48 protein-coding genes and 2 pseudogenes (1 of these 50 only partly in view) are annotated in these 57,671 nt (G+C 56.3%); 28 read left to right on the top strand and 22 right to left on the bottom strand.

Going from position 1 to position 57,671, the window contains the following annotated elements:
• Window positions 1–114 precede the first annotated feature (114 nt).
• The 6 genes from ACRZ95_RS16930 to ACRZ95_RS16905 all read right to left on the bottom strand — a co-directional run bounded on the left by ACRZ95_RS16930 (window position 115) and on the right by ACRZ95_RS16905 (window position 7,444).
• Window positions 115–912, bottom strand: coding sequence for a hypothetical protein (locus ACRZ95_RS16930; RefSeq protein ID WP_170680022.1), 798 nt, complete (start codon window positions 910–912; stop codon window positions 115–117).
• A gap of 216 nt (window positions 913–1,128) precedes the next feature.
• Complete coding sequence (locus ACRZ95_RS16925; protein WP_170680024.1) at window positions 1,129–2,529, bottom strand: TRAP transporter large permease; 1,401 nt, start codon at window positions 2,527–2,529, stop codon at window positions 1,129–1,131.
• Window positions 2,530–2,540: 11 nt separating this feature from the next.
• A complete protein-coding gene (locus ACRZ95_RS16920; RefSeq protein ID WP_170680026.1) occupies window positions 2,541–3,173 on the bottom strand; it encodes a TRAP transporter small permease in 633 nt (210 codons plus the stop codon).
• Between the two features lie 67 nt (window positions 3,174–3,240).
• A complete protein-coding gene (gene dctP, locus ACRZ95_RS16915) occupies window positions 3,241–4,251 on the bottom strand; it encodes a TRAP transporter substrate-binding protein DctP (RefSeq protein ID WP_170680028.1) in 1,011 nt (336 codons plus the stop codon).
• A gap of 125 nt (window positions 4,252–4,376) precedes the next feature.
• The gene (locus ACRZ95_RS16910) at window positions 4,377–5,717 is read right to left on the bottom strand and encodes a sigma-54-dependent transcriptional regulator (protein ID WP_170680030.1); all 1,341 of its coding nucleotides are present in this window, start codon (window positions 5,715–5,717) and stop codon (window positions 4,377–4,379) included.
• A complete protein-coding gene (locus ACRZ95_RS16905) occupies window positions 5,714–7,444 on the bottom strand; it encodes an ATP-binding protein (RefSeq protein WP_170680032.1) in 1,731 nt (576 codons plus the stop codon). The genes ACRZ95_RS16910 and ACRZ95_RS16905 overlap by 4 nt, the downstream gene beginning before the upstream one ends.
• 130 nt (window positions 7,445–7,574) lie before the next feature.
• Between ACRZ95_RS16905 and ACRZ95_RS16900 the strand changes: the two are divergent.
• Window positions 7,575–8,331, top strand: a pseudogene (locus ACRZ95_RS16900) (IS5 family transposase).
• Window positions 8,332–8,503: 172 nt separating this feature from the next.
• Here ACRZ95_RS16900 and tolA read toward each other — a convergent pair.
• From tolA to ACRZ95_RS16870, 6 genes are all read right to left on the bottom strand, one after another.
• Window positions 8,504–9,211, bottom strand: a complete 708-nt coding sequence (gene tolA, locus ACRZ95_RS16895; RefSeq protein WP_170680034.1) for a TonB family protein — start codon at window positions 9,209–9,211, stop codon at window positions 8,504–8,506.
• Between the two features lie 113 nt (window positions 9,212–9,324).
• Window positions 9,325–9,720 (bottom strand): ExbD/TolR family protein, encoded by a 396-nt coding sequence (locus tag ACRZ95_RS16890; protein ID WP_170680036.1) that lies wholly within the window; start codon window positions 9,718–9,720, stop codon window positions 9,325–9,327.
• On the bottom strand, window positions 9,717–10,088 hold the full coding sequence (locus ACRZ95_RS16885; protein WP_170680038.1) for a biopolymer transporter ExbD: 372 nt from the start codon (window positions 10,086–10,088) through the stop codon (window positions 9,717–9,719). The genes ACRZ95_RS16890 and ACRZ95_RS16885 overlap by 4 nt, the downstream gene beginning before the upstream one ends.
• Window positions 10,078–10,743: a MotA/TolQ/ExbB proton channel family protein gene (locus tag ACRZ95_RS16880; protein WP_170680040.1), complete on the bottom strand. Its 666-nt coding sequence runs from the start codon at window positions 10,741–10,743 to the stop codon at window positions 10,078–10,080. The genes ACRZ95_RS16885 and ACRZ95_RS16880 overlap by 11 nt, the downstream gene beginning before the upstream one ends.
• A gap of 4 nt (window positions 10,744–10,747) precedes the next feature.
• Entirely contained in the window at window positions 10,748–11,146 is a 399-nt protein-coding gene (locus ACRZ95_RS16875; protein ID WP_480555272.1) for a hypothetical protein, read from the bottom strand.
• A 61-nt stretch (window positions 11,147–11,207) separates the two neighbouring features.
• Window positions 11,208–13,247: a TonB-dependent receptor domain-containing protein gene (locus ACRZ95_RS16870; RefSeq protein WP_170680042.1), complete on the bottom strand. Its 2,040-nt coding sequence runs from the start codon at window positions 13,245–13,247 to the stop codon at window positions 11,208–11,210.
• 239 nt (window positions 13,248–13,486) lie between these two features.
• On the opposite strand from ACRZ95_RS16870, the gene ACRZ95_RS16865 reads away from it, so the two are divergent.
• The 5 genes from ACRZ95_RS16865 (at window position 13,487) to ACRZ95_RS16845 (ending at window position 20,803) form a co-directional block, all read left to right on the top strand.
• Window positions 13,487–14,539, top strand: a complete 1,053-nt coding sequence (locus ACRZ95_RS16865) for a ChuX/HutX family heme-like substrate-binding protein (protein WP_170680044.1) — start codon at window positions 13,487–13,489, stop codon at window positions 14,537–14,539.
• A complete protein-coding gene (locus tag ACRZ95_RS16860; RefSeq protein ID WP_170680046.1) occupies window positions 14,539–15,390 on the top strand; it encodes an ABC transporter substrate-binding protein in 852 nt (283 codons plus the stop codon). Before ACRZ95_RS16865 ends, ACRZ95_RS16860 begins: the two co-directional genes overlap by 1 nt.
• Complete coding sequence (locus ACRZ95_RS16855; protein ID WP_170680048.1) at window positions 15,387–16,460, top strand: iron ABC transporter permease; 1,074 nt, start codon at window positions 15,387–15,389, stop codon at window positions 16,458–16,460. Before ACRZ95_RS16860 ends, ACRZ95_RS16855 begins: the two co-directional genes overlap by 4 nt.
• Window positions 16,461–16,462: 2 nt before the next feature.
• Complete coding sequence (locus tag ACRZ95_RS16850) at window positions 16,463–17,236, top strand: heme ABC transporter ATP-binding protein (protein WP_170680050.1); 774 nt, start codon at window positions 16,463–16,465, stop codon at window positions 17,234–17,236.
• 1,383 nt (window positions 17,237–18,619) lie between these two features.
• Entirely contained in the window at window positions 18,620–20,803 is a 2,184-nt protein-coding gene (locus tag ACRZ95_RS16845; protein WP_170680052.1) for an esterase-like activity of phytase family protein, read from the top strand.
• A gap of 172 nt (window positions 20,804–20,975) precedes the next feature.
• Here ACRZ95_RS16845 and ACRZ95_RS16840 read toward each other — a convergent pair whose 3' ends face one another.
• On the bottom strand, window positions 20,976–21,107 hold the full coding sequence (locus ACRZ95_RS16840; RefSeq protein WP_480555268.1) for a hypothetical protein: 132 nt from the start codon (window positions 21,105–21,107) through the stop codon (window positions 20,976–20,978).
• A 442-nt stretch (window positions 21,108–21,549) separates the two neighbouring features.
• On the opposite strand from ACRZ95_RS16840, the gene ACRZ95_RS16835 reads away from it, so the two are divergent.
• From ACRZ95_RS16835 to ACRZ95_RS16775, 13 genes and pseudogenes are all read left to right on the top strand, one after another.
• Entirely contained in the window at window positions 21,550–22,587 is a 1,038-nt protein-coding gene (locus ACRZ95_RS16835; RefSeq protein ID WP_170680054.1) for a GlxA family transcriptional regulator, read from the top strand.
• Window positions 22,588–22,683: 96 nt separating this feature from the next.
• Window positions 22,684–23,823: a ring-hydroxylating oxygenase subunit alpha gene (locus ACRZ95_RS16830; RefSeq protein ID WP_170473975.1), complete on the top strand. Its 1,140-nt coding sequence runs from the start codon at window positions 22,684–22,686 to the stop codon at window positions 23,821–23,823.
• A gap of 96 nt (window positions 23,824–23,919) precedes the next feature.
• Complete coding sequence (gene betC / locus ACRZ95_RS16825) at window positions 23,920–25,452, top strand: choline-sulfatase (RefSeq protein ID WP_480555266.1); 1,533 nt, start codon at window positions 23,920–23,922, stop codon at window positions 25,450–25,452.
• A 1-nt stretch (window position 25,453) separates the two neighbouring features.
• Window positions 25,454–26,248: an SDR family oxidoreductase gene (locus tag ACRZ95_RS16820; protein WP_170680056.1), complete on the top strand. Its 795-nt coding sequence runs from the start codon at window positions 25,454–25,456 to the stop codon at window positions 26,246–26,248.
• A 154-nt stretch (window positions 26,249–26,402) separates the two neighbouring features.
• Window positions 26,403–27,332, top strand: a complete 930-nt coding sequence (gene kce, locus ACRZ95_RS16815; RefSeq protein ID WP_170680058.1) for a 3,5-dioxohexanoate:acetyl-CoA acetone transferase — start codon at window positions 26,403–26,405, stop codon at window positions 27,330–27,332.
• A gap of 12 nt (window positions 27,333–27,344) precedes the next feature.
• Window positions 27,345–28,766 carry an aminobutyraldehyde dehydrogenase gene (locus tag ACRZ95_RS16810; protein ID WP_170680060.1) on the top strand — a complete coding sequence of 474 codons (1,422 nt, stop codon included), beginning with the start codon at window positions 27,345–27,347 and terminating at the stop codon, window positions 28,764–28,766.
• A complete protein-coding gene (locus tag ACRZ95_RS16805; RefSeq protein WP_170680061.1) occupies window positions 28,759–29,505 on the top strand; it encodes an SDR family oxidoreductase in 747 nt (248 codons plus the stop codon). The genes ACRZ95_RS16810 and ACRZ95_RS16805 overlap by 8 nt, the downstream gene beginning before the upstream one ends.
• Entirely contained in the window at window positions 29,505–30,431 is a 927-nt protein-coding gene (locus tag ACRZ95_RS16800) for a 3-hydroxyacyl-CoA dehydrogenase NAD-binding domain-containing protein (RefSeq protein WP_170680062.1), read from the top strand. The genes ACRZ95_RS16805 and ACRZ95_RS16800 overlap by 1 nt, the downstream gene beginning before the upstream one ends.
• 465 nt (window positions 30,432–30,896) lie before the next feature.
• Window positions 30,897–31,187, top strand: a complete 291-nt coding sequence (locus tag ACRZ95_RS16795; protein WP_480555263.1) for an oxidoreductase C-terminal domain-containing protein — start codon at window positions 30,897–30,899, stop codon at window positions 31,185–31,187.
• A gap of 545 nt (window positions 31,188–31,732) precedes the next feature.
• Complete coding sequence (locus ACRZ95_RS16790; protein WP_480555261.1) at window positions 31,733–32,035, top strand: hypothetical protein; 303 nt, start codon at window positions 31,733–31,735, stop codon at window positions 32,033–32,035.
• The gene (locus ACRZ95_RS16785) at window positions 32,032–32,412 is read left to right on the top strand and encodes a glycine betaine ABC transporter substrate-binding protein (RefSeq protein ID WP_480555259.1); all 381 of its coding nucleotides are present in this window, start codon (window positions 32,032–32,034) and stop codon (window positions 32,410–32,412) included. The genes ACRZ95_RS16790 and ACRZ95_RS16785 overlap by 4 nt, the downstream gene beginning before the upstream one ends.
• 180 nt (window positions 32,413–32,592) lie before the next feature.
• Window positions 32,593–32,724: a hypothetical protein gene (locus ACRZ95_RS16780; protein ID WP_480555257.1), complete on the top strand. Its 132-nt coding sequence runs from the start codon at window positions 32,593–32,595 to the stop codon at window positions 32,722–32,724.
• Between the two features lie 222 nt (window positions 32,725–32,946).
• Window positions 32,947–33,618 (top strand): annotated as a pseudogene (locus ACRZ95_RS16775) (ATP-binding cassette domain-containing protein); the annotation flags it as partial.
• Between the two features lie 367 nt (window positions 33,619–33,985).
• Here the strand turns inward: ACRZ95_RS16775 and ACRZ95_RS16770 are convergent.
• Window positions 33,986–34,921 (bottom strand): GlxA family transcriptional regulator, encoded by a 936-nt coding sequence (locus ACRZ95_RS16770; RefSeq protein ID WP_480555255.1) that lies wholly within the window; start codon window positions 34,919–34,921, stop codon window positions 33,986–33,988.
• Window positions 34,922–35,021: 100 nt separating this feature from the next.
• On the opposite strand from ACRZ95_RS16770, the gene ACRZ95_RS16765 reads away from it, so the two are divergent.
• On the top strand, window positions 35,022–37,502 hold the full coding sequence (locus ACRZ95_RS16765) for a CoA transferase (RefSeq protein WP_170680064.1): 2,481 nt from the start codon (window positions 35,022–35,024) through the stop codon (window positions 37,500–37,502).
• A 4-nt stretch (window positions 37,503–37,506) separates the two neighbouring features.
• Entirely contained in the window at window positions 37,507–39,150 is a 1,644-nt protein-coding gene (locus ACRZ95_RS16760; RefSeq protein WP_170680065.1) for a N,N-dimethylformamidase beta subunit family domain-containing protein, read from the top strand.
• Window positions 39,151–39,825: 675 nt separating this feature from the next.
• Here the strand turns inward: ACRZ95_RS16760 and ACRZ95_RS16755 are convergent.
• From ACRZ95_RS16755 to ACRZ95_RS16725, 7 genes are all read right to left on the bottom strand, one after another.
• The gene (locus ACRZ95_RS16755) at window positions 39,826–40,890 is read right to left on the bottom strand and encodes an ABC transporter ATP-binding protein (protein WP_170680066.1); all 1,065 of its coding nucleotides are present in this window, start codon (window positions 40,888–40,890) and stop codon (window positions 39,826–39,828) included.
• Window positions 40,890–42,137, bottom strand: coding sequence for an MGH1-like glycoside hydrolase domain-containing protein (locus ACRZ95_RS16750; protein ID WP_480555253.1), 1,248 nt, complete (start codon window positions 42,135–42,137; stop codon window positions 40,890–40,892). Before ACRZ95_RS16750 ends, ACRZ95_RS16755 begins: the two co-directional genes overlap by 1 nt.
• A gap of 5 nt (window positions 42,138–42,142) precedes the next feature.
• Window positions 42,143–43,351, bottom strand: coding sequence for a carbohydrate ABC transporter permease (locus ACRZ95_RS16745; protein WP_170680068.1), 1,209 nt, complete (start codon window positions 43,349–43,351; stop codon window positions 42,143–42,145).
• A complete protein-coding gene (locus tag ACRZ95_RS16740; RefSeq protein ID WP_170680069.1) occupies window positions 43,351–44,586 on the bottom strand; it encodes a carbohydrate ABC transporter permease in 1,236 nt (411 codons plus the stop codon). Before ACRZ95_RS16740 ends, ACRZ95_RS16745 begins: the two co-directional genes overlap by 1 nt.
• A gap of 60 nt (window positions 44,587–44,646) precedes the next feature.
• Complete coding sequence (locus tag ACRZ95_RS16735) at window positions 44,647–46,002, bottom strand: extracellular solute-binding protein (RefSeq protein ID WP_170680071.1); 1,356 nt, start codon at window positions 46,000–46,002, stop codon at window positions 44,647–44,649.
• Between the two features lie 21 nt (window positions 46,003–46,023).
• Window positions 46,024–47,154, bottom strand: coding sequence for a substrate-binding domain-containing protein (locus ACRZ95_RS16730; RefSeq protein ID WP_170680073.1), 1,131 nt, complete (start codon window positions 47,152–47,154; stop codon window positions 46,024–46,026).
• A 184-nt stretch (window positions 47,155–47,338) separates the two neighbouring features.
• Window positions 47,339–48,538 (bottom strand): ROK family transcriptional regulator, encoded by a 1,200-nt coding sequence (locus ACRZ95_RS16725; protein ID WP_170667793.1) that lies wholly within the window; start codon window positions 48,536–48,538, stop codon window positions 47,339–47,341.
• Window positions 48,539–48,726: 188 nt separating this feature from the next.
• On the opposite strand from ACRZ95_RS16725, the gene ACRZ95_RS16720 reads away from it, so the two are divergent.
• From ACRZ95_RS16720 to ACRZ95_RS16700, 5 genes are all read left to right on the top strand, one after another.
• Entirely contained in the window at window positions 48,727–49,746 is a 1,020-nt protein-coding gene (locus tag ACRZ95_RS16720; RefSeq protein ID WP_170380654.1) for a sugar ABC transporter substrate-binding protein, read from the top strand.
• A gap of 117 nt (window positions 49,747–49,863) precedes the next feature.
• A complete protein-coding gene (locus tag ACRZ95_RS16715; RefSeq protein WP_170474861.1) occupies window positions 49,864–50,934 on the top strand; it encodes an ABC transporter permease in 1,071 nt (356 codons plus the stop codon).
• Window positions 50,934–51,716 (top strand): ATP-binding cassette domain-containing protein, encoded by a 783-nt coding sequence (locus tag ACRZ95_RS16710; protein ID WP_170429655.1) that lies wholly within the window; start codon window positions 50,934–50,936, stop codon window positions 51,714–51,716. The genes ACRZ95_RS16715 and ACRZ95_RS16710 overlap by 1 nt, the downstream gene beginning before the upstream one ends.
• The gene (locus ACRZ95_RS16705; protein WP_480555283.1) at window positions 51,716–52,384 is read left to right on the top strand and encodes a nucleoside/nucleotide kinase family protein; all 669 of its coding nucleotides are present in this window, start codon (window positions 51,716–51,718) and stop codon (window positions 52,382–52,384) included. The genes ACRZ95_RS16710 and ACRZ95_RS16705 overlap by 1 nt, the downstream gene beginning before the upstream one ends.
• A gap of 946 nt (window positions 52,385–53,330) precedes the next feature.
• A complete protein-coding gene (locus tag ACRZ95_RS16700) occupies window positions 53,331–53,615 on the top strand; it encodes a DDE-type integrase/transposase/recombinase (protein ID WP_480555251.1) in 285 nt (94 codons plus the stop codon).
• Between the two features lie 284 nt (window positions 53,616–53,899).
• On the opposite strand, the gene ACRZ95_RS16695 is transcribed toward ACRZ95_RS16700, so the two are convergent.
• Window positions 53,900–55,162: a replication initiation protein gene (locus ACRZ95_RS16695; protein WP_170680218.1), complete on the bottom strand. Its 1,263-nt coding sequence runs from the start codon at window positions 55,160–55,162 to the stop codon at window positions 53,900–53,902.
• 580 nt (window positions 55,163–55,742) lie between these two features.
• On the opposite strand from ACRZ95_RS16695, the gene ACRZ95_RS16690 reads away from it, so the two are divergent.
• Together ACRZ95_RS16690 and ACRZ95_RS16685 are read left to right on the top strand one after the other, a co-directional pair.
• Window positions 55,743–57,128, top strand: a complete 1,386-nt coding sequence (locus tag ACRZ95_RS16690) for an AAA family ATPase (RefSeq protein WP_170380699.1) — start codon at window positions 55,743–55,745, stop codon at window positions 57,126–57,128.
• Window positions 57,121–57,671, top strand: the 5' portion of a protein-coding gene (locus ACRZ95_RS16685) for a ParB/RepB/Spo0J family partition protein (protein ID WP_170680077.1). 517 nt of this gene lie beyond the right edge of the window; the window shows 551 of its 1,068 coding nt (coding positions 1–551); the start codon lies at window positions 57,121–57,123; its stop codon lies beyond the right edge, outside the window. The genes ACRZ95_RS16690 and ACRZ95_RS16685 overlap by 8 nt, the downstream gene beginning before the upstream one ends.

Here is a 57,671-nt window from a genome sequence, read left to right as displayed (position 1 = left end):
TTTGGGTTCGCAGCAGCCGATCGCTGCGATCTGCTCGAACGGTCGGTTCGGTGTTTTCGAATGTCCGATTCCCTCAGAGCGTTTGGCGGAAGTGCAGGCAAAGTCACCATTCAATCAAAGGTCGGGTTTATGAATTCCGGAAGCGATGCGCGCGCGCTCGTAAATACGTGAAAGAAGTGCTCCTAAAAGGTTGAGCCAGGTCATCGGAATTAATACGACAAGGCCGTGACCCTTTGTGAAACCTGGATTGCGTAGCTTAAAGAACTGCACGTCTGATGGATCAAGCCGTTCATTGAGACGTTTTTCTTGCGGTGTTTCGATAGTGACCCATCCGACGTCGCGCACAAACGGGTCTTCTGGACGAACAGCCGGATCAGAGAAGCTTTCTATGAGCTGGCGAGCGATTTTCTGAATATTGCCGGGCGGCTTAACATCCGGGTGCGGGAAAATTCGCCGAAAATACTTGCAGAACAGGTGATAGCTCGACGTGTGAACGAGTGTGCCGAGATAGTACACTGGGGTGAATGGGTGGCTTAGTTTTTCAGTTAAAGCACGTACGATGCCGAAGCCGTAAGTTGCGCCGCGCCCGCGAAACCCAGGTGCCAACCCAGCCTCTGCCCGCAATACAATGACGCTGCGCCCATGCACTTGGCGTCGATAGCGGTGAACTGCACAATAACCAATAACACTTTGGTCTGCCGCGTTGTAAAGCTGGATGGATGTTGCTTCTGCCGGCGGTTCTATCACGTGCTGATGAAACTCTTCGGCGGAAACACCCGCAAAGATCTTTTGATGTACTGAATACAGTTTGTTCGACAGTGCTCGCCGCTCACAGGCCGAAAGTTCTGCTGGCACAACAATCCTGCCTCGGGCAATCCTAGGTTCTTTTCCGGTATGGCGTTCCGTTTCCATTTTGACCGATTGTAATGCGAAGATGTGGAGATGTCTCTGCTAGGCTCTCTCCGGTCATTTTGTCATCCGCAGAATAGATAGACCATGGCACTAACCGTCCCGGCGAGGACGGTCAAAACTGGACATTGAACAAGTGTCATGAATTCTGCCACGCAGCTGATTGATGCAGGCCTTGGCCGCACCGGCAAACCGCACTCCAAAACCAACCCATGTGGTTCAGACCTGTCCTGGAAGCCATAGAACAATCGCAGGGAAGACGACGAGCATCGCGATGGTCGCAGCATCCGCTAGAAAGAAAGGCGTTACACCCTTAAAGACATCCTGCACGCTTAGGTCATCCCGCACACCAGCCACCACAAAGCAATTCAGCCCGATAGGTGGGGTGATCAGGCAAAACTCGGCCATTTTGACAACCAGAATGCCAAACCAGATGGCACACATGGGCCCAGACATACCGAAGGTACTCTCGGCTGCACTTACGGTCTCACCACCGTTCAGAGCCATGACAGCAGGGTACACGACCGGCAACGTCAGCAGCAGCATACCTATCGCATCCATGAACATACCCAACACTGCGTAAGCCAGAAGAATACAGATCAGGATCAGCATTGGAGACATTTCTAGCGAGGTGATCCAGTCGGAGAATGCACTTGGCAACTCGGCGAAACCAAGAAAACGAACGTAAACCAAAACGCCCCAAATGATCGTGAAAATCATGACGCTCAGCTTGGCGGTTTCCAAAAGCGCGTCTTTGAGTTCGGACCAGCGCATACCCTGATACAGCGCCATCAGGAACACTACGAATGCTCCAATTGCGCCGCCTTCGGTTGGCGTACCCCAGGCATCGCCGCCGAATGGATTGTAGACAAAGAAGATGATAGTAACGACGACAATCACGATGGGCAATGCGGGCGGCAACGAGAGGAAACGTTCTTTCCATGTAAATCCGGTGACCGCGGGACCAAACCCTTTGATTACGACGGCCATGCCAATGATAAGCAGGCCATAAATCACAGCCGAGAACATGCCCGGGATGAATCCCGCCAACAGCAGTTTGCCCACATCCTGCTCGACTATAATCGCGTAGATGACCAGAATGGCCGAAGGCGGAATGAGCGAGGCGAGCGTACCGCCTGCAGCAACGACACCTGCAGCAAAACGCTTGTCGTAGCCGATCTTCAACATCTCGGGGATGGCGATACGCGCGAACACAGCGGAAGTGGCGACCGAGGCCCCGGAAACCGCAGCGAACCCAGCAGTCGCAAAAACTGTCGAGACAGCCAGCCCGCCGGGAACCCATGCCAGCCAACGCTTTGCGGCTTCGAACAAGGCTTTGGTTAGCCCCGCATAATAAGCGAGGTAGCCAATCAGAATGAAAGTCGGGATAAGGCTCAACGCTTGGCTTGAGATCTTAGAGTGCGGCACCTGCCCCGCTGTCTTGACGGCCACAGTCACAGCCTTGCCGAACCGCGCCGGGTCATACCCAAACTTGGCCCAGAAGATCCAGATCAGACCAACCATGCCAGCTGTCGCGGCGGCGAAGGCCACGCGCATCCCCAACACCACAAGAACAAGCATACCGCCCGATACGATCAGACCAATATCTATGGGTTCCATAAGATTTAACCTCAGTTGTCGTGGCCCGAGACGTGCTCGGCTTCCATTGCAGCTTGGGTCGCTGCATCGGCAACTAGCGGGACGGCAATCGGTGCCTGATCGGGGTGCTGGATCGCACGACTGTAGGCCCAAAGCTGTAGAGCAAGCCTTAGGCAAAGCACGCTAAAGGCGACGGGTGCCAACAGCTTGGCCGGCCACAGCGGGATACCGATGTCGATGGAGCTGTCGCGGCTCCAGAGTGGAGCACCAAAGTCAAAGCTGCGTGCGAAATGCGCCCAGCTCCCCCAGATCAGCAAGACGATCAGCGCCAGAATGACTGCGGTCGTGATGAACTCAACGATATAGAGCGTCCGGCCCTTGAGCGCGCCAACAACCATGTCCATTCGGATATGACCGCCATCACGCTGCGCATAAGAAATCCCCATGAAGGCGATCAACGGCATGGCCTGCTCGATCCAGTCCACGTAACCGGGAAGCGGCGCATTGGCGAAATTCCGGCCACCAACGGAAACCACGGCCATGACCATCAGCGAGAAAACTGCAAGACCGCTGATCAGAGCCAAAAAGCTTTCCAGTTTGTAGAGACGTTGATCGAGAATGCTGAGACGGCTGTCGTCGGACAGCACTTGGGATGACCCGGCCATCTTTGTACTCCGCTGTCAGGAAAAAGGCACCCGACGCCAGCTTGGCCGACGCCGGGCTGTGAGTGGATTAGCTACCGTTTGCGATCTTGCCAGTCACAAGGTCATAAAGCTCTTGTGCTGGCAGGCCGCGCTCGGTGTTTTCTGCAATCCAGGCCTCGGCCGCGGGGGCGGCAGCGGCTTCTTTGAACGCTGCGATTTCTTCATCGCTGAAAGTGACCCGTTCAATACCGCGTTGATCCAACTCTGGGCCCCACGCTTCCATCGTTTTGGTCTGGTAGTGGCTCACGTAATGATCCAGTGCCTCTTCCACCGATCCCAACAGCGCTTTGCGGTGTTCGTCAGATAAATCTTCCAGCGCCAGCGTGTTCACCACGACAGGGCAGTTGACGGTGCCGGGGTTGAGGTTCGTCGTCCACCACGTGCCGTTTTCAATGGTGCCAAATGACATATGCGCATGTGGCGCAAAGCTGACCGCTTTGACGATGCCACTATCCATTGCCTGGCGCACTTCGGATGCAGACATCGAGGTCGGAACTGCCCCAACCGTCTCCATCGCTTTACCGATGCCGCCGGTCGCCCTTACGCTTAGACCTTCAAAATCGGTTAGAGATTTCGGCGCTTCACCGACACCCACAAGGTTGTACTGCGGCAGTGGCGACGGCATCAGCAGAGTCGCGTCCCAGCGGGCCAGATCCTCAACAACGGCCGGGTGTTGATAAACGGCCATCGACAGATCAATTTCTTGTTCAAGGGATGTCACGCCCAGAAACGGCAGTTCCATGACAGTGATCGAGGGGTTCTTGTCGCGGTGATAGCCTGCGCAGAATTGGGCCATTTCAAACGCACCGATCGAAATCCCATCGAGGTTTTCTTTGTTCTTCGACAAACCGCCATAGCTGATGTTGAGTGTGAACTCACCGTCCGTCTTTTCGCTCACCAATTCAGCAAGTTTCTCGACGTGTTCGGTAAAGGCACGACGCTTGCCCCACAGGGAAACGTTCCATTCGACAGCCAGCGCTTCGGATGCAACGGTCAGTGACAGGGCGGCAATGGCCGCCCGGTTAAGATGTTTGCGCATATTGGCTCCTCCCAGATCACGCAATGTGTTTGGGCAGAGTATTCAGGATGCGCAGCAGCCTGCCTATGAAGGAAAACGCGCGGGAAATTTCTGTTCCTCTGCGGATATCCGCAGAGTGGTTTCGCTTACAACAGCGCCTCTTTGTCGAGACCGAGCTTGACGATCTTTTCATTGAGCGTCCGGCGGCCAATCCCAAGCGCTTCGGCGGCGGCATCCATGCGGCCTTTATGTGCCTTGATGGCTTTGCCGATGAGCTCGCGCTCAAAAGCAGCAACCGCCTCGCGCAGTGTATCCGGTACTTCGTCAAAGTGTTGATCGCTGTGTATAGCCTGCGCCATCGACCCTCCTCCGCGTCGCGCCGCTAAAATGCGCCGTTCGCAGACATGGCGCAATTCTCGCACATTGCCGGGCCAGTCATGGGCAAGCAGAGCGGCCAAATCGTCCTGATCAAGCTCTGGCGCGTCAATCTCATAAACCTGCGCGTATTCGCTCAAGAAATGCGTCGCCAGCAGAACCAGATCATCCCGTCTTTGCCGTAGCGGAGGTAAAGTAAGGACGACAGTATTTAGTCGAAACAATAGGTCCTGACGCAGGCGGCCTTCCTCGGCGGCCAGTACAACGTCTTCGTTGGTTGCTGACACGACCCTGAAACTTACCGGCACCGGCGACACAGCCCCCACCGGCAGGACCTGCTGATCTTCGATGACCCTTAGTAGCTTGGCCTGCGCCGCTGGTGGGCACGAGCAGATTTCATCCAGAAACAAGGTTCCGCCCGATGCCGCCACAAGCCTGCCGTCAGATTCACCTGCGACCCCGAACATTTCCGCTTCAAACGTATCGGCCGACAATGCGGCGCAGTTCAGCGCCAAGAACGGAGCCTCCGGCGCGCGGCCCAAATCATGTAAAGCATGGGCAACCAGCTCTTTCCCAGTGCCGGTATCCCCCTGCAACAAAACCGCAACCGACGTATCGGCAAGGTCAAGTACGTCTTGTCGCAGGTCTGTAATGGCGTCTGTTTGGCCCAGCAGGATGCGGTCAAGCCCTGACAGTTTGAATAGCCGATCTTTAAGGCGGGCATTGCTTTTCCGCATTCGGTTTTGCTCGGCCGCGTGCCTCAGCACCGTCAGCAATCGCCGAGGTTCATATGGCTTTTCGATAAACCCATACGCCCCGTCCCGTATAGCCTGAACCGCCATCGGGATATCACCATGTGCTGAAATCAAAACCACCGGAGGCGCCACATGCCTGTCCAAACTGGCCAGCAATTCAAGCCCCGTCATGCCGGGCATACGCACGTCGGACAGAATGACATCGGGCGACGCGCTGACCAGATACTCCGTCACCTGGGTCGCGCGCGAAAGGGCGCTAACAGTCCAGCCAGCGGCTTCGAGCAACTCGACAAGAGAATGTCGCATCGATTTGTCATCATCAACGATCAGAACTTTGAAAGGTTGCTGCTGGGTCATTCGTCCGTTTCTTCAGTATTTGAGGCCATCGGGAAGGTGACGCGGAAAATTGTTCCTCCACCATCGCGGTTACGGGCCGTCATTGTGCCATCGTGATCTTTGACAATGCTGGTGGAAATCGCCAGTCCTAAGCCCATGCCTCGCCCGCTCTCTTTTGTGGTTACAAATGGCTCTTGCAACTCAGCCAGCGTTGCCTCGCCCAATCCGTGACCGTTGTCCTGAATTTCCAACACTGCCTCATCATCAGAAGCCGTGATAGAGATTTGGATTTCAGGCGCATCCGCTTCTTCCGTAGCATCTATGGCATTTCGCAAAAGATTGGTGATGACCTGTTCGACCCGCAGGGCACTGCCCCGGATAAAGACCGGAACAGTCGGCGCATCAACTGAGATTTTCACCCTGCCCTGCTCAATGTTTGGCGCAACCAGAGCCAAAGCGGCATTGACCGAAGTAAATAAGTCTACGTCATCAAACGCCTCATTCTCTGACCGTGCAAAGAACCGCAATTGGCGCGTGATCCCTTCCATCCTGTCGACAAGGCTTCCGATTTTTTGCGGCAACTTGGTCTCACCGGTAGATGAGATCTCTGCTGCCACCAGGTGATTGCGCATCGCAGCTATGGGCTGGCCCAATTCATGTGTGACCGACGCGGAGAGTTGCCCCAGAGCCGCCAGTCGGCTTGCGCGCTCCAACTCGCTCTGGGTGCGTTTGAGGCTACGTTCGGCTGTCTTGCGGTCGTCGATTTCGATGGCAAGCCGTTCATTCGCCTCGCGCAGCTTTGCTTCTTCTTCTTCGGACCGCGCCAAGGCCGCGCTTACGCGTCTCGCGCGTTGTATTTGGAAGAAGATAAATGTGAGCCCCGCCAAAAGGACAAAAATTGCAGTTACAAGCCAACTGCGCGCTACGGCCTGATCGTCACTCGCAAAGTAGTGAAGCGACCAGCCATGAGGTAGATCCTTAGCTGCAAGATGCAGGCGCTTCGTCCCCGCAATTCTGGCCTGGTCTCCCGGCAACTCAACCCAATCCAACGCATCTAAGTCTCGCCCCGGAAACTGCCTGGCATCTCGAATTCGCTCTCGCTGTGGTTCCGACAATGGCGTCAACGCGCGATATTGCCAATCCGCGTTCGAAGACAGCAGAACGACGCCGTCTTCATTGGCCAAAAGGACCTGTTCGCCCGAGTTTTTCCAACTATCCTGAAGATCAGAGAAGTCGATCTTGATTGCTACGACACCTGTTGGAGCTCCTCGGTCGTTCAGCACTGCGTTCGCAATGAAGTAACCCGGCAAACCCGTTGTGGCCCCGATGGCGTAGAAGCGGCCCTGTTCACCAGAAATGGCACTTTGGAAATACGGGCGGAAAGCATAGTTCTGGCCAACAAAGCTCCCTATTTCGCGGTAGTTCGATGCGGAAATCGTGATCCCGTCTTCGTCCATCAAGTAGATCGCATCCAGACCTGCCTGTTCGGCAAAATCCTCAAGGCGTCGGTTCAATGTTCCGGTGCCATCGCCTTCGGCTGTTCCAATTACAAAGGAGTCTTGTGACAGCACATATGTAAGGTGGGAAAATCGTTCGAGTTCGCTGTTCACCGAGCTTTGGTAAAGAGAGAGCCGGCCCTGAGCGTTCGAAAGCTCCTCCGAAACGAAGTATTGGTAGGAAACCAAATAGAGGCCAAAGCTGGCGGCAATGGCTACTACAATACCTAAAATATGAGAAGCTGATCGCATTGACTGCCCATGAACTGCGACAGCATAGGATCACAGTAGGTTTTAGCCGTCCATCCCAAGAGTTATGGGGTCAGGACCCATGATTTCCTTCGGACGGTATGATTCACGTTTTGAAAACTGAGATTTGAACATATCAGATCAATTTTGGCTGACAGAAGCGCAGATGGCTTGTCCTGGGCCTTTCTTCCCGAAGTCCCATGGCAAGCCATGAGTTGAAGACCGGCGCGTATTGAGCGGGTTTCTCGTCATCAAAATCGAAGGCATGCGATAGCGTGATGCCCCGGCGGTATCTGGGCCTCATAAGACGCGGTACATCCGTTGGAAGCTGTGGAGCGATAAGGGCATCTTCGCCCGGATGATGGCTGCTCTGGCCACCGCGCATGGCGAAGAGAAGACCGTGATGATCAACGCGACTTACCTGAACGCGCACCGCACGGCGACCAGACTTAGCGTCAAAAAGAGGCGCGTGAACGCCTAGTAGGTCGGCGCCAGCCTACACTTACACGAAGCTGAATGCCATCTGAGATAGTTTGGGCAAACCGATCAACCTCCTTGTCACTACCGGTCTGGTCAGTGACTAAATTGGTGCACCGGAGTCGTTAAGCAGCCTTCCGGACGTCGATTGGCTACTCGGTGACCGGGATTGTGATGCCGGCTGGTTCAGAGAAGCGTTTAAAAACAATTTGATCAGCGCCTGCATCCTAGACCGCAAACAACGCGAGACCCAGGTCAAATACGACAAGCGCAGGTACAAACGCCGCAACCGGATCGAGATCATGTTTGGAAGGCTTAAGGACTGGCGGCGCGTGGCAACCCTATACGACCGCTGCCCGAAAGTCTTCGTCTCTGCCATCACCCTCGCTGCACCCGTCATCCCTTGGCCATGATTCCTGGCCCTAAGGTGGCAAATCTCCCTCATCGGAAGCATCAGTGCGGCTATTGCATAGCTTAGCTAACGCGTACTATCTGGCATTTTGAGATCACCCTTCGCACTCGCGCTGTCGCAATCTGGTGCTGATCATATGGTTCTTAAAACTTTCCTCCCTCGTGCATTCACCGCTACTTGCTCAAAATTTCTATAGTGTACTCGCGACGGGCCCCGACAGGCGGAATTGGGAAAGGTGCGGCCGTGCGCACCTGTGACAAGGCGATCTGGTCCAAACGCTTTGAACCTGAACTGCGGGCAATGTTGGCCGATACCAAAGCTCCGCTGTCAGCGATGCGAAACGTCACCAGAACCGCACCGCGGATGTTCGCGCTTTTGCGTCGCGCGCGGAGGATCTTGCGTTTGACTTTCCCCGCGTAGTTGGTTGCATCGGCATTGCCTTGAGCCGAGGCCGTGCGGGCTGTTTTTGCTGCGCCAGCTTCTCCCTTGGCGGTTTCGCCTGTTGTACTGCCTTTTTTTTGAGTGCGTTCACCATTGCCTGCCTTCACAGCGAGCTGGGCGACTTTCTTTTTCTCAAGTTCTGGGCTTTGCACAGGTGTTGTTGCAGGTCTGCGTTTGGGCTCAATCTCAGGCCGTTTGGCTTGGGTCAATTCGGGCTGGCTTGTTTTAAGAGGATCCGTCGCTTTCAATGCTTCTTTCGCCGAAGGCGCGACCTGTTTTACGATAGGTTTTGCAGTCTTCACTGTCTGCACCTCGGGGTTTGCTTGTTTTATTGGTTGATCAGGCTCTACAGTCGTTTTCCGGGCCGTGGTCGGCGCGGATGCAATGGTTCCAGCAGTGAAATCCTTAAAGGACGTCCCAAGCGCCGCAGTTTCGACCAAGCCACCACCTTCGATTTGCGTCACCGTTTGTGGGCCAAAGTCATGCAAAGCAAGACCGTGGGTCGCAGCAGCCAACACGATCGAAGATGCGGCTATTGCGCGAGAACTGGGGATCATTGCAGCGCTCTTTGTGTGATCACAAAGACCTTTTTTGCGCCTAGGGCACGAAGCGCATCGCTAACCGCTTTCAGCCGCACCGCTGGAAGCGCGCGGTCGGGAACCAAGCGTACTACTTCCAGCGGCAGGTCAATTGAAGCGCGTTCAACATAGGCTTCAACATCTGTCAGCTCGGCCCCGCGATACTCGAGCACACCATCGGCACGGATGACGAGCGCATCTGGCGGCTCGCGCCCTTCAAGGTTCTGCGTTTCAACCAGTTGCACCGAGTTGCCAAGCGGTGGGGCAAGCGTACCCGCAATCATGAAGAAAACCAGCATCAGGAAGACGACGTTGATCAGAGCAATTGTGGGTTCTCGGGTTCGCCTCGCCTTTGGTTTCAGTTGCATCATCCGATCACCTGCGTCCGTAGGTGAGCCACGCCTTTCAAAGCCGTCAGCAGGTCAATCAGTTGTTGCGAAGTTGCGTTCTGGCCGAGACTGATCAGTGCCATTTGTTCGGAGGCCCCGTCGAAAAGCTCAGTAACGCTATCCAGGGTTGTTACGGTCCCGTCGACCAGAAGACGATCCTGTTCAAGCTTCACAAAGCGGATCGGGACGTCTTGATCTGACCCTCCTGCCGAAGCCGTTGAAAACTCAATCTCGCCGAATTTCGAGTAGGTTGAAGTAAGCATGAAAAACAGCAGCAGCAAAAAGATAACGTCGATCAACGAGGTCATCGACAGGTGCTTGCGCCGCTTGGTGCGGGTCTCAAGTGCCATGGACAAGAGCTGCCTTTGGCATCTCGGTCGCTTTGCATTCTGCGGCGTGACCAGGTGCGAAAGCGGTGCGTAAGGCACGGTTGGTAAAGATGCGCTCACGCGTCATGCGTGACTCGAACCAAGTCAGCACAAGCGAGGTTGGCATGGCGACGGCTAACCCCGCAGCCGTTGTTAGCAGGGCAACCCAAATGCCGCCAGCAAGCAGTGCAGGATCTACCGAATTGCCTGCGCCTTGCAGGGTCTGGAAGGCTTCGATCATGCCAAGAACAGTGCCGAATAGCCCCAGTAGCGGTGCAAGCTGTGACACCACATCAAGCACGTTGAGGCCCCGTTCAAGCCCGGCAAAGCGTGCTTCGGCCTCGGCATCGGCACGCTCGGACAGCGTGCTGCTATCTCCACTGAATGACATGGCGATCACCGGGGCCAGATAGCTGCGGCTTTTGTCCAGATGCGCCATCGCAACAACCCGGTCCCGGCGGTCCCAGGCTTCAATCGCCAAAGACAGTTCGAAATGGCGACCGACGCCGGCGGCCGCATATTGCCAAAGCTTGTAAATTACGAGCGACAGGGTTGCGACCGAGGTTGTGATCAGGATCGCAACAACCGGCCCGCCAAGCGCAAGGACGTCTGTCAATTTCTGAATGATCGTATCCATTGGCCTATCCAATTATTTCCGTTTCAAGGCGGCTTTTGAGTGTCAGGTTCGACATGCAGGCATTCTGCATGCCTCCTTGATGCGCACATTCCTGAGCGTCGTTGATCAGGATACGAGTGATTTGGTTGCAGGCCATTCCATCGAACTGAAATTGGCGGACCCTAGGACGCCCTGCGGGCATATCCTCGAAATCCAGAAGCGTGAGCAGAGCAACGCCACCTTCGGCGCCGAATAAGACCATTTCGTAGACGGCGCCTTCGATATCGGTGTCATGTTTATTCTCGACCAAAAAGCTGAGCAGGCAGCTTTGGTCGCGTTCTTCCGCAGAACTCAGCTCTATCGAAACGCCACCGGTTTCTTCGGCGGAGGCAAGCCCCGCTCCCAGAATTGGGAGCAGGGTCAACAGGACCAACCGAGCATTTCTTTTCGACGCAATTCGCATAACTGGTCCTTTCATTTTTTGATCAGAAGGTTTTGGCCACTGTCAGCTTGAAGTTCCGGCCCGGCGCATTGCGCGTCGACAGGTTCGGCAGGTAGTTTTTGTCAAAGATATTCTCGATACCTGCCCTAACTTCGAACCCTGCAAGCGCGCCTTCTTGCGGGAAGTAGGACGCGCGCAATGTGTTGACGCCATATCCGGCAACCGGGTCGCCTGAAGAATCAAAGCCAGACCTGGCTCCGAAAAGCTCCCAACTGACATCAATCGTTTCGCCAAACCGTTTGCCGAATGTGATCCGCGCCGAATCCGATGGTTCGTTGCGCCAGCGGGTCTCCTGCCCGTTTTCATTGGTTTCCGTGCCGCTTACGACATTTGCGTTAAAGTCGACATAGAATCCGCCAACGTTCGCGTATGATGCTTCAATTTCCACACCGTGCGTTTCGACCTTGTCCAAAAGAACAGATGCTCCGGTAATCGGATTCGACTGATTGTACGATGTGACATCCCGCAAGTTAGTGTCGTAGAAATTCACCTTGGCGCGTATGATGTCGCCCTCGGCAAAGATATCTCCGCGATTGAACGAAAACCCTGCTTCCCAGGTGCGCGATTTCTCGGGCTGGGTCATGAATACCGGGGTACCAAGGTCGTCGATGATGGGCAGGCTTTCAGTGTATGCACCGCCGCCGAAGATGCCGAAACCGTTTGCGAATTCGTACCGCGCCGACAGTCCCCCCATCAGAGCATTGTTATTGTAGCTCTCATCGAAAGGTGCTGTATCGCCATCCCCCTTGATGTCCTGCGTTTCGTAACGCAGCGCCGGTGTGATGGTCAGTTGATCGCCGATCTGAATGTCATCGACAGCGAACAAGGCAATCCGACGATCGGTCCCACCCGGGGCTGACGGAGCATCCAGACGCTCTCGATTGATGAACTCGATCCCGGCTCGAAGATCATGCGAAGCGATTCCAGTTTGGAAATACGAGGTATTCTTGATCGTCAGTTTGGTGGTTTCATAGTTATGTGACGCGTCCGCAAGAGCCCGAATGCTTGGGAAAAACGGAGTTCCCTCTAAGCTGGAAGAGCCAGGAACATAGCTGCTGTCGATGGACTGCTCGGAATAGCTGAGGTTCACATCCAAATCGATCAGATCGTTGTCTGCTGGCCGGTATTGATATCGCAGGATGCCAATCCGGGTTTCGATATCACGATCCACATTTCCAAAAGCGTCTGCAGATGTACCGAATGAGTCATATGGAACGTCCCGTTCTTCCGAGGTCGATTGGTTCCATGATGCGGTGATAGAATGCTCCAGATTGTCGCCGAAGCTGTATTTACCCTTCGCCAACAGGGAAGGCAGGGTAAAGGCGCTGTTGCCGATCGAGCCGCCATTCCCGTCTTCCTGATCGTCTTGATCGCGATAGGTGTAGTTGAACAGAAACTCGGTCTGCTCGTTCGGCTGCCACGCCAGAATCGACGATGAGGCAAAGCCGCTTCCGTTCGAATAGCCTTCCAACGTCTGACGGAACCGGAAGCCGGGCTCACCGCCGGTGAAATCCGAGGCGTCTTTGGTTTCCAATTGAACCACGCCTCCCACGACGCCCGAACCGAATTCGAAGGACCCAACAGTGCCCCGAATCACCGACACGCTCTTGTAAAGTTGTGGATCGGTGAAGAGTTGGTTGCCGATCCGATACAGCTCTTCCGAACCGGTTGTTGCCCCGTCGATCAGAATGAGAACCTTCTGGTCGGTACCGAAGGTGCTGTTGGCGCCGAAGCCCCGAATGTTGATGCCAGACCCCTGCGGTGTCGAGCCATTCACCAGAGTCACACCAGGCACGGTGTCGATCAGCTCTGCAACCGTGTTGGCCTGACGGTCATTGATCTCTTCCTGATCGATATTGGTGATCGGTACAGCGGTGTCGGTCTGGATTTCCCGTTTGCTTTCGCCCAGCTCAAGTGTGCCCAGGAACCCATCATCCTGTTCCTGCGCCCAAGCGGCCGCTGCGATCATACTGAGGCAAGAGGCGGTGCCAAGCAGGCCCGCCTTTCGAATTGAAGCACGCATTTCTGTCCCTTCGAGTGGTTTGAGGACCGGAGATGCTTGCAGTTCGCTGGCTAAGGTCAGTCTTTTTTGGTGTTTTTTTGGAATCGCCTTTCAGCGATGACTTGTGCTCGTTAATAAAGCTTACTAAAATAGTCAACATATTTCCGTGACTGAGTTTGCAGTCACTGCCAGCGGGCCAACGACGCGATCATGGGCCAGGCCAGCGCTTCACAAAACCACTCGAAGTTGGGAAATCCACTATGGAACAGGTGCTTATGGCCCCTCAGGATATTCGTGCCGCCTATGCAGAGAAGGCTGGCAAACGTGATCGCGATCTGGCGGAATCACTTGGTTTGTCCGAAGGGCAGCTGGTGGCGGCCTTCGCTGGGTACGGCACAACAAGGCTGAGATCAGACATGGATGCGCTTTTTGGCCAGTTGAACGGGTTGGGAGAGGTCATGGCGCTGACTCGCAACCCTTCCTGCGTGATCGAGAAAGTCGGGCAATACGACAACTATCATCCCGGCGCCCATGCTGCGATGGTCCTAACCCAAGAGATTGACCTGCGCATGTTCCCCAGCCATTGGGTTCATGCCTTCGCGGTCGAGCGTGAAACGAATTCCGGAACACGCCGCTCGATTCAAGTATTTGATGCGGCCGGAGATGCGGTACACAAGATTTTTCTGCGGGACGGCTCGGATCTGGATCACTGGGCACGTCTGGTTCAGACGCTGGCCGCAGACGACCAATCGCAGACGATGGCTGTCGAGCAGCGCAAGCCAGCCGAGGCACCCAAGGCCAATCCGGACAAGGCTGAAATCCTGCGCAGCGAGTGGGCCAAGATGACGGATACGCATCAATTCCTGCGCTTGACGTCAAAGCTCAAGATGAACCGGTTGGGGGCATATCGTATTGCCGGTGCGCCACTGGTTCGGGCGCTTGACCCAAACACAATTCCGCAAATGTTCGAACAGGTGCGCGACCAAAGACTTGAGGTCATGGTCTTTGTCGGCAATCGCGGTTGCATTGAAATCCATGGCGGCCCAGTCAAAACCCTGAAACAGATGGGGCCTTGGTTCAACCTGCTGGACCCGGATTTCAACCTGCATCTGCGCACCGATCATATTGCCGAAGTCTGGGCCGTCACTAAACCGACCCAGCGCGGACCCGCTGTTTCAGTTGAAGTATTTGATGCCGAAGGCGGTTTGATTTTCCAGATATTCGGTCGACGCGCAGGCGAGACCGATCACCGCCCCGCCTGGGACGCTTTGGTTGCCGGGCTATCAGACATAGCCGAAAATGAGGTGATGTAGTGCGACTGCTTCTATCTTTCTGCACGGCTGCCTTACTCTCGGCCACAGCGCTGCAAGCCGAGGAAAAACGCGTGATCGCGATTGGCAGTTCGGTTACCGAGATCATCTATGCTCTGGGGCAACAAGACCGGCTCGTGGGCCGTGATCGGACCTCAACTTACCCGGCCGATGCGATGGACTTGCCGGATGTGGGCTATAGGCGCGCTCTGTCACCCGAAGGCGTGCTGTCGGTCGCACCCGACCTGATCTTGGCATTGGAAGGCTCCGGCCCGCCAGATGCCATTTCGGTGCTCGAAGAAGCCGGTGTGGAATTTGTCACCATCGATGATGAGTTTACTCGCGATGGGATAGTGGAAAAAATCCTCGCGGTGGGCGCCGCTTTGGGCGTTGAAGCTGAGGCTGAAACGCTTGCTGCAAACGCCGCGCAACAACTGGATCAGGCGCAAGAGAGTGCCTCAGTCGCCGCGGGTGCGGACCCATTGAGCGTGTTGTTCATTCTTTCTGCACAGGATAGAGAAATCACCGTCGGTGGGGCCGATACACAGGCAGATAGCATTATCAGAATGGCGGGCGGTGAAAACGCTGCCGCAGGCGTCGATGGCTTCAAGACCATGACACCAGAAGCGTTGGCTGTCACAACGCCCGACGTGATCCTGATGATGGAGCGGCGCGGCAATCACGCAACTTCGGACGAGGACCTTTTTGCAATACCCGCGATCCAACTGACCCCGGCAGGGCAGAATAAAGCCCTGATCCGTATGCCGGGTGCGTATCTTCTGGGCTTTGGCCCGCGTACAGCGGATGCGATTTCAGACCTATCGGCGGCGTTGCAAAACGCGAGCGGATCATGACGCTGGCGTTAGACCACGGCGCTCCGATGCGCGCCGACGCGCGAAGGATCAGGGCCAAGCGCGTGACGCTGTCTCTAATTGTCGTCCTGACCGTAACAAGTGTGTTCAGCGTCTCGGTCGGAGCGTCTGACGCCTCGCCAGCGATTGCAGTATTGGATTTACTTCAGGGGCGCGAGTTGTCGGACCTGAACCGGATCATTCTGTGGGACATCCGCCTGCCCCGTCTGGCGATGGGAATACTTGTTGGTGCGGCGCTGGCAGTCTCGGGCGTGGTGATGCAAGGGCTGTTCCGCAATCCGCTGGCCGATCCTGGCATTGTCGGCGTGAGCGCGGGTGCTGGGTTGGGCGCGATAGCAGCCATCGTCTTTGGTGGCCTCCTGCCTGGCACGGTCCTCGCCTGGGTAGGCGACGGGCTGGTTGCCGTTGCGGCCTTTTTGGGGGGATGGGCCTCGGTTCTGATCCTTTATCGGGTGTCCACGCGCCAAGGGCAGACATCGGTCGCCACAATGCTGCTTGCAGGCATTGCACTGGCGGCTTTGGCCGGAGCTGTATCCGGAGTGATGATCTACATGGCTGACGATCAGCAACTCAGAGACCTCACCTTCTGGGGCATGGGCTCACTGGCTGGTGCGACGTGGACCAAGGTTGCAACGGCTGCCCCGATTATTTTGGCTGCAATTATCTGCACACAGTTTCTTGCCCGTGCTTTGAACGGTTTGGCGATGGGTGAGGCTATTGCTCATCACATGGGTATTCCAGTCCAGCGAAGCAAAAACCTCGCGATCCTGACGGTTGCTGGGGCAACTGGTGCCGCCGTTGCCGTGTCGGGTGGCATAGGTTTTATCGGAATCGTGGTGCCGCATCTGCTGCGTCTCAGCACTGGACCAGACCACCATCGCTTGCTGATGAATTCAGCTCTGCTGGGGGCCACGCTGCTGTTGTGCGCAGATATGATCAGTCGCGTGATCGTTGCTCCGGCGGAGCTACCAATTGGGATCGTGACCGCGATCCTTGGCGCGCCGGTGTTTTTCTGGATCCGGCTTCGACGCCACGGCTCAATGGGAATGTAAGTATGAAAGCTGAGAACGTTCGCGTACAGATCGGAAGCACAGAGATCCTGAAAGGTGTGGATTTTCAGGCGGAGCCCGGGCAAGTCACAGCCATTATCGGCCCGAATGGATCCGGTAAATCGACTTTGCTGAAAGCACTGTCGGGAGAAATCCAAAGCTCCGGCAGGATCTCATTGAACAGTCACGACATCACGGCACTAAAGCCTTGGGAATTGGCTGCCATACGAGGCGTTCTTCCGCAGTCTACAACCGTGGCTTTCCCCTTCTCTGTGCACGAAGTCGTCAGGCTCGGGTTGGCGAATGGCTTGGCTGCCGAAGACGACACGTTGCCGTCTCGGGCATTAATGCAAGTTGACCTCGGAGGCTTCGAAACGCGGTCCTACCAGAACCTATCTGGCGGTGAGCAGCAACGCGTTCAGATGGCGCGAGTTCTGACGCAAGTCTGGGACACCAAAGATCTGGATCAGCCGCGCTGGTTGTTGCTGGATGAACCCGTTGCAAGCCTGGACGTCGCACATCAGTTCATCGTTTTGCGCATCGCGCGGGACTTCGCGGCCCAAGGCGGTGGTGTTGTCGTGGTTATGCACGATCTGAACCTGACAGCTTTGTTCGCCGACAGTGTATACATTCTGAGCGAAGGCAAAGTCTGGTCATCTGGTGTTGTGTCCGACGTTCTCAACAATGAGACGATGCAGCAGGTTTACGGTATCGACTTGCCGATAAACACGGTACCTGCAGGCGGGATGCCATTTGTTCTACCGCAGGCGATGATGTGAATTCGAAGGTCCGTACGTTTTTCTAAACGTGAAAGATACCGTGAGCAAGATACCAATGGGTCCGGTGCATACCCCGTTTCCACGATGCATCAACGGCTCAAAGCGGACATCCGTCAGTACACAGGGATGCTGCCATGCGGCCCGCCGAATCTGCCATTCGCTGCAAGCGCAAAGTTGCGCTGCCTTCAGAGGTCGGCAACGCAACTTTGCAGCCTTCTGCATTTTTGCTCCAAAGAACCACAGTCAACCCAAAGCTACCATTGGTCTGAAGTGCAAACACTAAGGCCGTCGTCTCTCCTAATTGGGAATCACAAGTTTTTGCAAACTTGGTTTTCGGGTCACATTTTGTAGAGGAATCCGGTCAGGCAGGAGCCATCTTTACATGCGTGATTTATGGCGCCGGAGGTTTCGCCCAAAACAAAATCTACCCTGCTTGAAAACTGGAGCCCCTGAAAATCTGAGTAGCGATAACAGGTACAACTATTGAAACGCCAGCATGAAAAAGGGGTGTCGGGGCTGAAAAACCGCATGACTTAACTGCAAGGTTACACCATGTACCAAATTCGCAAGGTCTATGCCTTCGAACAATGAAGGTGCCAATGTGGGCCTAATATCTTGAGCTTTTTTGCGGCACATACTTTGATTACTACTATGATGATGCGCGATCAGTATTAGAACAGAGCGGCCGCCAACTTGCGCGTCCTCTTCGTTATTTTCTCTTCAACAATAGATTGTTACGGAATTTCCGGTTAACTGGCAGTTGAGGGTCGGGTATTGGGCCACTTAGTCGGCCAATGGCAATGCAGGTATAAGGTTGCGGGTGCAGGCTCAGGTAGTTCTTTCTAAAGGATAGGCCGAGGCCATCTTGGGCAAAGTGTTGTTGATCTAAGTACGAAGGATGATTGGCTATTTGCGGCACAAGGCCGACCTTGTCTAAATATATTAATTTCCGCGATTGCGCCCCTTCCTTAAAGACATTCGCTGCAAGTGCGATGCCGTCTAAGCAGCAGACTGCCAACTTTCAGAAGTATGCAATTAGGCTTCGTCCAATTTGATAAACCAGATCATCCCCACGCGACTAATCCATGGGACAATCCGTATGGGAAATAAGGACACAGCGACAGGAGGTTTGCGCCTGAACGAGTTTGCCACGGTTGGCTCATGTGGAAGCACGGGACGCGACCAACACGAGTATCTCGCCTCGGATAAAAACGCTGAATACTTGCAGCACCACCTTTGATCTGACGGTGTTCGAATTGGTCACTGAATACGATGCGAACTTCACTTTTTTACGTTTGTCACCAAACTGAATCCAAACCGTCACAAAACCGCAATGACCCGGGTTCATCCCCTTCTCATCCAAGTGAGAGAGGATACCACCCGATGTCGTTGCGCTTTGTCTGCCTGACATCTGCCCTTGCCCTGACCGCCGGCCAGGCTTCGGCAGAAATGAATTTCAACCGAATTGCTTCTTTCCCCGTCGTTAAGAATATGGCCGAGGGAACTGATACCGAACGTGAGACCTCACCCGAGATCATCGCTGCGACTGCAGACGGGATGACGTTGGTCTATACAGATAGCCCGTTAGGTGTAATCGGCATGGTCGACATCACCGACCCAGCGAACCCGGCACCTCTGGGCGCGATGGAAGTGGGCGGCGAGCCGACGTCAGTTGGGATCGTTGGTGGGACGGCTTTTGTGGGCGTGAACACTTCGGAAAGCTACACCGCCCCGTCGGGCAAACTGATCTCGGTCGACATCGAAGGCAAGGCGGAAACCGGCGCCTGTGATCTGGGTGGTCAACCCGACAGCGTCGCGGTTGCCCCAGATGGCAGCTTTGTCGCCGTGGCGATCGAAAACGAACGCGACGAAGACCTGAACGATGGCGTTATCCCTCAACTGCCTGCTGGATCGCTGGCGCTGGTACCGTTGAAGGATGGCGCGCTGGATTGCTCTGGCATGAAGATGGCCTCGCTGACCGGCCTGGCAGACGTCGCGCCCACCGACCCCGAGCCTGAGTTTGTGGACATCAACGCTCTGGGCGAAACCGTCATCACCCTGCAGGAAAACAACCACATCGCGGTTGTTGACAAGGACGGGAACGTAGTCAGCCATTTCTCGGCTGGCGCGGTTGATCTGGAAGGCATTGACGCCACGGATGAGCGCGGCGCGCTGATCTTCACCGAAAGCCAAGAGGGTCGCCTGCGCGAGCCTGATGCGGTGAAGTGGATCGACGACAACCATTTCGCCACCGCCAACGAAGGTGACTACGAAGGCGGCTCGCGCGGCTGGACGATCTTCCACAAGGACGGCATCGTTGTTTACGAGAACGGCACCGATTTCGAGAAAGCCATCATCCAGATCGGGCACTATCCCGACAAACGCTCAGACAGCAAAGGCGTTGAGCCCGAAAGCGTAACCGCAGCCACGTTCGGCGGCACGCCGATGATCTTTGTGGGGGCCGAGCGCGCCTCGGTCGTGGGGGTCTATGACGCCACCGATCCGGCCAACCCGGTTCTAAAACAACTGCTGCCCTCGGGCGTGGGGCCGGAAGGCTACGTTGCTATCCCTGAGCGCAACCTTCTGGTCTCGGCCAATGAAAAAGACCTGATCGAAGATGGCGGTCCGCGTGCTCATGTGTCGATTTTTGAGTATCAGGATGCCCCCGCCGCTTATCCGCATCTGACCTCCGCTGGCGCGGATGAGTTGATCGGATGGGGTGCCCTGTCCGGTCTGGTCGCAGATGAGGATGGCATCATCTACGCGGTTAATGACAGCTTCTACGGCTTCCAGCCTTCGATCTTCAAAATCGACCCCAGCCAGACCCCGGCCCGCATCGTGGACGTCGTTCGCATCAGCCGTCAGGACGGCAACCCGGCGCAAAAGCTGGATCTGGAAGGTATCACGCTGGATGGCAAGGGTGGCTTCTATGTCGCCTCTGAAGGCCGAACCGACCGCGTCATCCCCCACGCGATCTACCATGTCTCGGCCGAAGGCAAGATCAAGGACCGCAAGGGTGAAATAGGCCTGCCGCCGGAACTGATGGCCGTCGAAAATCGCTTCGGGTTCGAAGGCATAACCAAGGTTGGAGACACCCTGTGGATGGCAGTTCAGCGCGAATGGAAGGACGACCCCAAGAACCACGTGAAACTTGTCGCCTATAACCTTGAAGCCAAGGAATGGGGCGCAGTGCACTATCCCAAAACTGACCCGGAAACTGGCTGGGTAGGTCTGTCGGAGATCACCGCATTCGGCGACCATGTTTATGTCATCGAACGAGACAACCAGCACGACCACCGCGCAGTGACCAAGAAAATCTACCGCATCCCGCTGTCTGAAATGACCCCGGCCCCGCTGGGCAGTGAGCTGCCCGTGGTTAGTAAGGAAGAGGTCCGTGACTTGCTGCCCGACCTGACCTCGACCGGCGGCTACGTTCTGGACAAGATCGAAGGTTTGGCCATCCTGCCTTCGGGCGAGGCATTCGTTATGACCGACAATGACGGCGTCGATGATGCCTCGGGCGAGACGATGTTCTGGTCGATCGGCTCGGTTTCGGCTGGGAACTAGATCAAACATCAGAAATCAAAAAGGCCCCGCGCGGAGATTGCGCGGGGCTTTTGCATTCAAAGCCAGTTTTGATCCATTTGGCCGGATCGATTCTCATGAACTTTTACATGCAGCCTGATTGGAAAGTTGTTTTAGTCTATAGATTTCTTCGGGGATCTACTTCGAGTGACCATCACGCCTTGGCAAAGTTGAAGAACTCCGACCTGTCATCATCGCGGCCAATTGGGGCGATCTTGCGGTAACGCATCCTGCCATCCCGTTCGGCGCCGAACCCCTTCACATTGTGGTTAATCTCACGGGCCATCAATTGTACTTGGCTCTCATACGCTAGAAAAACCGGCGACCTAGCATGTCATCTCAGGTCTGCCGATTCGTTCGCACATGTGTATTTTGGCGAAGTTTGTGGAATTTTTGGTGTATGGCGAAGTTAGCAACAGCGTATCTCGGTACCCTAACGCTCAAAGACTAAAATGATGTCGTGAAAATTCGACTCAGAAGGACCGTATCACCATTCTGTGTGCTGAATCTGAACAGACCTTTTGGACCCCAACCAGCCTGTGCCAATTTGAGAAAGGCGGCCTTTCAGATCGCTGGCATGTAGGGGAAAAATTTCTTGCCCAAATGAGCCGAATGCGAATTCGACCGACAGGCATTCTTTAAACAGCGACTAACAGACAACACGTGTTGGTCCTGATCGAAATGATAGTCTTGATCAATCCCGACGCCCATTTAACGTAGATGGCCTCATGGCGTCTCAACCAAACAACACTCTGACACTTCTTGTCCTTGTAACTCCAAACTTCAACATGGCGGCGACAGTGGGTTTCATCGACCCGTTTCGCACCGCAAACTACCTGGAAGGCAAGGCACGGTTCCAGTGGCAGATCGCGTCCCTGGACGGCGGTCCTTGCACTGCAAGCAACGGGATGACCATCGACACGATTGCGCTGGCCGAGGTTCAGGAAGGGCGCAAGGATTTCGTGATCGTCTCGTCCAGTTGGGCGCCGGAAGCCTACAACTCGACCCCGCTTCATACATTGCTATGGCGTTGGGCCGGTCAAGGGAGCACGCTGGGCGGGCTGGACACCGGGGCGTTCATCCTCGCCGAAGCTGGTTTGCTCAAGGGGCGTCGTGCCACGGTGCACTATGAGCATATCGACGCGATGAAAGAGCTCTATCCCAATGTCGAGGTCACTGAGGAGTTGTTCGTATTCGACAAGGCCCGCATCACCTGTTGCGGCGGCGCGGCAGCCTTGGATTTTGCCTTGCATATCATCAAGGGCACCAAGGGCGACGCTCTAGCCAATGCGGCAGCACGATACGTTTTTCACCAGACCGTGCGCCCCCAAGGCGCTATGCAAAGTCCGGGACTGGCCGAGCCGATGGGTCAACTGGCCCCCACAGCGGTCAAACTGGCGATAGCGTTGATGGAGCAGAACCTGGAAACACCGCTAAGCATTCCCGAGATCTGTGATTCCATAAACCTGTCACAACGCCAGTTGAATCGGCTGTTCGCGCGGCACGTCAAGAAAACTCCAACCATGTATTATCGTGACATCCGGCTGGACCGTGCACGCGGGCTGGTGACACAGACAGATATGTCTTTGCTTGAGGTTTCGGTGGCCTCGGGTTTTGCCAGCCAGGTTCATTTCAGCCGCGCATACCGCGAACGGTTTGGGCTGTCACCGCGCAATGATCGGGTGGAAGGCCGCGTTCCTTTTGAATTTCGAGCCTGGCCCATGCACCGCAAGACCGATAGGCGGGTGGCGAATAAAGTTAAGTAGACGGCGATCTGTGCACATTGATCATGTGTGAGAGACGCGATCCTATACCTCTGACCGAGTCACTCGGCAGGGTTTTGTTCACAGGAGACGCCCGCAATGACTGAACAGCCAACGTCCCAGCAATTCGCGGATATCTCCAAGGGCTATCACGAAAACCCATCCAGTTCGTTTTCGCTGCGGGCCGAGGCCTATACGGATCCAGCCTGGCACGCTGTGGACCTACGCGAGATCATCGCCAAGACGTGGCAATGGGTCTGCCATGTCGAAAAGCTGCGCAAACCAGGCAGCTTTGTCACGATCGAGATCGCTGGTCAGCCGATAGCTGTGGTACGTGATCGGGAAGGCATTCTGCGCGCGTTTTACAATGTCTGCAAACACCGCGCCCATCAGCTTTTGTCGGGCGAAGGTAATACGACCCGCATCATGTGCCCTTATCACGCCTGGGTTTACAAGTTGGATGGACAGCTGGTGCGTGCCCCGCATACCGAGAATCTGAATGGATTCGAGCCCAAAGAGATTTGTCTGGATGAGGTGCAGGTAGAGGAATTTTGTGGGTTTGTTTATGTAAACCTGGATCGAGAGGCCTCACCCCTGTCGGAGCTGTCCGGCGATCTGGAAACCGAAATCCGCCACTGGGCGCCGGATATCGAAGAGCTGACATTTGCTCATCGACTGACCTATGACATCAAGTCCAACTGGAAGAACGTGGTCGACAATTTCCTGGAGTGTTACCACTGTCCGACCGCTCACAAGGATTTTTGCGAACTTGTCGATATGGACACCTACAAGGTGACCACGCACGGCATCTATTCCAGTCACATGGCAGATGCGGGCAACACGACCAACAGCGCTTATGACGTGTCGAATGCCACGGTGAAAACCCATGCCGTTTGGTGGCTATGGCCCAATACCTGCATCATGCGGTATCCAGGTCGGTCGTCGATGATCATCCTCAACATCATCCCTGCAGGCCCCGACCGGACGCTGGAAACCTATGACTTCTTCCTTGAGACCAAGGAGCCCAACGAGGCCGAGGTCGAGACGATCCGCTATCTGGACGAAGTGTTACAGGTTGAAGACATCAACATCGTTGAAAGCGTGCAGAAAGGGATGAACACTCCAGCCTTCGACGCGGGCCGCATCGTGAACGACCCTGATGGCTCGGGCATGTCGGAACATGCGGTGCACCATTTCCACGGTCTTGTTTTGGACGCATACAAAAGGGCCGCCAGGTGAGTCAGTTTTCCAAAAGAATGCAGTTCCAACCTCCTCCCCGCCCGTGACTGAACGCGCGCAGTCACCGCATATTGGCAGGCAAGGAGGAACAGCATCATGCCAGCAACACCAAATATCGTCGTCGTGATGGCCGACCAATTGGCACCGCAGTTTTGCGGGGCCTATGGCCACCCGGTCGCCAAGACACCGCATATCGATGCGCTGGCCGCGCGCGGGATGCGGTTTGATGCGGCCTATTGCAACTCACCACTTTGCGCACCTTCCCGGTTCGCCTTCATGTCCGGCCAGTTGATCAGCCGTATCGCCGCCTACGACAATGCCTCCGAATTTCGCGCCAGCGTGCCAACATTCGCGCATTACCTGAAAACGTTGGGCTATCACACCTGCCTGTCGGGCAAGATGCACTTTGTAGGCCCCGACCAGAAACACGGGTTTCAGGATCGGGTGACCACCGACATATACCCGTCCGATTTCGCCTGGACGCCCGATTGGGAGTCCCATGATGAGCGCATCGACAAGTGGTACCACAACATGCAGACGGTCAAGGAAAGCGGCGTGGCCGTCGCCACCTTCCAGACCGACTATGACGACGAGGTCGGCTTTGCCGCGCGCCGTTGGCTGATAGATCGCGGGCGCGATCGGGCGCACGGATCGGAAGCGCCTTTCTGTATGGTCGCCAGTTTCATTCACCCACATGATCCCTATGTTGCGCAGCCGGAATGGTGGGACCTCTATAACGATGATGACGTCGACATGCCCGAGTTCACGTTGTCACCTGAAGACCAAGACCCGTTCTCGCGCCGTGTCATGGATGGGATCGAAGCCAGCTATGTACCTCTGACAGACGAAGAAGTCCGGCGCGCGCGCCGTGCCTATCTGGCCAATGTCAGCTTCTTCGACAGTCAGGTAGGCAAGATCGTCAAGACTCTCAAAGACATTGGCGAGCTGGACAACACCATCATCATTGTCACTGCAGATCACGGCGACATGCTGGGTGAGCGCGGCCTGTGGTACAAGATGAACTTCTTCGAACACTCGGCTCGCGTGCCCTTGATCATGGCCGGGCCGGGGGTGGCCAAAGGCCGCGCGCCCAATGCCTGTTCGCTACTGGATCTGTTGCCCACCTTTGTTGATATCGGAGGCGGCACCCCGGAAATGTTTGGCGAAACGGTCGACGGCCGATCACTAATGCCACTGGCGCGCGGTGAAGCCGACCCGGTGGACGAGGCGATCGGTGAATACTGCGCCGAAATGACCCCCTGGCCGGTCTTCATGATCCGACGCGGGCCACTGAAATACATCCATTGCGACATCGATCCACCACAGCTTTATGACCTGTCGGTTGACCCGTTGGAGAAGGTGAATGTCGCTGCTGATCCAGCCTATGCCGAAGCCGCTGCAGGCTTTGCCGCCGAAGTCAGAGCCCGCTGGAACAGCGACCAGCTGCGCACAGATGTGATCGCTACGCAGAAATCCCGCCGCGCGCTTCATGCGGCGATGGAAGCCGATGCTGGTGAGCATTGGGATTACAACCCACCCTCTGATGCCAGCCAGCAATATGTGCGCAATCATATGGATTGGACCGAAGCCGCAGGCCGTTATCGGTTCCCGCCACAAAAGGACGACTGATATGAAACTACAGGGAAAAATCGCCCTCGTAACTGGTGGTCGTGGAGGGATTGGTCGGGCCATCGTCGCGCGCTTTCTGCGCGAAGGTGCTATTGTCTATACCGCCGATCTGACACCACAAGGATCATTGACCAAACATGACGATAATGGCAGCCGCTTTGTTGCGATGAACGTGGCAGACGAGGCTGCGGTAAAAGCTGCGATGGCGAGGATCGAGGCTGACGGAGGCAAGCTCGATATTCTGGTGAACGCCGCCGGGATTGAGATCGAGAAGACCATCGAAGACACCACGCTTGAGGAATGGAACCAGAGCTTCGCTGTAAACTGCACCGGAACCTTCCTGACATCGAAATACGCCTTGCCCCTGATGCGCGCGGCGGCGAAAACCGGCGTTTCGGCCAGCATCATCAATTTTGGTAGCTACGACGGGTTCATCGCCGATCCCGGCCTTGCGGCTTATTGTGCCACCAAGGGCGCGGTGCATGCGCTGACCCGCGCCATGGCTTGTGACCACGGCCCTGAGGGCATCCGCGTAAACGCGATCTGCCCGGGCTATATCGACACACCAATGCTGCAAAGTTTCTTTACCGGCGACGGGTCCGGCGGCGGAGGCAAATCGATTGATGAGCTGCAACAGGCTGTGCGCGACGTACACCCGATGCGCACCTATGGCACACCCGAGGATATCGCGAACCTTGTCAACTGGCTCGCCTCGGACGAGGCCCGCTATGCGAGCGGTCAACTTTGGGTTCTGGACGGCGGACTGTCTGCGCAAGTCCAGCAGATGAGACTGTGATGTCAGAAGCGTTGCGTTCACAAGAGCCGGAGGTCGCCGCTTGGATGCCTCTCTTCGCGTTTGGAGAGATGGCTTGGCGAAAGCCGATCTGGGGCGTACCAGAGAACCAACGCCGCCTCTTCGTTGTCCCTAAGACCTTCGCGGAGCCAACAACATGACCAAGCCCGTCATCATCACCTGCGCCCCTACAGGTGGCATTCACACCCCTACCATGTCGGAGCACCTGCCGATAACTCCCAGCGAGATCGCAACCGCCAGCATCGAGGCCGCCGAGGCCGGTGCCTCGATCATCCACCTGCATGCGCGCGACCCGGAAACCGGCAAGCCCGACCCGAACCCCGACCTGTTCATGGAATTCCTGCCGCGCATCAAGCAGGCGACAGATGCGGTCATGAATGTCTCTACGGGCGGTGGGTTGGGCATGTCTCGTGAAGAACGCCTGCGCGCCGCAACGGTCGCCAGCCCGGAAATGGCAAGCATGAATATCGGGTCGATGAACTTCGGTATCTTCCCGATGAAAGACAAGTATTCAAACTGGAAGCATGACTGGGAGCCCGAATTCCTGGACATGACCCGCGATTTCATATTCCGCAACACCTTCGCGGATATCGAATACTGCCTCAAGGAACTCGGTCAGGTGCACGGTACGCGTTTCGAGTTCGAATGTTATGACCTGGGCCACCTTTATAACCTTGCGTGGATCATTGATCAGGGTTGGATCGAAGGGCCGATTTTCGTGCAGATGGTTTTTGGGATCTTGGGCGGGGTTGGGGCTGATCTGGACAACCTGATGCACATGCACACCATTGCCAACAAACTGTTTGGCGATGACTATGAATGGTCGGTTCTGGCCGCCGGTCGCCACCAGATGCCGTTCACCACGCAAAGCGCTTTGCTGGGGGGGAACGTGCGGGTGGGTATGGAAGACAGCCTATACATCGGACCCGGAGAGAAAGCTGTGTCCAGCGCCCAGCAGGTTCGCAAAATTCGGGAAATCGTCGAAAATTTGGGGCTTCAGGTTGCCACCCCCGCCGAGGCGCGCGCGCGTCTGGGTCTGAAAGGCGGCGATCAGGTCGCATTCTAAGGAGGGGAGCACATGCAGACAAAGATGTTGATCAATGGCGAGCTTGTTGAAGGAGGCGGGGCAGCGATCCCTGTCCTGAACCCGGCAACCGGAGAAGAGATTTGCACCATCAATGCCGCGACCTCGGAACAAGCAGACGCCGCGGCCGCCGGTGCGCATGAGGCGTTTGACACGTTCGGGCAGACCAGCCCGGCGGAACGGTCGCACCTGCTGACAAATATCGCCGATGTCCTCCAAGCCAATATCGAGGAGTTGGCCGAGTTGGAAAGTCTGGACGCAGGCAAGCCCTGGCCCTCGGCGCTGAACGATGAAACCCCACTGACGCTGGACACCTTCCGCTTTTTCGCCGGTGCCGCGCGCACTATGACCGGGGTGACGGCGGGCGAATACGTAGCTGGTCACACTAGCATGATCCGCAAAGATCCGGTTGGACCGGTGGCGGCGATTGCCCCATGGAACTACCCTTTGATGATGGCCGCCTGGAAGCTGGCTGCGCCATTGGCGGCGGGCTGTCCCGTGACGCTGAAACCCTCTCAGCTCACGCCACTTTCCACATTGAAGGCCGCCGAGCTGATTGCAGACATCGCCCCCAAAGGCGTCGTGAACGTTCTACACGGTTCGGGCCGCGAGATCGGCAGCCAGATGATCAACGACCCGCGCACCGAGGCGATTTCGATCACCGGGTCCAATGCGACCGGGGTCGAGGCGATGAAAGCGGCCTCTCGTCAGATTCGCCACGTGCATTTGGAGCTGGGCGGCAAGGCCCCCGTGATCGTCTTTGACGACGCCGATATCGACGCGGTGGCGGAAACCGTTCGCTATGGCTCGTTCTTCAACGCCGGTCAGGATTGCGCGCAACCCTGCCGCCTGCTGGTGCAGGATGCAGTCTATGACACGGTGGTCGCCGCTGTGCTCGATCAGATTGGGCAGATCAAGGTTGGGGCGCAAAAGGCTGAGGGCACGGAAATGGGCCCGATCATCTCGGCCGGACAACGCGACACCGTGGCCGGTTTTGTCGACCGCGCGCGGGATACTTGCGAGGTTGTCGCCGGTGGTAGGATGATCGACGGCCCAGGCTTCTTCTATGAACCCACAGTGCTCGCGAATGTGCCCCATGATGCGGAAGTGTTCTGCAACGAGATCTTCGGCCCCGTCGTTACGATCTCGCGGTTCAGCGACGAGGACGAAGCGCTGCGGGTTGCCAATGCCGGGCCGTTCGGGCTGGCTTCGTCGGTTTGGACCAACAATACCGGGCGGGTGATGCGGATGTCGGCGAAACTGCGTTACGGATTTACCTGGGTAAATATCCACGGCGTCGCTACCCCGGAGATGCCCTGGGCAGCGATGAAATCTTCGGGAACAGGCTGTGATATGAGCGTCTTTGCACTCGATGCCTACACCGCCGTCAGACATGTGATGATCGCCCATGGATAATTGCGCGATTATCACCGGCGGAAGCCGGGGGATTGGCCGGGCTATTGTGGACCGGCTGTTGGCAGACGGTTTTGATGTTGTCACATGCGGACGCGGTGCCCGGCCTGAGGACATGCCGGAAGCGGTAGTTTGGGTCATGGCGGATGTGTCGAAAACCGGCGATGCGGCGATGCTGATCAAAGCCGCAAACAACGCATTCGGTCGCGTCACCTTGTTGGTCAACAACGCCGGCGTTCAGGTCGAAAAAACCATGGCCGACAGCGATGATGACGATTGGGATCTGGTGATGAACGTGAACTGCAAAGGCGTGTTCAACATGTGCCGCTTGGCCTTGTTGGATATGGCCGAACATGGCGGCAACATCATCAATATTGGGTCAATCTCCGGCATGGTCGCGGACCCAAGCATGGCGCTTTACAATGCGTCCAAGGCATTTGTTCACGGGCTGACCCGCTCGATTGCCGTTGATCACGGGCCCAAAGTACGCTGCAACGCGATCCGCCCGGGCTGGATCATGACGGAGATGGCCGAGGACGGGTTTGCCCTGGCAAAAGACCCTGAGAAAGCCATAGCCGACGCATTGGCCCGCCACCCGGTGGGCCGGTTCGGGGAACCCGCCGACATTGCCAACATGGTAAGTTGGCTGGCCTCGGATCAGTCGGCCTACGTGTCTGGCGAATGTTTCACGGTCGATGGCGGCATGACTGCTGCCTCGCCCCTCAACCCGGGATTGTTCTGATGGAATTTGCACATACGGCCTGCCTTGGTGGTGGTGTCATCGGGGCCAGCTGGGCGGCGCTTTTCTTGGCTTCTGGACGTTCGGTTGCGGTGTTCGATCCGGCGTCGGAGGTGGAAAAGCATGTGCGCGACTATGTCGAGATGGCCTGGCCAACCCTGACCGAGCTGGGGCTGACCGAGAACGGCGCTCCTGACGCAATCAGCTTTCACGACAGTGCCGCCAAGGCAGTCGCCGGAGCCGCGTTCATCCAGGAAAATGTGCCTGAACGCCTGCCCATCAAACACGCCACCTTTGCCGAGATCGAGCCAGTTCTGGACCCGCAGGCCATTGTCGCCAGTTCCGCCTCGGGCCTGATGCTGAGCCAGATGCAGGGAGGCTGGAAAGATCCCGCACGCTTCGTGCTGGGGCACCCGTTCAATCCGCCCCACCTGATCCCGTTGGTGGAAATCCTGGGCAATGACCTGACCGACCCGGCGGCAGTGGACGGGGCCGAACGGTTTTACGAAGCAGTGGGAAAGGTTACCATCCGGGTGAACAAGGAAAAGAACGGCCACGTCGCGAACCGCTTGCAAGCCGCAATCTGGCGCGAAGCGATTTCATTGGTGGTCGAAGGCGTGGCGAGCGTCGAAGACGTGGACAAGGCAGTCTGGGCAGGACCCGGCCTGCGTTGGGCCGCGATGGGGCCAACCATGCTTTTCAACCTGGGCGCGGGCGCAGGCGGGCTTCAGGCGTTTTGCGACCATTTCACCGACACTTTCAACAGCTGGTGGGATGATCTGGGACAGGTGCGTCTGGATGAGGATGTTTCGCGCACCTTGATCGAAGGCGTGCGCGACGAGGCACGCGGGCAAAGCCTCGCCGAGCTGTCAGCGAAACGCGACGCGTTGATCCTGGCGATGCAGAAAGCCATTTCAGGTTTGCGTTAGTTGATGAACCACGTTTTGGCTATTGGCACCGGGCAGGCCGGGTTTTCGGACTGCGCTAACTTGCGCAAGCGTGGGCATGTAGGGCCGATCACACCTATTGGATAGGAGCGCGAGCCGCCCTATCAACGCCATCCGCTGTCCAAGGCCTATCTTCTGGGCGAGATGGCGCGCGAGCGGTTGTTTCTGCGGCCTGCAGCTTATCGCGGCGAGAATGACATCACTCAACGTACAGGCTGCCGTATCGTTGAAATACACGGGTTCAACAGGCAGGTGCGCACCGAAACAGACGGCTCCGTCTTCGATGATCATCTTGTGCCGTCAACTGGTTCACGTCCGCCGTGCTTGCCAGATGCCTTAGGGGGGAGCCTGAACAGCGTGTTGACGATGCGCGATTTGGCAGATGCCAAGGCGTTTGCGTTCCGCGCGTAGTTGGGGAGCAATGCGCTGGTAGTCGGTCGGGGCTAATTGGAGCTTGAAGCCGCAGGGGTGCAGGTCAAGCTGGGCCTGCCCGTGACCTTGTTGGAAGCGGCGGTTCGCATTTTGTCGCAGGCGACCTCGGTCCATTTCCGCGCGTTGCATCTAGCAAATCAACACTATTTGGCTGATGCAACGATTCTCGGGCGCCGCGCATCCCATAAAGCCAAGCCATGGTTCTGGTCGGGTCAGAATGCCACCAAGCTCCAAATCGTGGGCTTGTCGGCGGGCCACCACGAGGTCGTGCACCGGGCTGTTGACAACGGGGCGTTGTCGCTTTGATACTATCTTGTCGACACGTTTTTGGCGGTCGACGCGATCAACGACCCGCGCGGGTAAACGATCGCGAAACGCTTGATCGATGCGTGCAAAACTCCACCGAAATCACTTGTCGCAGCCCTAAGCGTCACGGCCAGAGACCTGCTGTAAGCCAGACCTGATTTGCTTCCCGATTCTCGCCTCGTCAGGAAATCCTGGCGAGGTTTTCCATTTTGACGGCGGAGAACAAGAAACCTGCAAAATATGACGGATCAGGTTCAGGTCGCGGCGAAAACGTATCTTGCGAATTAAAATGTGCGCAATCCTGAATGCCACCGGATCAACCCAGGGCGTGGAAAACCGCGCTGCGCCCCTCCGGATACGAATAACTGGGAGACCGAAATGACCTTCAAGAGAATGCTTGCCGCACCCACCCTTTTTACCGCTCTGGGACCTCGTCCGACTTTGCCGACTGTGACGAGGTGTCGATCACCGAAATGGATTGAGCCTCGTCGGCGGTTGTGACGTCGGTTGCCAAGTTCCTGCTCGAAACCGGCTAGGGCTGCACGGTGAACACGGTACCATCCTCGACCAACCCGGCGATGGCTTCGATTGCGGAAACCGATGAGCCGGGCATCCTTACGGAACTCTGGACAAAGTCCTCGCCGGTCTATGAAGAGTTGCGCCGTAAAGGATTGCTGGTCGAGCTTAGCCATGTTCTGGCCGATGGCGGCGTCGAGGCCTGGTGGATCCTCGTCTATCTGGCCGAAGCTCATCCCGAATTGAAAACGCCGGAAGGTATCTTGGCCACCCGCAACTGGTCGGAGGGCAGTTCCATGATTGCCCCGCCGGTTGGGCGTGAGATGCGGTGAACCCGATTAATGCCAAGGCAGTGGATATGGCCGGCCACGGGATTGACCGGTTCCAGCACGGATCGGGCGAAACCTTGGCCACCGCCATCGCTGCGGCATTTGCCGCAAAGGAACCCTGGTTCGGTTACTACTGGGCGCCAACTTCGGTGCTGGGCAAATACCCGATGGTGCAGGTGGAAACCACGCCCTTCGATCAGAGCGCGCATTCCTGCAACGGGGACCCCGAATGCGCCACGCCTATACTGCCCCGCCCGTCCCACCGCCAAGGTCGTGCCCGGCATTGCCCCCAGCCTCCTGGAGCGCGAACCCGCGGTGGTCGAATTCCTCAAGCTGATGTCGTTTACCAACGACCAGATAGTGCTGGCCTGGCAGGATGAAAACAACGCGTCCTATGAACGGGCCGCGGCCATTTCTTGATCAACTATCACGATACATGGTCGCATTCGCTCAGGGACGAAGCACGTGGCAAGCTGTCCGCGCTGTTGAAGTAACCCCCTGCGGACACTTACTACCTCGCCGTGTAGAAGGCGAGGCCTTTCCCAAGACAAGAGGGGCGCATGGCCTTCTATGACAAGCTTTTCGACGCACTTGGTCTGCGCGACTGGTGCCACGCCAATACAGAAGGCGAGCCGATTTCGATGGCGCAGATGTTGGCCCAAATAGGACGGCGATCAAGTGGACGCAAATAGTGAAATGCTCCCCTTCCCGTCGCTCGACAACCTACATTACAGCTATGCAGCGATTGCCCAAACTCGGGATATGACCATGGAGATCGAAGACTTGATTCTTTCGATGCGAGACGGGTTGAAATTGGTGTTGGATCCGCGGACCCAACAGCTCAGCTGGGCACTTGACGGAACGCACCACCTTTTTTTCGCTCTGCCTTGGTCGGTCTTGGTACCGCTCCTGGTCGCGCCGGTTTGGGCAAGGCCGACCTTCTGACCGACCGCAAGCACGTGCTCGGACTACGGGATATCCATGTTGATATGCAGGCTGGCGAAACGACCGTGCTCATGGGCCTGTCCGGGTCGGACAAATCGACACTGATCCGCCACCTGAATCGCCTGATCGAACCCACAACGGGCGAGATCCTGTTGGATGGCGAAGACGCAACATAGCCGTTCGCCGCGGACCTGCGCCGTTTGCAACAAAAGAAGATGTCGATGGTGTTCCAGAAATTCGCCCTGCTGCCCCATGGCACGGTCCTGCAAAACGCCGCGATGGCATAGCAAATTCAGGATGTCGACTAACAAACCTGCGAGGATCGGGCGCGCAAATGGTTGGCGCGCGCGGGGCTTAAGGGGTATGAGGCGCGTTATCCTGCACAATTTTCTAGCGGGACGCTACAACGCGTGGGCATTGCACATGCATGGATTTCAAACTCGGACATTGTGCTATTGGACGAGGCATTCTCGGCGCTGGATCCGTTGATCCGCACGGATATGCAGGATCTGCTGCTAGAGTTGTAAGACGAGTTGCGCAAAACCATAATCTTCTTCACCTACTATCGGGATGAAGCGCATAAACTGAAAGATCACCTTGTGGTTTTGAAAGACGGTGCTGTGGTGCAACAGGGCGAGCCGCCCGTAAGCGCGAAAATTTGGGAAATCAACGTTTTTCGCAGATTCAATGAGGGTTTCGTTTTTCCTTAAATCAAACGACGACAGCTTTTTGGTACTGAATGTGGTACGGCATGAAGTAGCGCGAACTGCCACTTTCCGTCCTTCGCGACGGATACAACAGTTTGCTTCAAAGTCTGCTTTAAGGGCCTCTGGGCTTCACCACAAACCTCTATAACAGCAGGTTAGAGACAATGCCCTGCGGTTCGTGGGGATCGTCCCAACGGCCGTTTTTGAACACTTCGATTAGTGTAAGCAATGCTCAGCAAAGCCCGAAAATTTGTTGCTTGCCTTTTGCAGGGCAATTTTCGCAAAGCTTAGGTTGAAATAGTCACAGATTCGCCCGGCGATCCTGAAGCGGATCGGTTACGAAATTCTTGCGCAGGCTGCGTGTCAGGGTGGTCGAACTCGCAAAACCGCAACGCAAAGCGATTTGATCGAGTGAGAGGTCGCTATGTCTAAGCAACTCGCGGGCGCGGGCCAGGCGAAGCAGTAAGTAGTATCGCCCAGGCGTCGTCTGCAATTCTGCCCAGAACGGACGGCGCAAGGACCGTTCAGATATGTGTGCCTGTTCCGCTAGGGCGGGGATAGACAGCGCCGTTTCGAGCGTTTCGGACATGAGCACAACGACACGTTTGAGCTTCGGGGACACCGCTTGCGACAATGCCTGATCGGGATATGAGGCGCCGTGCCGTCGGGCGTTATCGTGTAGGAACATTGCACCGGCATCAAATGCGACCGAGGCGCCAAACCGCTCTCGAATGAATTTCAACATCAGATCAATCGCCGCCGCCGCGCTGCCGCATGTCCAGAAACGGTCGTCTTGCACATGGCGATCGGGAAGGACGTTGACCTCGGGAAACTCCTCGGCGAATTCCTCAAGAAGCTGCCAGTGCAACGTGGCATTCCGAGCGTTCAGAAACCCGCCCCGCGCCAACACCCAAGCACCGGTATCGGCTGCAATCACCGTTGCGCTCTGCATAAATTGTCCAAGACTGCGGGCGGCGGTCACGCCTTTGGTGTCGCGAAAGGCGTCGCCACCTATGATAATGACCAGATCAGGTTTGGGCGAGTCTACAATCGACATGTCCGGCGAAACGCTCAGACCGCTGGAACTGCTTACGGTACGGTCGCCATCCGTCAGGATATTCCAGCGGATATCTGCACCGGTTTGATCGCGCACCACCCGCAACGGTTCAAGCAGGCATGCAAGCACCATATTGGAAAAGGCATTGCACAGGAAAACAGAGACGTGGAAGGGATGCATTGGCAGAATAGATCTCATTTTTGGCAGGATGAATATGAAACACGCCCAGACAATTTCATAGATTTGTGGGGGTAAACCGTCGGAACAGGATCCAGTAACCATGCAGAACCGCCCGCTTTCCCACATTCGTGTCCTTGATTTTGGGCATTTTCTGGCCGGACCGTTGGTCGGGATGATGCTGGCCGATCTCGGGGCCGAGGTGATCCGCATTGATCCGCCAGGTGGACCCAGGTGGCAGGACCCCGCTTTCGACATGTTATCGCGTGGCAAGCGTGCGCTCGCGCTTGATCTCAAGACAGCCGACGGACGCAATACGGCGCTAGATCTGGTTCGCCGCGCTGACGTGGTGATCGAGAACTTCCGTCCCGGCGTGATGGAGCGGCTGGGGCTTGGGCCGGAGGCGCTCAGGCATGTGAACGCCGACATCGTCTCGCTTTCGTTGCCCGGTTTTGCGTCAACCGATCCCGAGCTCGCCGGGATGGCAGCCTGGGAAGCGGTGATCGCGGCGCGCACTGGGCAATTTACCGACATGGGGTTGAACCGTCGGCTGATGGGGATCAACCCTTCCTTTACCCCGCTGGGACTGGCCTCGGCCTATGGTGCCGCATTCGGCGCGATGTCGGTCCTATTTGCGTTGGCCGCGCGGCCCCGGACGGGAGGCGACCACATCGAAGTACCGCTTGCGTCTGCCCTGCTGGAGGGGCTGGTTTACAATTGCGAACAGATCGAGGGCTACCCCGAGCGCTACAAATCTCCGCGTGAGTTGGAGTTGGAGCGGCGCGCGCGCGAAGGCCTGCCCAACAACCTGAGCTTTGCCGAGCTCTCCGAATTTCTTGATCCGTTCTACCGCACCTATAACTGTGCCGATGGACGAGGGTTTTACATCGTATCCTGCTCGATCGTGAACCATCCCCAAAGAGTGCTGGAGGTTCTCGGTCTTGGCGATCTGTTGAAGGAATTGCCGGATTTTTATGTCTATGTCGATCAGGCGGATTGGCCCGCGGAATGGGCTTTGCGCAGCTATCCGGTGGGGGTAGGTGATCGCAGGCGACTGGCTGATGCTATGAAAGCAGCCTTCCTGACCCGTCCTGCGCATGAATGGGAAGAACTTTTCGGAGCGGCTAAGGCTCCGGCCACAGCGCAACGCAGCACGGCCGAATGGCTGGCCGACCCCCATGCGTTGACCTCGGGGCTGGTGGTCGCGTTTGACGATCCCCGCCACGGTCAGATGCGGCAGATGGGCAACGTCGCTTGGCTGGCCGATGATCCAGGCGCAATGGATAAAACCGCTGGGCCACAGCGGGACGATTTTCGGGATGCGCTGAGCGGCGTTCTTGCAGAGACGCCGCGAAAACCCATGGGCGGCGATGGCGAAGGCCTCTGGCTTGACAGGCTGAAGGTGCTGGATCTGACCAACGTTATTGCCGGACCGACCATCGGGTCTACACTGGTTCGGTTCGGGGCGCAGGTCACGCTGGTACAGCCCGTGCAGCCTTCGGTCGATCCGTGGAACGCGGTGGTGTTCGGGCTGCATGCGCAGCGAGGCAAGAAAAGCGTGTTGCTCGATCTGCGCTCGGAACAGGGGCAAGAGGCGCTATGGCGAATGGTGGCGCGGGCCGACGTGATAACCACGAACGGCACCGATCAGCAACGTGATGCACTGGGCCTGAGCGAAGCGCGACTGAAGGAACTCAATCCGCAGCTCATTATGGTGCAGCTTGATGCGTGGGGCGGACCGCGTCGGGGGCCGAAATCGGATCACCTTGGCTATGACGACCTCGCGCAAGCCGCGACAGGTGTGATGACCCGCTTTGGTGGTGGCCCTAAGACACCCGAGGAGCACGCTCATTTCGGCACGATCGACGCGCTGACCGGGCATTGTGCCTGCGTGGCTCTCGGAGCGGCGCTGGAACGGTTAAGGGTGACCGGCAAAGGTGGTGTTGCCCGCGCCTCACTGGCCGCTGCAGGTGAAATGATCCAGGCGCAATTCATGTATGATTTCGAAGGGCGTCCAGCGTTCGACGAGCCTTCAGGACGCGAGGTGCGAGGTTGGGGGCCGTTCTATCGCTGTTATGCCGCCGCCGATGGCTGGATGTTCTTTGCTGCCCCGACAGAGCGGGAAGCGGCCCTTAAACGGGTGCCTGATCTGTCCGATCTCGTCGGAAAGGATGACACCGAATTGGAAGCCGCCCTTGCCGAGCGGTTTGCGCAAAAACCGGTGACAGACTGGATGCACGTCTTTGCCGCCGGCTCGGTGGGTATCACGCCTCTTGGTTCCCTCCATGACACGCGCGACGCAGGCCTGCAGTTCGAAAGCGACGGTAGGATCGACATATCCACGGCGACTTTCCGCGCGGTGCGCCATAATCAGCATCCGATGGGGAGGTGGGTCGACCTTGTCGCGCCCAATGCGGTGCGGCCCGAGAAAGCCTCGATCACGATCCCCGGACCTGCTCCGAAATACGGGCAGGACACGCGCGAAATCCTCGCACGGCTAGGCTATACGAACGAGGAAATCGAGCACATGATCGAAAGCAGCGCAGCTGCCGAAAGCTGGTCAGAGAAGTATTTGCCGGAGTAGACATATGACACAGGACCACCCCGGACCAGCGACCGCGCCGCGCACCCGTGCAAAGGCGCGCCATATCCTTGATAACTACTATGTCGGCCCGGCGCGTGACGAGGCGGTTCTGGAAATCTGGGGCTACACCCCCGAAATGAGCTATTCCCCCGGGGACCGCGTTGCACTGCACGTGTCCACCACGGCAGCGGAATGGGAGCTTGAGATCGGCCGCGACGGGCAGCTCTATGAGCCACTACTGACCAAGAGCGGCCTTCCGGGGGCGCATCATCCAACGCCCCGGGATTGCTCGGTCAAGGGCTGCGGCTGGCCCGAGACCCATGCCTTCACCATCCCCGATGATTGGGCACCCGGCGGTTATCTGGTCAAATTTCGCGCTCGGAAGGGCGATGATGTGGTTGAGGAACACCATGTCATTCTAATCAGAACCGCGCCAGATGCTGCGCCACCGCCCTATGTTCTGGTTTGTGCAACGGGCACCTGGCTGGCCTATAATTGCTGGGGCGGGTCCAATCACTATGAGGGTATCACAGGGCCGAATAGCGATGCATTTTCACCCATCGTCTCCACACAGAGGCCATGGACGCGCGGGTTCTGCAAACTGCCCGAGGGCGCACCGCGTGCGCTGCGCGAACAGCCGACCAAGCCCGGCGAGATGGTACGCTATCCCTATATGGAGTGGGCCTATGCCTATGGCTATTCCAAGAAATACGCTTCGGCGGGCTGGGCAAGCTATGAACGTCATTTCGCCCGTTGGGCCGAGGCTGAGGGATATGCATTCGACGTGGTCACACAGCACGATCTGCACCGCGACCCTCCTCTTCTGAACCGCTATGCCTGTGCCGTTTTCGTTGGCCACGATGAATACTGGAGCGCGGATATGCGCGATGCTGTCGATGCCTATGTCGATTCCGGGGGGCATGTCGCGCGGTTTGCCGGGAATTTCCTGTGGCAGACCCGGATCGAGGACGAAGGCCGCACACAGGTCTGCTACAAGTATATCGCAGATCAGGACCCTTTGATGGGGACTGATCAAGAGCACCTTGTCACGGGTGCGTTCGAGGTAAACCCAATGAACCGTCCCGGCGCGTTGACCTTCGGGGTTAACGCCCTGCGCGGCGTCTATGCCGGACTTGGCAACTGTGTTGGCGGCGGTACGGGTGGCTTTACGATTTACCGGTCCGATCATTGGGCCTTTGACGGAGCCGGGCTCGGTTATGGGGACGTGCTGGGCGCGCGATCGCGGATTTTCGGCTACGAGGTTGACGGGCTGGACTACTGTTTCGAGGATGGGTTGCCCTTTCCGACCTGCACGGATGGTGCCGTGCCGGAGATCGACATCCTCGCAATGGGGCTCGCAACCAATATCGAGGCCGATCACGGTATTTGGGGTGAAACGCTCTACATCGGGTCAGCGGATGCGGCGTTCAAAGCGCAGGTGCTCTTCGGAGAGGTCACGCCCGAAACCTTGGACGCCTGCAAACGCGGCAACGGAATGATCATCTCGTGGCCGCGTGGCAAGGGCGAGATATTCACCGCTGCGACCTGCGAATGGGTCGCGGGCCTGATCCGGCAGGACGACCAAGTCGAACAGATCACACGCAACGTCCTTAACAGGTTTGGCAAATCGAGGGACCGCTGGCGGTAGCTTCTGCGTCTGTCCGAGCAGCCAGTCCTTGAAGGAGGCAACGTCCTTGTCACTTTCCTGTTCACTGAACCAGAACGGATGTGTTGCAATCTTTCGAGTCTTGTCGACGAGCCTTCGTGATCTTAGGTTTGTACTGATCGAAAAATTTTCGAACAGGTTTTGGCATGAACTCGTCGAAAGGCTGTCATTCCCCAAGGTTGCAGTTTTGCACGCCATAGTTCTATCTGCGGTACACGGTGTCCAATCGTGACTTCGAAGATATCATGGCTGAACGCGGCGGCCGGTGGACCGCGCCACTCTCAATAGGTAGGTTCTCAAGACACGCCGATGATCGCTATTCACGCGCATTAGAAAAGCGAACAAAATCCTTAGTCGGCTTCGTTGCTCAGTCAAAATCCAAACAGTCAGGTCAAATTTCTTGAAAACTTGATCGAGCAGGATCATCGCTTCATCAAGTGCAACAGACTGCACATATGCGCGTTCAAGTCGTTCAGATCTGCCTCGGCTGCAATGGACAGTATTGAGATCGCCAACATTACTGGAAGCGGCATTTCTCTAGCTCCACGCCGGCTGGTTTTCGGCTATTTGCCAAGATCTCAGGATAGGGTGTCCAGTGAGTCGCTGGCTCTGGCCATTCCAGAAGCTTGCGACACATCCCCAAACATCTCAAAAGTGTCACACCCGTTCATCTGGGCTAATCGTCTGCCCTGCCGCGTCGAAAAATTGCAGTTTCTCGGGTGCAAAATACAAGCCGATTTGCGCTCCGGCTTTGATCTGCGTGTCCCCGCCAAGGCGAACCGTCACCTTCTCCTCAAACCCGCAATCGACGATGACGAACATGTCTGCGCCAAGATACTCGACCACCTCGACCTTGCCGTCGCTGTGACCCGAGCCGGGTTCGACCACACTTATATGTTCCGGACGGATGCCCAGCATCGTAGCGGTACCAGTCCGATCAAACGGGCCGCCTCCACCGTTCTCCAGCTGGAACTGATCGCCGGAAACAGTGCAGGGAATGACGTTCATTTTCGGACTGCCGATGAACTGCGCCACGAACAAGTTGGCGGGGCGTTCGTATAGTTCGCGTGGGGTCCCGACCTGTGCAATCTTGCCGAATTCCAGCACCACGATACGATCAGCCAGTGTCATCGCTTCGACCTGATCATGAGTCACATAGATCATGGTGCGGTTCAGGCTCTGGTGAAGCTTGGCAATCTCATACCGCATCTCGACCCTAAGAGCGGCGTCTAGGTTGGATAGCGGCTCATCGAACAAGAATGCGGTGGGATCACGCACAATTGACCGACCGATTGCAACGCGCTGACGCTGGCCGCCGGACAGGTCTTTAGGTTTGCGCTCCAAATAAGGTTCCAGCTTGAGTACCTCGGCGGCTTTACCCACGCGTTCGGCGATTTCACCCTTGGATACGCCCGCCACTTTCAGCGAGAACCCCATGTTTTCGGCTACCGTCAGGTGAGGATAAAGAGCGTAGGACTGGAACACCATGGTCAGCCCGCGCTTAGAGGGCGGATTGTCGGTGACATCATCCCCATTGATCAAAAGAGACCCGCGCGAGATGTCCTCGAGCCCACCGATCATCCGCAACAGGGTCGATTTACCACAGCCCGACGGGCCAACGAAGACGACGAACTCACCCTCTTTGATCTTTAGGTCGATGCCTTTGATCACTTGCACTTCGCCGAACCATTTTTCGACGGAATTGAGCTCTATGCTGCCCATCAGTTCCTCCCTGCCCAATGCAGCCAGACGGCAGCGGTCCATGTGAAAGAGTTGCCCCCGGCAGGACTGCCGGTAATCGGGTCGTAATATTCGGCAAATCCGTGGCCTGCGATCAGACGACCGGTTTTCAGGCGCAGTGCTTCGGCCTCAACCCCGTGGCCCATATCCTTCAGACCGAACCCCGTCAGCATGTTCATGAATGCCCATGTTGGCCCACGCCAATATCGGCGTTCGTCAAACTTGGGCGATTTGTGATCATAGCTAGGGATCGGGTGCGGGACCGTGGTCAAAACAGTTTTCAATCGGTCCAACATTTGCTGGGACTCAATGCCTGCATACCAGCACAGATAGCTTGCATTTGAGACGCTTTCAGCCCATTTGCCCGTATGCGCATTTCGTGAATCAAAGGTGCCCAAAGCCTCGTTCCACAGTGACTTTGCGCCTGCCTCAAGCCGGTCTACGTCTTCACCGAGGCCTTCGGCCCTGATCCCCAATTCCTCGCTGATCGCCAGCAGATCGCGGGCCGCGCGCAGGGTTGTGAAACTCATCGTCGGATCGGCGACGCGGAAAGGGTTCTTCTCAAGCAATTGCTGCTGATCCCAGCCCGCTTCACGCCCAATCTGGACAAGTTTGATGTAGCGGTCATAGTCGTATTTGGTGGGCCGGTCGGCGCTGTTCACGTGGCTCGTGTCGCGACGCTGGTATTCGCCCACGTCTGAGGCATCAATACTCGCCATTGCGTCGTCCCAGTCCGGTGCATTGTCACGCCCAGCCTCCCAAGGGTGGGTGGTGCAGACCGCGCCGTGGTCATCGAGACGCCATGTCATGAACCACCGATGCCAGGCTAGCATAGCGGGGAACAGGGCGCGGAGGCGGGCTTCACCAGCCGCGCGGTCTTTCTCCCATACCCGCCGGGCCATGGTAGCCGCCAACGGTGGCTGGGTTACGCCAGAGGAGGCAATCGGCCCGATGCCGCCCCAGACATCCGGCCCGGGGAAATAGCCCGGATCCGTTTTGTGGAACAGGATGTGGGGAACCATGCCGTCCTCCCACTGGCCTGAGAACAGCGTCTCAAGCTCGGTCCAGGCGCGGTCGATATCGAACTCGGCAAAGCCCAGCGCAGCGATCGCGCTGTCCCAGTTCCATTGGTAGGGATAGAGCCCGCTGGTCGGGATCGTATAGCCACCCCGATCATTGGCGATCAGGATATTGCGTGCTGACTCTGTCGGCGAAGTAAAGTGGTTCATTTCTGTCATCCTTTGACCGAGCCTGCTGTCAGGCCTTTGGTCATGAAACGTTCAAGCCCCAGGAACAGGGCCATGATTGGAACAGTGGCAATCACTGCGCCAGCCATGAGGTGTTGGCGAGGGATTTCCGAAGAGTTCAGCATTGTGACGCCTCGGGTTAGAGTGAATTTCGAGGGATCGTCCAGCAGCATGAAAGCCAGAAGGAATTCGTTCCAGGCGATCATGAAGACATAGAGCGACACCGAAGCCAGAGCCGGCAGGCTGAGCGGCAGGGTGATCTTCCAGATCACCGCCAAGCGCGAGAGACCATCCATCAAGCCGGCCTCTTCGACCTCGGTCGGGAGACCACGGAAATACCCCTGCAGCATGTACAGCGCGACCGGGATCGTGGTGACCGGGTAGATCATGACGATGCCCAGGATCGAGTTACGCAGGCCGGTCAGCGAGAACGCGATATAGATCGGCAGCGCTAGAACGATCATCGGCACCATGTAGATCAGCAGGATCGAGCGCGAGAACGCCTTTTGCCCTTTGAACCGGAACCGTGCGACTGCGTAGGCCCCCGGAATGCTGAAGGCCAGCGTGATGAAAACCGTCAGCACCGAGACATAGAAAGACGTCCAAAGGTACGAGCCGAAATTGAAGTCGCGGAACAGTTCCGTATAGCTGCGGAACAATGCCCAGCCCTGATCCAGATCCAGCGAGAAATCTAGCGGGTTCTGCAACAGCGCCTGCTGCGATTTCAGGCTGGTCATCACCATCACATAGAAGGGGATGACCACGATGGCCGTGAAGAAGATATAGCCGAAACCAGTGCAAAACCTGATCACGGCGTCTTCGAACTCGTGGCGGGTCAGTTCGCCAAAGGGCAGCTCTTTCAGGATTTCAGCCATCGACAGATGCATGACCACGGCAATCGAAACCACGGTGACCGATAAAGCCAGCAGAGTTGTGTCCGAGCCGATCAGAACCGGGCCAAAACCGGTCAGGCAGGTCAGACCCAACAGGGCCGACACGCCCGGACGCGCCGAGGCATGACGAGCGGGAAAGCGGACATATGCCAGACCAGCCAACGCGCCCCAGATCAGGCTCAGCAGAACTTGGGGACGGAAGGCCGCGCCCGTGGCGAAGGACATGGTGACCGCAATGGTGGTGGCGATCACCACCAGCCACAGCGCGCCCAGGATCGGGCCAGTGATATATCCTTGGCGCATCACAGACCCTCCTCACGGCTGATGAATTTGAAGAAGACAAAGCTGAAGGCGATCAGACAAAGCAGGATCACCACGGCCACGGCCGCGCCTGCCCCAATGTTCGACACAGCAAAGGCCTGTTCATAGACGTTAACCGTCAGCGTGCGGGTGCCTGCGTTGCCTCCGGTCAGCAGGAAGATGTCGTCGAACTTGTTGAACGTCCAAATGAAGCGCAGAAGGAACAGGACCGACAGGATGCCCAGCAATTGCGGGATGCTCAGCAGCCAGAACTTCTGGAACGGTGAGGCCCCATCCATATCCGCCGCTTCGTACATGCTGGAGTCGATGGACTGCATCCGCGCCAGAATGAACAGGAAGGACAGCGGGAAGTAGCGCCAGATTTCGAACACGGTGACCATGATCAACGCCAGTGGGCGTTCCCCGAAGAAGTTGATCGGCTCGCTGCTCAGCCCCATCTGCACCAGCAGCGCATTAGCCGAGCCTGAGAACGGATCAAACAGCGTGACCCAGGTAAAGGCCACGGCAATGACGGGCGCCACGTAGGGGAACAGGTAAAGACCCCGGATGAACCCCTGCCCCTGGAAGCTCTTGTTCAGCAGCAAGGCCGCGAACAGGCCCATGACCAGCGCGCCAATGGTGCCGAAGACGGTGTAGAAAAGTGTGACCCAAAGCACGCCCCAGAACTCGTCGCCGTCAAACACGCGGGCGAAGTTCTCCAGGCTGAACTCGAAGTTTGTCAGCACGCTGGGGCCGCTGCCGGTGACTGTTGGTTCAGACCCTTCAACCAGATCTTCGAAAGCGTCCGGGTCGCCATCGACCGCAACGGGAACGCGAATGCGCTCGCGTTGGCCACCTTCCAGCGTACCAAAGTCGCAGAACAGCTCTTGCCCGTTCAACACACAGGGGGCTGCAACGTCGCCGAGTGGCGTGACGCCGTCGGGTAGGACATCCCGGACTGTCACGCCATCGATCGCAATATCCTGACTAGAGTTGCGTAGGCGGTATTCGATCCGCAGATCATCACCCGATCCGCGCAGGCTTTCACGCACGACCGGAGCAGGCGGGCGCAGGTCAGACAGGGTGAAGGGTTTAAAGCTGATCCAGAAGATCGCCAGCAATGGCAGGATCACAACCAGCGACACACTGATGATGGTCGGAGCCAGCAGCGTCCAGGCCAGACGCGCCTCGCGTTTGGCTAACGCCCCGGTTCCTGTCGGTGGGGAGGCCGAAGTCATGGGTTACCTCGAAGGGTGTTTAGGGGCAGCGGCGCGCACGCCGCTGCAGGTGCCGGGTGGTTACTGAACCTTGGCCAACTCTTCGTTCATCGCCGCAATGGCTGCGGCCGCGTCGATTTCGTCGTCAATATACTGGCGAACGACGCGGTTTATGGCCTGGCTGTTTATCATCTTCGATGCCAGCGCAAGTTGGCCTTCGGCCACGCCCCAGCGCTGCGCCACATCCAGACCGCCAACGATCTCGTCGATCATGGATTGTTCGTACAGATCACCCAGGGGCGCTTTGCGGTCGACACCAACAGGCAGCTCTGCCCAGGCTTCCGAGAACGCGGTCGGGTTGTCGGCATTGCCACGACGGACCGGGAACTTGCCCTCAGGCGCGATTGCCAGCGTTTGGGTGTAGCCGTCGTCCATGGCGAACTTCACAAACTCCATCGCCGCATCGGTATCTGCGTCGTTGGTGATGCCGAAGTACCGTACATCCCCCCAGGCCGCACCATCGGGATTCGACGGGCCGGACAGTTTGGTCACGATGCCAGTCTTGCTGGCCAGATCGCGCGAGGTCGGATCGTCATTGATGGTCGGCGGAGCGCTGTCACGCAGACCTGCCAGCTCGTCCAGGATGAAAGGCGACCAGATGATCATTGCAGCCTTGCCATCAAAATACAGCTCGCGGGATTGCTTCCAGAAAAGCTCACCCGGAGGCGACGCCTTGGAGATTGCTTTGTAGAAATCCAGAACCTCTGTGGTCTTGGCTTCGTCCAGCGGCTGGAACCCATCGGGACCCACAGGCGACACTCCATTGGCTAGGAACACATGCTCCAGCACCTGGCTCATGAAGTTCTCGTCGACCTTGGTTGCCGAGACGAAGCCGTACATTTCCGGCGGGTTGTGCAGGGCCTCAAGCGCAGCCTGAATATCGGCAAAGCTGTCGGGGGCTTCCAGACCGGCCTCTTCGAACAGGTCCTTTCGGTAGACCACCATCTGGGTCCAGCCATCGACTGGCACCGAGGCGGTTTCGTCGTTGAACGAAGCCATCGCCAAAGCACCGGGGGCGAAAGTGTCAGCGCCTAGTTCTTCGATCACTTCCGTCGCGGCTTCGGTGTCCAGAATACCGGCCTCGGCCCAAGGCAAAGCGTATTGCAGCGTGTGATAGACAACGTCCGGCAGGTCGCCAGCCGCAAAAGCGGCCGTCGCGCGCGTGCCTAGATCGCTTTCGGTGACCGGGATCACCTCAACCGTGGTACCGGTTTCGGCTTTAAACTGGTCCGCCATCTCTTGCTGTTTGGCCAGACGTTCAGGTTGCTCCTCTGTGGTCCAAAAACGGATCGTGTCGGCCTGCACGGATAGCGCTGTCAGCGCCAGCGCTAGCGACGAGCCAAGCATCAGCTTGGCAGCCTTGGGTGTTAGTTTCATCGGTGTCCTCCCCGGTTATGTTCACGTCAGATGTTTTAGTTTACGCGCCAATTCGTTTGACGTCAGATTTGGTGGCCCGTCAGAGTCACCTTCGATTAGGGTGGCCTCGGCCAGCTCTCGCAAGTCTGCAGCCGCTTCGCCACGGATTTGCCGGATCAGTAGGGTCGCCAGCCGTTCACCGGCCGCGCGAGAATCGACGGAAAATGTGGTCAGTGCGGGGCGCGCGTACCGGCACTCCGGAATACCGTCGTAGCCAATCACCGAGATGTCGCGCCCGATCTCGAGCCCCTGATCCTGCGCATCCGCGCAAAATCCCAGCGCGGCCAGATCGGTCGCAAAAACAATCGCCGTTGGAGGTTGATCCAAAGCCATCAGCGCCCGTCCCTGCGCCGCGCCATCTTCACGCGTGCGCGCCCCTTCCTGGATCAGATCCGGATCCAAGGGTAGACCAGCAGCATGCAAACCTTCGGCATATCCGTCACGGCGTAGATGCGCATAGTTGAACTTTGGATCGCTGCCGACAAAGCCTATGCGTGTATGTCCCAAATTGCTCAGTCGCAAAACTGCGTTTCGCATCGCGCTTTCACCGGCAATGTCGAACCACGAAGTCTCGTCCCAGTTGTTCGGTTGTCCATAGCCGGTGCGCCCATACAGGATATGAGGTACCCCAAGACTGCGCAGCAGGCCAATACGCGCATCCTTCACCGCTGTCCGCGGTAGAATGAATCCATCGGCCTTTCGTTCCTCGTAGAGACGGCTAAGGACCTTCAGAGTGTCTTTCTCGGAGGTCGCCGTGGAAATGGTCATGGTCCAGTCCAGGCTGCTTGCCGCTGCGCAGGCTCCGGCCAGAAAATCCTGCAAGAAGGGATTATGCTGATCCGGCTCCTCGCTGTTGAGAACCATAGCTATCGCACGAACTTGTCCGGTGCGGATCGCCTGCGCATGGCTGAGCGGCCGATATCCCAACACCCGAGCCGCTTTTTCAACCCTGGCGCGAGTCGCCGACGATATATCTGGATACCCGTTAAGCGCGCGCGAAACCGTGCTTTTGGACAAGCCCAGATGCGCCGCCAATTCGTCCAGTTTCACCCGGCCCGTGACGGTTGCGTTACCTGACTGGTCACGCGGTGGATATGAAAGATTCGCGGTCATTGAAGCTATTTGTTCGTTCCGAAACCGGTTTCGGCAACAAAAAAGTTAAAAAAAGTGCAACCTGGCTATTTTTTGGACGTTATCTGAATTGCATCAGAACACTTAAAGAACACGCGGAAGGGCTTTGTCGTAGAGTTGGGACCAATCACGCTGGTGCAGCCAAGGCGTGTCTGTTCGAGGGTCGCTACATCCCAGAAAGCCCAGCATTGGTGTTCAATAGAAACTGGCGGAAAATTGGGCTGCTTGCCGCTCCGATACCGCGGGCGTTTTCTCCGACTGCTGCCGCTTCAACGACTGGAGGAATCAAACCGCGTTTGTCTTGGTTGGCCAGGTAGCGACGAACTCGTGAGACCAGTTCTTCCCGTATTTCAGGTGGGAATGCGCCGTCGATGAAAATCGCTTCAAAATCTATGACCGCGCAAATAGACAGCGCAGCCTTGGCCAGTTCCTGTGCCGTGGTACCGATCCAGGGTTCGACATAGCGAGAAATGCTGCTCCAATCCTGCGGCTTTTTCCATAAAATGACCGGATCAATACCCGCTTCGATCAGCCTGTCCTCGAGCAGAAACAGCGATGCAGTGTCGATCAGTTGCTGGCTTTCACCCAAAGGACCCGTTGTCCGCATGGCGCCCAAGGCACCGGCATTGCCTTGGTTGCCCTCAAATACGGTGCCATTCAAGGCAACGCCTCCGCCAATCATTGAGCCGATGAAGAAATAAAAGTAGTCTCGGTACTCGGCCCCGCGGCCGTAGAGATGTTCGGCGTGACACGCGGCCGTCGCGTCATTGACCACAAAAACAGGCAGGTCGCTGAACTTGGCCACTTCGGAAAAAAAGTTCACGTTTCTCCAGGATTTGAATTTCTGAGCCGCAAGCCCAGACAGGTCGTGCCATTTCCACAGCTCGAACGGTGTACCGATCCCGATCCCGCATACACGGTCGCGAAGCTTCTGGGGCTCATTGGCCAGAAGCTCTTGCAATCCCTCCTCCAAAAAACCAAACACAGCTTCGGGCAGCGGGTAGTCATAAGTCGTCGAGAGCTGTTGGCGTGGCTTACCGGTAAAGTCGATCAAAAGAAGATCGGCGCTGCGGCGACCGATCTTCATTCCCACCGACAGAATGCCTTCGGGATTGAGCTCCATGGGGATCGAAGGTTTCCCAACTTTGCCCTTCAACGGCGTCCCACGTTTGAGAATCTCATCCTTTGCGAGCTTACGTAGAATGATCGACACGGTCTGCGGGGACAGGCCGGTCAGCCGCGCGACATCGGCCCCGGCGGCAGGTCCATGCCGTTGTAAAACCGTCAGAATCAGGCGTTCGTTGTGATCACGAACACCGCTTTGGCTTACCCCGCCGGTAAGTATTTTCAGCGCCTCTCTTTCCATTACCCTAAACATAAACACCTTGTTTTCTTATGAAAAGATGCGCAGCCAAATTAATAAATAAACTTTATTTATTTATTGACACAGAGGCTAGAATCACGGTTTCTTGAGCAAGACCTTCATTGGAGGATGGAGGCGCGCCTTGTCGCTATTCCACGCAGGGCCACAACAATTTTCTGGGAGGAGACTAAATGAGAAATCTATTTAAGATTGCCGCATCCGCCACAGCGCTGACTTTGGCTGCAGCATCTGCGCAGGCTGCCGGGGAAACCGTTTGCCTGATTACCAAGACCGATACCAACCCCTTCTTTGTCAAGATGAAGGAAGGCGCAACCGCCAAGGCAGAAGAGCTGGGCATGACGCTCAAGGCGTTTGCTGGTAAGGTCGATGGCGACCATGAAACTCAGGTCCAGGCTATTGAGACCTGCATTCTTGATGGCGCAAAAGGCATTCTGCTAACGGCATCGGACACAAGCTCGATTGTTCCCGCGGTCAAGCAGGCGCGGGATGCAGGCGTTCTGGTCATTGCGCTGGATACGCCGCTTAGCCCGATTGACTCTGCGGACGCGACATTCGCGACGGACAACTACAAGGCCGGTCTGCTGATCGGTCAGTGGGCCAAGGCTAAAATGGGCGACGCCGCAGCCGATGCCAAGATCGCGACGCTGGATCTGAACGTCAGTCAGCCGACAGTGGACGTTCTGCGCAATCAGGGTTTCCTCGACGGTTTCGGTGTGGACCTGGCGGATCCGAATGTCATCGGTGACGAAACCGATGCGCGTCTGGTCGGCAGTGACGTGACAGACGGCAACGAAGAAGGCGGTCGCCGCGCGATGGAAAACCTTCTGGCCAAGGATCCATCCATCAACGTTGTTCACACGATCAACGAACCGGCCGCTGCGGGCGCCTATGAAGCTCTGAAATCCATCGGGCGTGAAAACGACGTACTGATCGTTTCGGTCGACGGTGGTTGCCCCGGTGTCCAAAACGTCGAAGCCGGTGTGATCGGTGCGACAAGCCAGCAGTACCCGCTGTTGATGGCTTCGCTAGGTGTTGAGGCTGTGAAGAAATGGGCCGAAGAGGGCGTGAAGCCCGAAAACACACCCGGCAAAGACTTCTATGACACAGGCGTAGCGCTCATCACCGACCAGCCGGTTGATGGGGTTGAGTCGCTGTCGGTTGCAGAAGGCCTGGATCTCTGCTGGGGCTAGAGACAGCTCTCTAGGTGAGGCGCGCCGCAGCGCCTCATCAATCCTTTCACCAGCAAACCGAAACTTCCTGTACACTGATTTCGTGGACGCGATGCCAGCCACGAAAAGGGGGGAGATATGTCTGAAGCAAACCAAAACGCCCAGGAATTCGAAACCGCCGCCAACGCGTCAGAAACCGTTGCGGAGTTTGAAGATCACCGGCGTGGTGTTCTGGGGAAGTTGCAGCATCTTCTCCACGTCAATCCATCCTTTGTACCCTTGATCGTTCTCGTTGGCGCGATCGTAATTTTCGGCCTTCTGCTGGGCTCAAAGTTCTTCTCACCCTTTGCGATGACGCTGATCCTGCAGCAGGTTCAGATCGTCGGCATCGTGGCCGCGGCACAAAGCCTTGTCATTCTGACCGCCGGTATCGACCTAAGTGTCGGTGCGATTATGGTGTTTTCTTCCGTCATTATGGGTCAGTTCACGTTCCGCTACGGCATCCCTGTGCCCATTGCGGTGATGTGCGGGCTGGCCATGGGGACCCTGATCGGGGCTCTCAATGGATGGCTGGTCAGTCGCGTAAAGCTGCCGCCCTTTATTGTCACGCTCGGCATGTGGCAGATCGTCCTTGCAACAAACTTCCTGTATTCCGCAAACGAAACAATTCGCAGTCAGGATATCGAGGCCAACGCCCCGTTCCTGCAATTCTTTGGCACAAAATTCAGCGTTGGTGGCGCGACCTTTACGGTTGGCGTGATATTCATGCTCGTTCTGATTTTCGTGCTGGCATATGCGCTCAAACACACGGCCTGGGGCCGGCATGTTTATGCGGTGGGGGACGACCCTGAGGCCGCAGAGCTATCTGGTGTGAACGTGCACAAAACGCTGATGTCCGTTTACATGTTGTCCGGTCTAATCTGTGCCTTTGCGGGTTGGGCGTTGATCGGGCGCATCGGGTCGGTTTCACCAACATCCGGTCAATTGGCCAATATCGAAAGCATCACTGCAGTTGTGATTGGTGGTATCTCATTGTTCGGCGGACGAGGCTCCATTCTAGGGTCCCTGTTCGGGGCTCTCATCGTCGGCGTCTTTACTCTGGGGCTCAGGCTTCTGGGCGCGGACGCGCAGTGGACCTTCCTGCTTATCGGACTTCTCATCATCGCAGCCGTCGCAGTCGACCAGTGGATCAGAAAGGTATCGGGCTAATGTCAGACACAACTCCAGTCGTCCAAGGCCGCGGGATCGTGAAGCGCTATGGCCACGTCACCGCCATCGACCATTCCGATTTTGAACTGCGGCAAGGCGAAATCCTTGCGGTGATCGGTGATAACGGCGCAGGCAAGTCATCCATCGTCAAGGCCATCTGCGGTGCCACGATCCCGGATGAAGGCGAGATCCTGATAGAAGGCAAAAAGGTCAACTTCACCTCGCCGATTGATGCCCGGAACATGGGCATCGAGATCGTCTATCAACAGCTTGCCATGTCCCCTGCCCTATCGATTGCAGACAACATGTTCATGGGGCGCGAGATTCGCAAACAGGGATTCATGGGCAAATACATGCGTCAGCTGGATCGGCCTGCCATGGAAAAATTCGCCCGCGAAAAACTGACCGAGCTTGGGCTGATGACCGTGCAGTCAATCAATCAGGCGGTAGAGACACTATCCGGCGGCCAGCGCCAAGGCGTTGCCGTTGCGCGCGCAGCTGCCTTTGCGACCAAGTTCATCATCATGGACGAACCGACGGCGGCTTTGGGCGTGAAGGAAAGCCGCAAGGTGCTTGAGCTGATCCAGGACGTAAGGGCGCGTGGCATTCCGATCATTTTGATCAGCCACAACATGCCGCATGTCTTCGAAGTCGCCGATCGCATCCATGTGCACCGGCTGGGCAAACGTCTTTGTACGATCGACCCCAAGGATTATACGATGTCCGACGCCGTGGCCTTCATGACCGGTGCCAAGGAACCTCCAAAAGAGGACGCAGCGTGATCGAGCAGGATGCAAAGCACGTTTGCGACCTGATCTCCTCCCGGAGGCTGGTTGGGGTTCGGACGATTGTTGCAATTGCCGGCCCCCCTGCATCCGGAAAGTCGACCTTAGCGGAGGCCGTTGTGCAATCGCTGAACGCGCAACAGAGCTCGGCGGTTCCTTTAGCCACTCTTGTGCCAATGGATGGTTACCATTTGGACAATCGCGTTTTGGAAGCGCGCGGCTTGCGTGCAAAAAAAGGCGCACCAGAGACCTTCGATGCCGTTGGGTTTTGCAAGGCGATTAGGGCGCTGCAATCCGCGCTACATGAATCCTTTCATCCCATGTTCGACCGCCAAATGGACCTGGCCATCGCCAATGCGATTGCGGTTCATCCTGAAACTCCGATCGTGGTTGTGGAAGGAAACTACCTTTTGATGAAAAGCGACCCGTGGAGGATGTTGGAGGATGTTTTCGCCCTAACGGTTTTTGTCAGCCCCACTTTGGAAGAACTTGAAAGCAGATTGCAGCAGCGCTGGATTAAGCACGGATTTGACCCGGAAACCGCGCTGAAACGCGCGAAAACCAACGATCTGCCCAACGCAGAACGTGTCATCCGCGATAGCCGAAAGGCAGATCTTACACTGAGTCAAAACTACACCGAATTCGGGATGCGCTACGCGTTCTGAACCTGTGTACTGGTTTCAGCCAGCCCTTGAGGCAGGACCTCTGGACAGCTTCAGGTACAACCGAATCACTCAATCAGACGTCCAGAAAATGATCATGCGCGTTCGAGCGCAGTGAGAAGCAGCGCATGTAAACTCGATCGGTGCTGGAATTCCTTAAACACTTCAAAACTCTGGATTTCATGCTCTCCAAACGGCGAACTAGCCAGCCGCCACAAAACTGATTGCATGGATGCTTTAAGTGACCGGCCCACTGCGAAAGAGTATTTTCGATACAAGCAGAACTAAGTCAGCTGGAATCGAGGCGATGAACAAAATACTCAGAGGCTTTGGTTGCACCATTCCGATAGAGATGTTCAGGCGGAAAGCTCTAAACAACATCATAGAATAGGACCATCGTTCCAAATATAAACGAACTCGCACGTAGCTCGGCTTCAAGCCTTTTGCATCTGCACTCTCAACTCTTGCAGGGATAGAAGTGTAGTAGATGATCCACAAAAGTCTGTTCACGCCGAGAATTTGTCCGTTTCTACAACTCGCAGAATTCGCTGCTTAACCCGCGGGGAAATCGCGATACCTGCACTCAGCAAGGAACTTCGCAACAGAACTTACGAATGTAAGAAATTAGTTTGATCAACAAAATAATGATACTTTTTTATTATTTTTGCTTATTGCAACAGAGTTCCCAGTTTCGACCATTTCTGAGGCTTTGTTGCAAAGTTCTGGATTTTGACGTGCTTTGGTTTGGCACGTGGTGGTCCTCGGTCCCACTTCGTCGAAAGCCAACTCATAACTTCCTTCGAAGTTGCGAAGTATCCACGAGGATTGATCCTATTTTCTGTCTCTTTCTGTATCCGATACGGCGTGCCGTACCATTATCTCAAACAGATTATGTCTTAGCCTAGCGTTGTAGTGAAACACACTACGCTTAACCGGCGGGTGATAAAACATGCTAGTGAAATCGCCGACGTTGCGCGCAAACGTTCGGGACCGAGTGACCGCTCCTCGCGGGTGGATGAAGCTTAAAAGCGTGAATGGTGCGAGGATCACTCTCTACAGAGCTATGGATAAACACGGCAATACGCTGGGTTTCATGCATTCAGAGCGTCGGAACAAACCTGCCGCTCAAGAACTCGTCGCTCAATTGATTGAACGCAATGATCTTGCGCGACAGTTTGTGTCGATATTAGCGGAGCGAACACAACAGGTATCAAAGCCAAAGAAAACATGCTGATTGGCTTAGGCGGCCCACCCCCAATCAAGAGGGTCATGGGGAAACATATGAGTGAGGTCGTGGGACAGGACCACCGGATCATCAAAAGACACACTCGACAGAATTAGGGTTCGAGATAATCACTTCAGTGACAACAACACCAGAAGGAAGCGAGGTGGTACTCATGATCTGCAAAGTTGAATTCACGTCCAGATACTTTCAATTCCGCTTGCGTGCAGTACTAAAGGCATTGGCCGCGAGTTCGGTGTCAGCTTTTCTTTCAGAAAAAACATCACAACAGAGCGTCAAACCGCGAACGCTTCTGGCTCCAGGTCCTCCCAAAATTCAAATATAGCTGTGGCGTTCAAGCCCGAACGCCAGCCATGAGATCGAAAATGCTCTCGATCTAGATCATTGTTCAAACCTGCTAAGAACAACCGCTTGTCTGCATCTCGCTGTGTAGGGTTTCGCCGCGAAACCAGGTCTTCCACGATGGCAAGCTTGCGCGCCCTTTCCTGCCTTTCCGCTGTTCGGGCAGCATATGCCTTTTCTTCTGAGGCTTTTTCCGCGACCCGTTTACGCGCTGCCTCGATAGCTTCGGGAGTAGGCTCGGGTGTTGGAATTTCCTTGGGATCGTCGTAGTCATCCCGCAAAGCAGCCGACAAATACCCGACGGTGGATTTTACACCGCCCTGCCCTTTTACGTAATCGAGCTTCTTCTGGACATAGTCCTCGCCGTGCTCCGCGATCCATTGCCGCGCCAAACGGTCCGACACACCCTGCTTCCTCAGAGTTTTGTACACGGCGAGATTGCGCACCCCATCACTATCGTCGATCTCAAACATCGCCTTTTGCGGATTACCTTTGATCAGAAAACGAATGTCAGTGACGGTTCGACCCTTCTTTTGAAATTCGGGTTCGATCAAAATATCCGAGCTTTTGTTCACCTCCGTGACTGCTGGCTTGATAATCTTTGCGTTGAGATGTTTGAAACTGGCGTAGTAGTCACTGCCATCAACACCCATCAGCTTACGAAACACGTCCAGGGGCCACCAACCTGTCGAACCTGTCCGCACAAATCGGTAGCAGTTTTCATACAAAGCAAGCCCATGCCCGGAACTGAAATTCCGCTGTATCTGTACATTGATCAGCGCATAGATCTTCGGATCGTACAGTTTTTGCGCCAGCGCGGGTGAGTATGAATACTCGCAAACTCCCCCCTTCAGTTTGGCAAAACTCAGCAGGGATGAGACGCCCCATTCCTGACGCCCCTGCTCATCCAGCATGTCCCATTCCGCGACTGTTTCCGCCAATGCCCGCAGGCTGGCTCGCAGAGTGTCAAAGTCGTTGGAATTGTACCCGACCATCATAGCAAGCGTCCGCGCATCAATCGTGTGGCTCTGCGCGGTCGTCAATGCATCATAGGCGTTCATCAACAAAACATTCGAAAGCTTTCTCTGCAGCAGAGAAAGTTTGCCGCTGATGTGTATCGCTGCGACATTCTTCTTAACAGTCTCTCGACGCAAAGCGCCTGAAAGCTGATCCATGTTCAGTTGTGTATCCGGCATGATTCTGCCCGGCTGCTCATTTTGCAAAAGCCTGACACAAAAGGTACCTTTGCTTCAATAGTTTTTGGGTACCCAAACACGGGATGAAGGCAATCCCGTATTCAGGTACCTTAAGAATCACGCACGCAAGTTATCCACAGAAATTGAATCAATCCGAGTCCGATCCCGACTTCGTCCCCGATACTCAGCGAGAAAACCCACCGAATTAGTGTCTCTTTTCCGAAGATTTTCAGTATCCCGAGAATCAGTCCCCTACTTCCTGATCCTTGGCACCTGATGTACCGTAAACAGATACCTTTGATCCCGTAAAATGGTTCCTTTAAAACCGCAAGTGGGTACTCAAGTACATCTATTTTATTGATTTCACTACATTTCTACTCAGCAAAGATTCTAAAACTTCTAAAATACTAAAACGTTTTTTGTGTCGATTTTCTTTGATTTAGAATGGTTTCGCCACGAAACCGCTTCAAGCTACAATCAACTGTGGAAAAAACACCGGAAGAGGATAGTCATCTCCAACAATGTTCGCTACATTTCCCGATATACGTCGCAAAGACGAACATTTTCTGAGGCATCGACAGTGAGTAAAACCAACCAACCTCCCCTGCCCCCATATCTGAACCTCGACCCGGAAATCGCAGCGACGAAGTTGCCTAATCCTATCGGCACATCTCGATTCGCAAAAGCAGCGGCTTTCTGTGCAAAAGGACGCGAGGACCTTGCCCGTAGAGGCTATGCGCCGGATGGTGAAAAGCGACTGCGCCGATTTTCAATTTGGGAAATCACAAAATATCTGATTCCGGTTGCTCCGGCTCATCTGCGGCGTGTTTTAAAAGCGAACCCAGATTTGCCACAAGGCGAAGGTGAGGCGGGCTCCAAGTGGTTCACCCTTGAAGATGTACTAACGCTGCGCAAGCACTTTGCGGCGGAAGGTGTAAGCACGAAGGAATACCTGCCCTACCGACCCGAAGGCCTGCCGGCCAAGGTCGTGGCCGTGGCCAATTTCAAGGGAGGTGTTGGCAAAACGTCCACTGCCGCGCATCTGGCGATGTCCGCAGCCTTGGATGGGTATAAGGTGTTGGTTATCGACCTGGATAGCCAAGGCTCGATGACGTCCATACTCGGAGGCCAGGTTGCTGATGAGTGGCAAACTGTCTTCCCTCTGGTCGCTAAAGACTATGCGCGCGCGGTGCAGGAGGAAAATCGCGTCCGATCGGCTGCGGCGCAACCCGAAATTCCTCTGGATGAAACCCTGCAGGAGGCTTTGAAAACCACACCTCAGGACGTGATTCAAAAAACGCACTGGCCCAATATCGACCTGATCGGCGCGCAGCTGAACCTATATTGGGCCGAGTTCCAGATCCCCGTCTGGCGTATGGGCCTGAGAAGCTGGCCTTTGTGGGACGGTCTGACGAACTTCCTTCAGGATGAAGGCGTTCTGAATGACTATGACGTTGTCTTCCTCGATACGCCTCCTGCTCTTGGGTACCTAACGATCAATGCGCTGGCTGCGGCGGACATTTTGTTGGTGCCGCTGGGGGCTTCATTCCTGGAATTCGATTCCACCGGTCGTTTCTTCGATATGCTCTATACGACATTCGCCAGCATCGAAGATGGTGAGAACGCAGCGCAACGTGCGGCGGGTTTACCCGAACTGAAGTTCGAATGGGATGTAGTACGCGCGATCATCACGCGGTTTGACGCGAGCCAGCAGACCGATATGGCCAATGTCATTCAAGCGTATTTCGGGGATTTCATGAATGCCTACAGGCAGGACTATACGGCGCTGGTCGGGCAGGCGGGTGAGCAAGTGAACGGCATTTACGAAGCGGATTATCGTGACTTCAACCGCGAGACATATGTGCGCGGACGAGAAACCTTCGACAGAACCTATGCCGAATTCAAAGAAGTTCTGATCGGATGCTGGTGGCGCGATGCGCAGATGGGAGGACAGGCAGATGGCTAAACGCAGAAGACTGATTGCACCAGATACAGAGGCGCTTGAACAACTAGAAGCCGGTTTCGCGGCGAAACCCTCGGTCAGCCCGTTTGAGACCAAATCCGCCCCGCCACCCATCGCCCAAGTCGCGGCGGAGGCAGCATCTCTTGGGGGAATGGCAGCTGTGACAGACCGTGTTGCGTTGGCTCAGGATCAGGGCGATGCTGCACGGTGGCGGGATGCACAAGAGGCCGGGTTGGTGGCCCAGATGCTGCCACTTGACCAGATCGACGCCGATTTCATCCGACGTGACCGTATGGTCGAGGATGAAGAAGCCATGGCAGAGCTTCTGGAATCCCTTCGCGTCAATGGGCTGAGAACACCGATCGAAGTTACTCCCGAAGGGGATGGTTTCGGTCTGATTTCGGGATTTCGGCGGCTTGAAGCGTTCCGACGGCTGGCGGGCACGGATCCTCGGTTCGCCGAAATCCCAGCTTTTGTTCGCTACGCGGGGACGGGGCAGGGGGCCTATGTCTCCATGGTCGAAGAAAACGAGCTGCGCGCCAATCT

This window comes from Ruegeria sp. AI3 (assembly GCF_056541245.1).
The sequence above is the reverse complement of the archived record's forward strand: the minus strand, read 5'-3'. Positions and strand labels throughout refer to the sequence as shown.

Bases quoted from the DNA above. Each gene is read 5' to 3' on its own strand.
- ACRZ95_RS16930 (WP_170680022.1), bottom strand. From the start codon at position 912: ATGGAAACGGAACGCCATACCGGAAAAGAACCTAGGATTGCCCGAGGC.
- ACRZ95_RS16925 (WP_170680024.1), bottom strand. From the start codon at position 2,529: ATGGAACCCATAGATATTGGTCTGATCGTATCGGGCGGTATGCTTGTT.
- ACRZ95_RS16920 (WP_170680026.1), bottom strand. From the start codon at position 3,173: ATGGCCGGGTCATCCCAAGTGCTGTCCGACGACAGCCGTCTCAGCATT.
- dctP (WP_170680028.1), bottom strand. From the start codon at position 4,251: ATGCGCAAACATCTTAACCGGGCGGCCATTGCCGCCCTGTCACTGACC.
- ACRZ95_RS16910 (WP_170680030.1), bottom strand. From the start codon at position 5,717: ATGACCCAGCAGCAACCTTTCAAAGTTCTGATCGTTGATGATGACAAA.
- ACRZ95_RS16905 (WP_170680032.1), bottom strand. From the start codon at position 7,444: ATGCGATCAGCTTCTCATATTTTAGGTATTGTAGTAGCCATTGCCGCC.
- ACRZ95_RS16890 (WP_170680036.1), bottom strand. From the start codon at position 9,720: ATGATGCAACTGAAACCAAAGGCGAGGCGAACCCGAGAACCCACAATT.
- ACRZ95_RS16885 (WP_170680038.1), bottom strand. From the start codon at position 10,088: ATGGCACTTGAGACCCGCACCAAGCGGCGCAAGCACCTGTCGATGACC.
- ACRZ95_RS16880 (WP_170680040.1), bottom strand. From the start codon at position 10,743: ATGGATACGATCATTCAGAAATTGACAGACGTCCTTGCGCTTGGCGGG.
- ACRZ95_RS16870 (WP_170680042.1), bottom strand. From the start codon at position 13,247: ATGCGTGCTTCAATTCGAAAGGCGGGCCTGCTTGGCACCGCCTCTTGC.
- ACRZ95_RS16865 (WP_170680044.1), top strand. From the start codon at position 13,487: ATGGAACAGGTGCTTATGGCCCCTCAGGATATTCGTGCCGCCTATGCA.
- ACRZ95_RS16855 (WP_170680048.1), top strand. From the start codon at position 15,387: ATGACGCTGGCGTTAGACCACGGCGCTCCGATGCGCGCCGACGCGCGA.
- ACRZ95_RS16850 (WP_170680050.1), top strand. From the start codon at position 16,463: ATGAAAGCTGAGAACGTTCGCGTACAGATCGGAAGCACAGAGATCCTG.
- ACRZ95_RS16845 (WP_170680052.1), top strand. From the start codon at position 18,620: ATGTCGTTGCGCTTTGTCTGCCTGACATCTGCCCTTGCCCTGACCGCC.
- ACRZ95_RS16840 (WP_480555268.1), bottom strand. From the start codon at position 21,107: ATGGCCCGTGAGATTAACCACAATGTGAAGGGGTTCGGCGCCGAACGG.
- ACRZ95_RS16835 (WP_170680054.1), top strand. From the start codon at position 21,550: ATGGCGTCTCAACCAAACAACACTCTGACACTTCTTGTCCTTGTAACT.
- ACRZ95_RS16830 (WP_170473975.1), top strand. From the start codon at position 22,684: ATGACTGAACAGCCAACGTCCCAGCAATTCGCGGATATCTCCAAGGGC.
- betC (WP_480555266.1), top strand. From the start codon at position 23,920: ATGCCAGCAACACCAAATATCGTCGTCGTGATGGCCGACCAATTGGCA.
- ACRZ95_RS16820 (WP_170680056.1), top strand. From the start codon at position 25,454: ATGAAACTACAGGGAAAAATCGCCCTCGTAACTGGTGGTCGTGGAGGG.
- kce (WP_170680058.1), top strand. From the start codon at position 26,403: ATGACCAAGCCCGTCATCATCACCTGCGCCCCTACAGGTGGCATTCAC.
- ACRZ95_RS16810 (WP_170680060.1), top strand. From the start codon at position 27,345: ATGCAGACAAAGATGTTGATCAATGGCGAGCTTGTTGAAGGAGGCGGG.
- ACRZ95_RS16805 (WP_170680061.1), top strand. From the start codon at position 28,759: ATGGATAATTGCGCGATTATCACCGGCGGAAGCCGGGGGATTGGCCGG.
- ACRZ95_RS16800 (WP_170680062.1), top strand. From the start codon at position 29,505: ATGGAATTTGCACATACGGCCTGCCTTGGTGGTGGTGTCATCGGGGCC.
- ACRZ95_RS16780 (WP_480555257.1), top strand. From the start codon at position 32,593: ATGGCCTTCTATGACAAGCTTTTCGACGCACTTGGTCTGCGCGACTGG.
- ACRZ95_RS16770 (WP_480555255.1), bottom strand. From the start codon at position 34,921: ATGCATCCCTTCCACGTCTCTGTTTTCCTGTGCAATGCCTTTTCCAAT.
- ACRZ95_RS16765 (WP_170680064.1), top strand. From the start codon at position 35,022: ATGCAGAACCGCCCGCTTTCCCACATTCGTGTCCTTGATTTTGGGCAT.
- ACRZ95_RS16760 (WP_170680065.1), top strand. From the start codon at position 37,507: ATGACACAGGACCACCCCGGACCAGCGACCGCGCCGCGCACCCGTGCA.
- ACRZ95_RS16755 (WP_170680066.1), bottom strand. From the start codon at position 40,890: ATGGGCAGCATAGAGCTCAATTCCGTCGAAAAATGGTTCGGCGAAGTG.
- ACRZ95_RS16750 (WP_480555253.1), bottom strand. From the start codon at position 42,137: ATGAACCACTTTACTTCGCCGACAGAGTCAGCACGCAATATCCTGATC.
- ACRZ95_RS16745 (WP_170680068.1), bottom strand. From the start codon at position 43,351: ATGCGCCAAGGATATATCACTGGCCCGATCCTGGGCGCGCTGTGGCTG.
- ACRZ95_RS16740 (WP_170680069.1), bottom strand. From the start codon at position 44,586: ATGACTTCGGCCTCCCCACCGACAGGAACCGGGGCGTTAGCCAAACGC.
- ACRZ95_RS16735 (WP_170680071.1), bottom strand. From the start codon at position 46,002: ATGAAACTAACACCCAAGGCTGCCAAGCTGATGCTTGGCTCGTCGCTA.
- ACRZ95_RS16730 (WP_170680073.1), bottom strand. From the start codon at position 47,154: ATGACCGCGAATCTTTCATATCCACCGCGTGACCAGTCAGGTAACGCA.
- ACRZ95_RS16725 (WP_170667793.1), bottom strand. From the start codon at position 48,538: ATGGAAAGAGAGGCGCTGAAAATACTTACCGGCGGGGTAAGCCAAAGC.
- ACRZ95_RS16720 (WP_170380654.1), top strand. From the start codon at position 48,727: ATGAGAAATCTATTTAAGATTGCCGCATCCGCCACAGCGCTGACTTTG.
- ACRZ95_RS16715 (WP_170474861.1), top strand. From the start codon at position 49,864: ATGTCTGAAGCAAACCAAAACGCCCAGGAATTCGAAACCGCCGCCAAC.
- ACRZ95_RS16710 (WP_170429655.1), top strand. From the start codon at position 50,934: ATGTCAGACACAACTCCAGTCGTCCAAGGCCGCGGGATCGTGAAGCGC.
- ACRZ95_RS16700 (WP_480555251.1), top strand. From the start codon at position 53,331: ATGCTAGTGAAATCGCCGACGTTGCGCGCAAACGTTCGGGACCGAGTG.
- ACRZ95_RS16695 (WP_170680218.1), bottom strand. From the start codon at position 55,162: ATGCCGGATACACAACTGAACATGGATCAGCTTTCAGGCGCTTTGCGT.